General features: G+C 62.8%; 53 protein-coding genes, 1 tRNA gene and 1 pseudogene (2 of these 55 running past the window's edge). 33 read left to right on the top strand and 22 right to left on the bottom strand.

Translation table 11 applies throughout. The annotated features are described in order from the left end of the window. Positions 1–808, top strand: partial view of an efflux RND transporter periplasmic adaptor subunit gene (locus tag LMTR13_RS37280; protein ID WP_065733301.1) — the 3' portion only. Its footprint begins 95 nt before the window's first position; 808 of the gene's 903 nt are visible here — the last part of the coding sequence; the start codon falls outside the window, past its left edge; its stop codon occupies positions 806–808. 134 nt (positions 809–942) lie between these two features. Then, positions 943–1,224: pseudogene (locus LMTR13_RS37285) on the top strand (GIY-YIG nuclease family protein). 66 nt (positions 1,225–1,290) lie between these two features. Here LMTR13_RS37285 and LMTR13_RS37290 read toward each other — a convergent pair. After that, complete coding sequence (locus LMTR13_RS37290) at positions 1,291–2,127, bottom strand: caspase family protein (RefSeq protein WP_065732082.1); 837 nt, start codon at positions 2,125–2,127, stop codon at positions 1,291–1,293. A 374-nt stretch (positions 2,128–2,501) separates the two neighbouring features. Here LMTR13_RS37290 and LMTR13_RS37295 point away from each other — a divergent pair, with 374 nt between their 5' ends. The 5 genes from LMTR13_RS37295 to LMTR13_RS37315 all read left to right on the top strand — a co-directional run bounded on the left by LMTR13_RS37295 (position 2,502) and on the right by LMTR13_RS37315 (position 9,835). Next, positions 2,502–4,226 (top strand): hypothetical protein, encoded by a 1,725-nt coding sequence (locus tag LMTR13_RS37295; RefSeq protein ID WP_065732083.1) that lies wholly within the window; start codon positions 2,502–2,504, stop codon positions 4,224–4,226. A 212-nt stretch (positions 4,227–4,438) separates the two neighbouring features. After that, positions 4,439–5,170, top strand: coding sequence for a thermonuclease family protein (locus tag LMTR13_RS37300; RefSeq protein WP_065732084.1), 732 nt, complete (start codon positions 4,439–4,441; stop codon positions 5,168–5,170). A gap of 132 nt (positions 5,171–5,302) precedes the next feature. Further along, positions 5,303–6,088, top strand: a complete 786-nt coding sequence (locus tag LMTR13_RS37305; RefSeq protein WP_065732085.1) for an LssY C-terminal domain-containing protein — start codon at positions 5,303–5,305, stop codon at positions 6,086–6,088. A 199-nt stretch (positions 6,089–6,287) separates the two neighbouring features. After that, complete coding sequence (locus LMTR13_RS37310; RefSeq protein ID WP_065733302.1) at positions 6,288–7,472, top strand: pyridoxal-phosphate-dependent aminotransferase family protein; 1,185 nt, start codon at positions 6,288–6,290, stop codon at positions 7,470–7,472. A 245-nt stretch (positions 7,473–7,717) separates the two neighbouring features. Next, positions 7,718–9,835: a S9 family peptidase gene (locus LMTR13_RS37315; RefSeq protein WP_065732086.1), complete on the top strand. Its 2,118-nt coding sequence runs from the start codon at positions 7,718–7,720 to the stop codon at positions 9,833–9,835. 218 nt (positions 9,836–10,053) lie between these two features. On the opposite strand, the gene LMTR13_RS37320 is transcribed toward LMTR13_RS37315, so the two are convergent. From LMTR13_RS37320 to LMTR13_RS37340, 5 genes are all read right to left on the bottom strand, one after another. Then, on the bottom strand, positions 10,054–10,773 hold the full coding sequence (locus tag LMTR13_RS37320; protein ID WP_065732087.1) for a ribonuclease activity regulator RraA: 720 nt from the start codon (positions 10,771–10,773) through the stop codon (positions 10,054–10,056). 122 nt (positions 10,774–10,895) lie between these two features. Next, positions 10,896–12,632, bottom strand: coding sequence for an L-arabinonate dehydratase (araD, locus tag LMTR13_RS37325; RefSeq protein WP_065732088.1), 1,737 nt, complete (start codon positions 12,630–12,632; stop codon positions 10,896–10,898). Then, entirely contained in the window at positions 12,629–13,492 is an 864-nt protein-coding gene (locus LMTR13_RS37330; RefSeq protein ID WP_065732089.1) for an ABC transporter permease, read from the bottom strand. The genes araD and LMTR13_RS37330 overlap by 4 nt, the downstream gene beginning before the upstream one ends. A gap of 12 nt (positions 13,493–13,504) precedes the next feature. Beyond that, positions 13,505–14,269 carry an ABC transporter ATP-binding protein gene (locus LMTR13_RS37335; protein ID WP_065732090.1) on the bottom strand — a complete coding sequence of 255 codons (765 nt, stop codon included), beginning with the start codon at positions 14,267–14,269 and terminating at the stop codon, positions 13,505–13,507. 5 nt (positions 14,270–14,274) lie between these two features. Next, positions 14,275–15,282: an ABC transporter substrate-binding protein gene (locus LMTR13_RS37340; protein ID WP_065733303.1), complete on the bottom strand. Its 1,008-nt coding sequence runs from the start codon at positions 15,280–15,282 to the stop codon at positions 14,275–14,277. A gap of 113 nt (positions 15,283–15,395) precedes the next feature. On the opposite strand from LMTR13_RS37340, the gene LMTR13_RS37345 reads away from it, so the two are divergent. Both LMTR13_RS37345 and LMTR13_RS37350 read left to right on the top strand, forming a co-directional pair. Continuing rightward, the gene (locus LMTR13_RS37345) at positions 15,396–16,115 is read left to right on the top strand and encodes a GntR family transcriptional regulator (protein ID WP_065733304.1); all 720 of its coding nucleotides are present in this window, start codon (positions 15,396–15,398) and stop codon (positions 16,113–16,115) included. Between the two features lie 350 nt (positions 16,116–16,465). Continuing rightward, the gene (locus tag LMTR13_RS37350) at positions 16,466–19,972 is read left to right on the top strand and encodes a PAS domain S-box protein (RefSeq protein WP_065732091.1); all 3,507 of its coding nucleotides are present in this window, start codon (positions 16,466–16,468) and stop codon (positions 19,970–19,972) included. A gap of 98 nt (positions 19,973–20,070) precedes the next feature. Here the strand turns inward: LMTR13_RS37350 and LMTR13_RS37355 are convergent, their stop codons facing one another. From LMTR13_RS37355 to LMTR13_RS37390, 8 genes are all read right to left on the bottom strand, one after another. Continuing rightward, entirely contained in the window at positions 20,071–20,712 is a 642-nt protein-coding gene (locus LMTR13_RS37355) for a response regulator transcription factor (RefSeq protein WP_065732092.1), read from the bottom strand. Between the two features lie 323 nt (positions 20,713–21,035). Continuing rightward, positions 21,036–21,359 carry a pilus assembly protein PilZ gene (locus LMTR13_RS37360; RefSeq protein WP_065732093.1) on the bottom strand — a complete coding sequence of 108 codons (324 nt, stop codon included), beginning with the start codon at positions 21,357–21,359 and terminating at the stop codon, positions 21,036–21,038. Between the two features lie 3 nt (positions 21,360–21,362). Then, positions 21,363–22,235 (bottom strand): CheR family methyltransferase, encoded by an 873-nt coding sequence (locus LMTR13_RS37365; protein ID WP_065732094.1) that lies wholly within the window; start codon positions 22,233–22,235, stop codon positions 21,363–21,365. A gap of 41 nt (positions 22,236–22,276) precedes the next feature. After that, positions 22,277–22,654, bottom strand: coding sequence for a response regulator (locus LMTR13_RS37370; protein ID WP_065732095.1), 378 nt, complete (start codon positions 22,652–22,654; stop codon positions 22,277–22,279). A 27-nt stretch (positions 22,655–22,681) separates the two neighbouring features. After that, positions 22,682–23,155, bottom strand: a complete 474-nt coding sequence (locus LMTR13_RS37375; protein ID WP_065732096.1) for a chemotaxis protein CheW — start codon at positions 23,153–23,155, stop codon at positions 22,682–22,684. 73 nt (positions 23,156–23,228) lie between these two features. Beyond that, entirely contained in the window at positions 23,229–25,946 is a 2,718-nt protein-coding gene (locus LMTR13_RS37380) for a hybrid sensor histidine kinase/response regulator (protein ID WP_065732097.1), read from the bottom strand. A 295-nt stretch (positions 25,947–26,241) separates the two neighbouring features. Then, complete coding sequence (locus tag LMTR13_RS37385; protein ID WP_065732098.1) at positions 26,242–28,500, bottom strand: DUF1522 domain-containing protein; 2,259 nt, start codon at positions 28,498–28,500, stop codon at positions 26,242–26,244. 321 nt (positions 28,501–28,821) lie between these two features. Further along, positions 28,822–29,238, bottom strand: coding sequence for a response regulator (locus tag LMTR13_RS37390; RefSeq protein ID WP_065733305.1), 417 nt, complete (start codon positions 29,236–29,238; stop codon positions 28,822–28,824). A 563-nt stretch (positions 29,239–29,801) separates the two neighbouring features. On the opposite strand from LMTR13_RS37390, the gene LMTR13_RS37395 reads away from it, so the two are divergent. The 3 genes from LMTR13_RS37395 to LMTR13_RS37405 all read left to right on the top strand — a co-directional run bounded on the left by LMTR13_RS37395 (position 29,802) and on the right by LMTR13_RS37405 (position 31,531). After that, positions 29,802–30,527, top strand: a complete 726-nt coding sequence (locus tag LMTR13_RS37395; RefSeq protein ID WP_065732099.1) for a Crp/Fnr family transcriptional regulator — start codon at positions 29,802–29,804, stop codon at positions 30,525–30,527. 270 nt (positions 30,528–30,797) lie between these two features. Then, positions 30,798–31,190: a response regulator gene (locus tag LMTR13_RS37400; protein ID WP_028348548.1), complete on the top strand. Its 393-nt coding sequence runs from the start codon at positions 30,798–30,800 to the stop codon at positions 31,188–31,190. Positions 31,191–31,285: 95 nt separating this feature from the next. Then, the gene (locus tag LMTR13_RS37405; RefSeq protein WP_065732100.1) at positions 31,286–31,531 is read left to right on the top strand and encodes a hypothetical protein; all 246 of its coding nucleotides are present in this window, start codon (positions 31,286–31,288) and stop codon (positions 31,529–31,531) included. Between the two features lie 106 nt (positions 31,532–31,637). Here LMTR13_RS37405 and LMTR13_RS37410 read toward each other — a convergent pair whose 3' ends face one another. The 3 genes from LMTR13_RS37410 to LMTR13_RS37420 all read right to left on the bottom strand — a co-directional run bounded on the left by LMTR13_RS37410 (position 31,638) and on the right by LMTR13_RS37420 (position 34,116). Then, a complete protein-coding gene (locus LMTR13_RS37410; RefSeq protein ID WP_418219823.1) occupies positions 31,638–32,204 on the bottom strand; it encodes a response regulator transcription factor in 567 nt (188 codons plus the stop codon). A gap of 602 nt (positions 32,205–32,806) precedes the next feature. After that, a complete protein-coding gene (locus LMTR13_RS37415) occupies positions 32,807–33,013 on the bottom strand; it encodes a hypothetical protein (RefSeq protein WP_065732102.1) in 207 nt (68 codons plus the stop codon). Positions 33,014–33,111: 98 nt separating this feature from the next. After that, entirely contained in the window at positions 33,112–34,116 is a 1,005-nt protein-coding gene (locus LMTR13_RS37420) for a glycoside hydrolase family 3 N-terminal domain-containing protein (protein ID WP_065732103.1), read from the bottom strand. Between the two features lie 436 nt (positions 34,117–34,552). Between LMTR13_RS37420 and LMTR13_RS37425 the strand changes: the two genes are divergently transcribed. From LMTR13_RS37425 to LMTR13_RS37440, 4 genes are read left to right on the top strand one after another with little or no spacing between them, the layout of a single operon-like run. After that, complete coding sequence (locus tag LMTR13_RS37425) at positions 34,553–35,224, top strand: tetratricopeptide repeat protein (protein ID WP_210184847.1); 672 nt, start codon at positions 34,553–34,555, stop codon at positions 35,222–35,224. A gap of 15 nt (positions 35,225–35,239) precedes the next feature. Further along, entirely contained in the window at positions 35,240–36,445 is a 1,206-nt protein-coding gene (locus LMTR13_RS37430; protein ID WP_065732105.1) for an efflux RND transporter periplasmic adaptor subunit, read from the top strand. A gap of 5 nt (positions 36,446–36,450) precedes the next feature. Beyond that, on the top strand, positions 36,451–37,689 hold the full coding sequence (locus LMTR13_RS37435; RefSeq protein ID WP_065732106.1) for an ABC transporter permease: 1,239 nt from the start codon (positions 36,451–36,453) through the stop codon (positions 37,687–37,689). Then, positions 37,686–38,405, top strand: a complete 720-nt coding sequence (locus tag LMTR13_RS37440) for an ABC transporter ATP-binding protein (RefSeq protein ID WP_065732107.1) — start codon at positions 37,686–37,688, stop codon at positions 38,403–38,405. Before LMTR13_RS37435 ends, LMTR13_RS37440 begins: the two co-directional genes overlap by 4 nt. Positions 38,406–38,594: 189 nt before the next feature. On the opposite strand, the gene LMTR13_RS37445 is transcribed toward LMTR13_RS37440, so the two are convergent. Then, on the bottom strand, positions 38,595–38,801 hold the full coding sequence (locus LMTR13_RS37445; protein ID WP_065732108.1) for a DUF6894 family protein: 207 nt from the start codon (positions 38,799–38,801) through the stop codon (positions 38,595–38,597). Positions 38,802–39,307: 506 nt separating this feature from the next. On the opposite strand from LMTR13_RS37445, the gene LMTR13_RS37450 reads away from it, so the two are divergent. The 6 genes from LMTR13_RS37450 to LMTR13_RS43250 all read left to right on the top strand — a co-directional run bounded on the left by LMTR13_RS37450 (position 39,308) and on the right by LMTR13_RS43250 (position 43,608). After that, positions 39,308–40,501 (top strand): tyrosine-type recombinase/integrase, encoded by a 1,194-nt coding sequence (locus LMTR13_RS37450; protein ID WP_065732109.1) that lies wholly within the window; start codon positions 39,308–39,310, stop codon positions 40,499–40,501. Positions 40,502–41,326: 825 nt separating this feature from the next. Continuing rightward, positions 41,327–41,542 carry a helix-turn-helix domain-containing protein gene (locus LMTR13_RS37460; RefSeq protein ID WP_236843247.1) on the top strand — a complete coding sequence of 72 codons (216 nt, stop codon included), beginning with the start codon at positions 41,327–41,329 and terminating at the stop codon, positions 41,540–41,542. 273 nt (positions 41,543–41,815) lie between these two features. Beyond that, complete coding sequence (locus LMTR13_RS37465) at positions 41,816–42,103, top strand: winged helix domain-containing protein (RefSeq protein ID WP_065732111.1); 288 nt, start codon at positions 41,816–41,818, stop codon at positions 42,101–42,103. A gap of 117 nt (positions 42,104–42,220) precedes the next feature. Beyond that, a complete protein-coding gene (locus tag LMTR13_RS37470; protein ID WP_156795934.1) occupies positions 42,221–42,664 on the top strand; it encodes a helix-turn-helix domain-containing protein in 444 nt (147 codons plus the stop codon). A 154-nt stretch (positions 42,665–42,818) separates the two neighbouring features. Beyond that, complete coding sequence (locus LMTR13_RS37475; protein ID WP_236843248.1) at positions 42,819–43,454, top strand: hypothetical protein; 636 nt, start codon at positions 42,819–42,821, stop codon at positions 43,452–43,454. Further along, positions 43,378–43,608 carry an HGGxSTG domain-containing protein gene (locus LMTR13_RS43250; RefSeq protein WP_083219387.1) on the top strand — a complete coding sequence of 77 codons (231 nt, stop codon included), beginning with the start codon at positions 43,378–43,380 and terminating at the stop codon, positions 43,606–43,608. The genes LMTR13_RS37475 and LMTR13_RS43250 overlap by 77 nt, the downstream gene beginning before the upstream one ends. A gap of 9 nt (positions 43,609–43,617) precedes the next feature. Here the strand turns inward: LMTR13_RS43250 and LMTR13_RS37480 are convergent, their stop codons facing one another. The 3 genes from LMTR13_RS37480 to LMTR13_RS37490 form a co-directional block, all read right to left on the bottom strand. Beyond that, positions 43,618–43,959 carry a hypothetical protein gene (locus LMTR13_RS37480; protein WP_065732113.1) on the bottom strand — a complete coding sequence of 114 codons (342 nt, stop codon included), beginning with the start codon at positions 43,957–43,959 and terminating at the stop codon, positions 43,618–43,620. Positions 43,960–44,155: 196 nt separating this feature from the next. Then, positions 44,156–44,245, bottom strand: a tRNA-Ser gene (locus LMTR13_RS37485). A gap of 306 nt (positions 44,246–44,551) precedes the next feature. After that, on the bottom strand, positions 44,552–45,652 hold the full coding sequence (locus tag LMTR13_RS37490; protein ID WP_065732114.1) for an ROK family protein: 1,101 nt from the start codon (positions 45,650–45,652) through the stop codon (positions 44,552–44,554). 394 nt (positions 45,653–46,046) lie between these two features. Between LMTR13_RS37490 and rplU the strand changes: the two genes are divergently transcribed. The 3 genes from rplU (at position 46,047) to LMTR13_RS37505 (ending at position 47,548) form a co-directional block, all read left to right on the top strand. Beyond that, positions 46,047–46,427 carry a 50S ribosomal protein L21 gene (rplU, locus tag LMTR13_RS37495; protein ID WP_065732115.1) on the top strand — a complete coding sequence of 127 codons (381 nt, stop codon included), beginning with the start codon at positions 46,047–46,049 and terminating at the stop codon, positions 46,425–46,427. A 124-nt stretch (positions 46,428–46,551) separates the two neighbouring features. Next, the gene (rpmA, locus tag LMTR13_RS37500) at positions 46,552–46,821 is read left to right on the top strand and encodes a 50S ribosomal protein L27 (RefSeq protein WP_028348532.1); all 270 of its coding nucleotides are present in this window, start codon (positions 46,552–46,554) and stop codon (positions 46,819–46,821) included. A 124-nt stretch (positions 46,822–46,945) separates the two neighbouring features. Continuing rightward, positions 46,946–47,548 carry a GNAT family N-acetyltransferase gene (locus tag LMTR13_RS37505; protein WP_065732116.1) on the top strand — a complete coding sequence of 201 codons (603 nt, stop codon included), beginning with the start codon at positions 46,946–46,948 and terminating at the stop codon, positions 47,546–47,548. A gap of 175 nt (positions 47,549–47,723) precedes the next feature. Here LMTR13_RS37505 and LMTR13_RS37510 read toward each other — a convergent pair whose 3' ends face one another. Then, a complete protein-coding gene (locus tag LMTR13_RS37510) occupies positions 47,724–48,638 on the bottom strand; it encodes a DMT family transporter (RefSeq protein ID WP_065732117.1) in 915 nt (304 codons plus the stop codon). Positions 48,639–48,852: 214 nt separating this feature from the next. On the opposite strand from LMTR13_RS37510, the gene LMTR13_RS37515 reads away from it, so the two are divergent. The 8 genes from LMTR13_RS37515 to LMTR13_RS37550 form a co-directional block, all read left to right on the top strand. Beyond that, the gene (locus LMTR13_RS37515; protein ID WP_065733308.1) at positions 48,853–49,332 is read left to right on the top strand and encodes a MaoC family dehydratase; all 480 of its coding nucleotides are present in this window, start codon (positions 48,853–48,855) and stop codon (positions 49,330–49,332) included. A 111-nt stretch (positions 49,333–49,443) separates the two neighbouring features. Continuing rightward, positions 49,444–50,496: a GTPase ObgE gene (obgE, locus tag LMTR13_RS37520; protein ID WP_065732118.1), complete on the top strand. Its 1,053-nt coding sequence runs from the start codon at positions 49,444–49,446 to the stop codon at positions 50,494–50,496. A gap of 103 nt (positions 50,497–50,599) precedes the next feature. Beyond that, positions 50,600–51,742, top strand: coding sequence for a glutamate 5-kinase (gene proB / locus LMTR13_RS37525; RefSeq protein WP_065732119.1), 1,143 nt, complete (start codon positions 50,600–50,602; stop codon positions 51,740–51,742). Between the two features lie 117 nt (positions 51,743–51,859). Then, positions 51,860–53,152: a glutamate-5-semialdehyde dehydrogenase gene (locus LMTR13_RS37530; protein WP_065732120.1), complete on the top strand. Its 1,293-nt coding sequence runs from the start codon at positions 51,860–51,862 to the stop codon at positions 53,150–53,152. 31 nt (positions 53,153–53,183) lie between these two features. Next, positions 53,184–53,813: a nicotinate-nucleotide adenylyltransferase gene (locus LMTR13_RS37535; RefSeq protein ID WP_065732121.1), complete on the top strand. Its 630-nt coding sequence runs from the start codon at positions 53,184–53,186 to the stop codon at positions 53,811–53,813. Positions 53,814–54,046: 233 nt separating this feature from the next. After that, positions 54,047–54,400, top strand: coding sequence for a ribosome silencing factor (gene rsfS / locus LMTR13_RS37540; RefSeq protein ID WP_065732122.1), 354 nt, complete (start codon positions 54,047–54,049; stop codon positions 54,398–54,400). Positions 54,401–54,495: 95 nt separating this feature from the next. Continuing rightward, the gene (gene rlmH / locus LMTR13_RS37545; RefSeq protein ID WP_065732123.1) at positions 54,496–54,978 is read left to right on the top strand and encodes a 23S rRNA (pseudouridine(1915)-N(3))-methyltransferase RlmH; all 483 of its coding nucleotides are present in this window, start codon (positions 54,496–54,498) and stop codon (positions 54,976–54,978) included. 58 nt (positions 54,979–55,036) lie between these two features. Then, positions 55,037–56,276: the 5' portion of a murein hydrolase activator EnvC family protein gene (locus LMTR13_RS37550; RefSeq protein WP_156795935.1), read on the top strand. 125 nt of this gene lie beyond the right edge of the window; the window shows 1,240 of its 1,365 coding nt (coding positions 1–1,240); it begins with the start codon at positions 55,037–55,039; its stop codon lies beyond the right edge, outside the window.

The raw sequence follows: 56,276 nt of genomic DNA on the forward strand, positions 1-56,276 counted from the left end.
CGACGCCGACCCCGCCGCGCCGAAAGGCGCCGCGGTCACCGTGCTCAAGGCGGCGAAATCCTGTTTCGCCAATATCGTCGAAGTGTCCGGCACCATCATTGCGCGCGAGGAGACGCAGGTGCGGCCGGAGCGGATGGGGCTGAAGGTGGCCGAGGTGATGGTGGATGCGGGCGACAGCGTCACCGCGGGGCAGGTGCTGGCGCGGCTCGCTTTGCCGGAGGGCGGGCAGATCACGGTGCAGGCGCCGGTGGCGGGCGTGATCTCGGCCTCGAACGCCGCGGTCGGCGGGCCGGCCACGGGCAGCAAGGGCGAAGCGCTGTTCTCGATCATCGCGCGCGGCGAGTTCGATCTGGTCGGCATGGTGCCGACGCGCGATATCGCCAAACTCCAGGTGAACCAGACCGCGCGGATCAAGGTGATCGGCGCCGGCGAGGTCGACGGGCGGGTGCGGCGGCTGTCGACCACGGTGGAGCCGAACAGCCAGCTCGCGCAGGTGTTCGTCGGCGTCACCACCCCCCGGCGGCTGCTCATCAATTCAAGCGGCCGCGCGCAGATCAGGACCGGGCAGAGCTGCGGCGTCGCGGTGCCGCTGACCGCAATCCTCTACGGTACTGCCGGCACCGTGGTGCAGGTGGTGCGCCGCGCCCGCGTCGAAACGCGGCGGGTCGAGACCGGACTGATGTCGGCCGGCCAGGTCGAGATCACCTCGGGCTTGCAGGAAGGCGACATCGTGGTGGCGCGCGCCGGCGCACTGTTGCGCGAGGGCGATCCGGTGCGGGCGGTGGCGGCGAGCGCCGACGCGAAGTAGTCTCCGTCGCCCCTGCGAAACGCAGGGACCATAACCACCAGCTTTCGTCGTGCAATAAGATGTCTGCCACCGCGGTCTATCGATAGATCACGCGGTATGGGTCCCTGCGTTCGCAGGGACGACGAGAGCTGCGCATGTATCACGTTTACATTCTCGCCAGCCGGCGTCATGGGACGCTCTATATCGGGGTGACCAATTCGCTGGCGAAGCGGATGGAGCAGCATCGCAATGGCGAGGGGTCTTCGTTCGTCAAGACCTACGGTGTTTACCGGTTGGTTTATGTTGAAGCTTTCGAGCGGGCGGATGAGGCGATCGCGCGGGAAAAGTAGCTCAAGCGCTGGAAGAGGGATTGGAAGATCGAGCTGATCGAGCGGGAGAATCTGGAGTGGCGGGACCTCAGCGATCTGATCGTTTGAGGCTCGCTATTGCCACATCATCGCTGTCGTCCCTGCGATTCCGCAGGGACGACGGGAGATAGCGTCTTACCCGCCGAGGCGGACGTCTTCCAGCAAGGACGACGACACCTGCGGGACCTGCTCGCCGTCGGAGGCGCGGGAGATGGAGATGCGGGTCTTGTTGAAGGCGGTTGCCGCGCCGGATTGCGAATCCAGATTGTTGAGCAGTTCGGTGACCAGCACGCTGTACTGGCCCTTGCCGTCGTCGGCGACCTTGCCCGGCGTAGCCGAGGTCAGGATCAGCGCGTTCTCCGGCGTGGAGATCGGCGCAAGGCCATGCGAATAGGAGCGGAAGCGGCGCTCATAGGGGTTGCGGCGGGAGGCGTCGACGACGACGAGCTTGGCCTTGGCGCCCTTCTCGGTCATCGTATCCAGCACGTGCTCGATGCTGACGCCGTCGCGGCGGACATCGGCTTCCTTCCAGATCGCGGCATCGACCGGAATCATGAAACTCTCGCGGCCTACCTGCACGCCAAAGCCGCCGAAGAACAGCATCGCGACCGTATCCGGCTTGATCTTGTCTTTCAGGCGGGCGACGGCGCGGGCCATGTCGTCCTTGGTGGCATCCTCGACCACGTCGACATCAAACCCCTTGGCGCGCAGCGCGGCGGTGAGGCCGCGGGCGTCGTTGATCGGCTGGGACAAAGGCGCTGCAGCGTCCGGATAATGGCCGTTGCCGATCACCAGCGCGATGCGGTTGGACGTGCCGATCGCACCGGTGTGCTCGGTGCCGATCGCCTTCGCGGCGTCGAGCGAACGCTTGTTCAGCGCGGCATGAGCGCCGATCGCCAGCGACACCAGGCCGACAAAAGCAACGGCAATGGTGACGGTGCGGCGGGAAATGCAGAGCTGGCCGAGGTTCATCGCGTTTCCATTCCCAAGTTTGTCCAAAGCGCCGAGCAAAGACCGCGCCAGTTAGTCGCGTGACGACCGTTCAGGTTTGATGGGGTTGCCGGGTATGTGCCGTCCAATTGCGCTCAATTTGCGGCACCGCAACAACCGGGCTTTTAGCCTGTCGGGCCCTCCCGAACAACCTGAATCCACGCATGGAACCCATTGTCGCCGACTATGGCGGAGGGTTAACGCCAGTTAAGTGATCCACATCACATTTGTAATTTTTGCTGATTTGTATAGTTTTCAAGGGCTTGCGGGCCCGAATCCGGCCGGCGGTGGCCGTTTGAGCTATTTGCCATGCTTAACGCGGCCCTCCCTTCACCGTTCCGGCGGAAAGAGACTGCATGGGTTTTTCTACCATCGCCGGCGCCGCATTTCGGGCGCTGACCGCCCGAAAAGACGGCCCGTCGCTCTACGACGTCTGCGACCCCGTGCTGCTGAAATACCGCGGCGGCGACCCTCATCTGGGAAAATTCTATCGGACGGCACTGGGCAATCCGGCGCTGCGGCCGCTGCTGCGGCGGACCGGGCACCCGGCCTTGCGCGACCGGAAGCGGCTCGGCGCCTTGCAGGAGGCGCTGCGGCGGGCGCGCGACGAGGCCGAGCCGGACTGGGCCGCGGTGGGGCAGCCGATCGCCGAGCTGATGGCCGATATTAAAGTCCACCACCCCGCCCCCAAGCCGGTGGCGGCGCCGGCGCGCTCGCCCGGTCTGGCCGAAATCGACCGGGCGATCCGCCGCTGCGGCGCGCATCTGTTGGGCTCGTTCGCCAAAAACGGCTTCATCCCGACCTATGCCGCCTTCAACCTGATCGGCGATGCCGACATGGGCGGGCGCGAGATGCTGATGGCGCTGACCGGGCTGAACTCGCGCGGCTACAAGAACTCGACGCTGCTGTTCAGCCTCGCCCGCATCTTCATCGCGCATTCGCCGGCGCGCGCGCTGATCAACCCGCCCTGGCGAGGGATTGCCGAGCCGATGTGGCAGCCCATGCAGATCCGCCACCGCTCGGCCTATTACGACGCCTTCTTCACCGAGGCGCTGCTGAGCTACGTCGAGACCGGGCTGGCGTCTTCGGACGAGGCCGCGGCCTCAAGGCGCGCGATTTCGGAGATGGTGGATTTCTGCCTGAAGACCTCAGCCGAGGAAGTGCCCTCGCATGACGGCACCACCGTGAACGTGATCACCGCGCTGGCGCCGCTGCCGCATCCGCGGTTTTCGAAATTCTTCTCGCAGATCAAGCAGGATTTAGGTTTCGGCATCTACGTGCCGGACTGCGACACCACGGCGTGCTCGTTCTCGGCCGCCACGCAAGCCGGCTGCACCGATCCGATCCTCGACCAGCCGCTGCTCGACTTCTATCGCGGCTACCAGGTGCGCGAGGGCGCCAACGAGCCGCGCGTCACCGTGCCCTTGAACGACAATATCGATTACGAGGGCGGCGTCGTCACCTGGATCGACAATCTGGCGGGCGACCGGCCCTACGGCAACGATCTCGATCCGACGCTCAACCTCGATATTCTCGAAGTGAGTTTCCGCAATCTTTCGCGCTGGAAGATCCTGGAGACGCCGCAGCGGCTGGAGACGGTGCATCGCATCCTGGGCTTCCAGCGGCGGCTGGCGGAAAGCGGTGCGTTCAAGAACCCGCGCTCGCACATCTATTATCTGCCGGAATTGTACTCCGCCTATTTCGGCCGCTGCCATGCCGCGTTCATGGCATTGCCTGAAGCTGCGCGGCAGGCGATCGATCCGGACGGCGCGTTCGCGTTGATCCGCGAGAGGGTGCTGGCCTATGTCGAGGGTGAACTGATCGCGCGCGAGATGAACCCGTTCGACGCCGCGCTGGCGCTGATGGCGCTGGCGCATCTCGGCGCCGACGTCCCATCATTCGCGCCGGCGCTGCATGTCATCGTCGCAAGTCTCGGCGAGGGCGGCCGGCACGGGCCGTACCGGGCGTACGAGTGGAACAAGATGAAGACGCCGACCCGGATTCTGGTCGGCGGGCCCGAGGTGACATCGGCGTTCGTGTTGATGGGCCTGGCGTTGGCACGGAGGGCGATGACGAAGTGATTTTGTAGGGTGGGCAAAGCGAAGCGTGCCCACCAGCCGCTGCATCTGAGAAAGATGGTGGGCACGGCGCAAGCGCCTTTGCCCACCCTACGATTCCGGCGCTTGCGGGGGCACCTGCAATGACGGGAAGTTGAAAGCGCTGTGACACCCCCGCTCTGGCAAGATGGCGCCATTGTCCGCACAATCCGCATCATTCGCTACCGGGATTGCCGATGAAATTAGGGACATTGCTTTCCGCGTTCTTGCTGCTGTCACTACCCGCCACCTCACACGCGGCCGACATTACCGGCGTTCCAAAAATCCGCGAGGGCGATCAGCTCCAGATCGGCAACCATCGCATTCGCCTCGGCGGCATCGACGCGCCTGCCGTCGATCAGCTCTGCCTCAACACGAAGGCTGAACGCTGGACCTGCGGCGCCGCCGCGCGCGACGAACTGATCAAGCGCTTCGGGGCCAAGAGCTGGACCTGTCGTACAAGGGCGGTAGCGGATCGCCGCGGCCGCACGGTGGCGCGCTGCGAGGCCAACGGTGAGGACATCCAGAAATGGCTGGTGTCGAACGGCTGGGCGCTGGCGCTGACGCGTCTCTCGCGCGACTACGAGGCGGACGAGAAGGCCGCGCGCGAGGCCAAGGCCGGGATGTGGCAGGGCGCGTTCATCGCACCGTGGGACTGGCGCATCCGCAACAAGAAGACCGCCGTTCTCGGCGCCGTCCAGCCGCCGGAGAATGCCCGGGCGGTCCTGTTGGCCTCGGCATCCGGACCGGTGGCGCCCTCGCCCGACTGCACCATCAAGGGCAACGTCAACCGGTCCGGCGAGTGCATCTATCATCAGCCGACGAGCCGCTGGTATGCGAAGATCCAGATGAAGATATCAAAAGGAACGCGCTGGTTCTGCTCGGTCGAGGAGGCCGAAGCCGCCGGTTGTCGCGAGACGCGGCGGTAGCGACATTCTTCAACCTCTCCCCGTGAAGAACGGGGAGGGGGAGAAGTCCGGCAACACTTCCCGACCCATGAGCGTGACGGCGTGCCAGATCGACCAACCGAAAAACGATTGCGACGGCAGCGGCGCGGCGGAATGCGGCGGGCGGCGATGTTCACGCTCGTCATCCTCGGCGGTTACGGTCTGTTCGCCTATCTGCTGCTGCCGCTGTTCTGGACGCATTACGAGCATCAGCGCGGGCTGGCCGACATGCCGATGGTGACGCGCACCGCACAGGGCATCCCCGGCGATCCCATGAATGTCGGACTGATCGGCGATGAGCGCGACGTGGTCTGCGCCATGCATGCTGCGGGATGGTATCCGGCCGACCGGATCACGCTGAAATCCTCGATCGAGATCATCGGCAGCGTGCTGCTCGACAGGCCGTACAAGGACGCGCCGGTGAGCAACCTGTATTATCTCGGCCGCCGCGAAGATCTCGCCTATGAAAAGCCGATCGGAAGCAGCGCCGACCGCCGCAACCATGTGCGCTACTGGAAGGTGCTGGACAGCGGCGAGGAGAAGCGTCCGGTCTGGCTGGGCGCGGCGACGGAAGATCGCGGCGTCGGCGTCAGCCGATACACCGCCGCCGTCACGCACCACATCTCGCCCGATCTCGACACCGAGCGCGCGCTGCTTGCGGCCGATCTCGACAATGCCGGCATGGTGGAAGCGAAATATCAGGTCACCGGCATCGGCCCCACGGTCGCAGGGCGGAACGGCGGCGGCGATCTCTACTACACCGACGGCGAAATCTGGGTGCTACGGCTGGTCGAGGCATGCAAGAAGCGCGAAGGGCCTGCGGCGACGATCCCGAGCCCGACGGCGACCGAATTGAAGGACCAGATCTGGCGCGCGATCGCCAATGCGGTGGGGAGATAGTTTGCGCGGCCATCGCGAGGCGCGGAGCAATCAGAGCAATTTGATCCTTTTTGCGACTCTGGATTGCTTCGCGGAGCCTGTCATCGGGCGCACATTTTTGTGCGACCCGGTGGCTCGCAATGACGCCCTTGATCGAATATTATCTCAACCAAACCTCACGCTCGATTTCGCGTATCTGCCGATTAAGGAAAAACAACAAATGACCGTTCGCGCGGGCCGGGAATTTCTGGCCATCCCGGGACCCACCACCATGCCCGACGAAGTGCTGCAGGCGATGCACCGCCCAGCGCTCGACATCTATTCCGATCAGATGGTGCAACTGACCGAAAGCCTGCTCGCCGATCTCTCGAAGCTGTTCGCCACCAAAGGCAAATCCTACATCTACATCGCCAACGGCCATGGCGCGTGGGAAGCGACGCTTTCCAACGTGTTGTCGCGCGGCGACAAGGTGCTGGTCCTGGAAAGCGGACGCTTTGCGATCGGCTGGGGCCAGGCGGCGGCTGCGATGGGCGCCGAGGTCGAGGTGCTCAGGGGCGACTGGCGCCGCGCGATCCGCGCCGGCGAGGTCGAGGCGCGGCTGCGGCAGGACAAGGACCACACCATCAAGGCGATCGTCGCCGTGCAGGTCGATACGGCTTCCGGCGCCTATAACGATATCGAAGCGATCGGCAAGGCGATCAAATCGACCGGACATCCCGCGCTGTTCATGGTCGATACTGTGGCCTCCCTCGGCTGCATGCCATTCGAGATGGACGCGTGGGGTATCGACGTCGCGATGTCCGGCTCGCAGAAGGGCCTGATGACGCCGCCGGGCTTAGGTTTTGTCGCTGCTAACGACCGCGCCCGCGAGGTGCATAAAAAGGCCAACCTCCGCACGCCCTACTGGGACTGGACCGAGCGCGAGGGCAGCGAGCACTACCGCAAATATGCCGGCACTGCCCCGGTGCATCTGTTGTTCGCGCTGCGCAAGGCGATCGACATGCTCCAGACGGAAGGGCTGGAGAACGCGTATCTGCGCCATCGCCTGCTCGCCGAAGCGGTGCGCCGCGCGGTGGCTGTGTGGGGCGAGGGCCAGGTGATCGGCTTCAACATCGCGGAGGCCAATGAGCGCTCGAACACCGTGACGACAGTGACCATGAACGGCCACGATCCTTTGGCGCTGCAGCGCTACTGCAAGGAGAAATGCGGCGTGGTGCTCGGCACCGGGATTGGTGATTTGTCCGGCCAGGCCTTTCGCATCGCCCATATGGGCCATGTCAACGCGCCGATGATTTTGGGCACGCTCGGCGTCGTCGAGGTCGGCCTCAATGCGCTCGACATTCCCCATGGCAAGGGCGGAACCGAAGCCGCAATCGAATATCTCGGCGAGAACGTGGTGGCATAGAAGCCGCCGTCCCTGCTTTCGCAGGTACCCATGCCACAGGCCTCTGTTATAGGCGAAGCGGTCTCCTGTTGTGCAATTCCACTCGCCGAGGCGTGCGGTCCCGGCTCGCGCGGAGCCCGTCATCGGGCGCGCATTCGCGCGACCCGTTGGCTTGGCCGGGACGACAGCGATGGACTAGCATCCATCTGGCAATTCCGCCATCTATCCCGATATAAGCGGGACCTTTCAGGACCGACGAGGACCGCGTGACACAAGCAACTGCCAAGAAGCCTTCACAGACCGCCCCCTTCGCACCACGTCGTCCCCACACCTTCACAACGCACGGCATCACCGTGCAGGACGATTATGCATGGCTGAAGGATCCGAATTGGCAGGAGGTGCTGCGCGATCCCTCGATCCTCGATGCAGACATCCGAAAATATCTGGAAGCGGAAAACGACTACACCGAGAGCCTGCTCGGCCACACCGCCGTCCTGCAGAAGAAGCTTGTCGCGGAAATGCGCGGACGGATCAAGGAGGACGACTCCAGCGTGCCCTCGCCGGACGGCCCGTTCGCCTACTTGCGAAAGTTTCGCGAAGGCGGGCAGCATGAAATGTTCGGCCGCACGCCGCGCGATGGCGGCGATGTCAAGATCGTGCTCGATGGCGACGCCCTCGCCAAGAACCATGAGTATTTCAAGTTCGGCAGCGCGCGGCATTCGCCCGACCACAAGCTGCACGCATGGAGCGCCGATACCAAGGGCTCGGAGTACTTTTCGATCCGCGTGCGCGACTGGGCCACGGGCACCGATCGCGACGACGTCGTCGAGGAAACCGACGGTGGCATCGTCTGGAGCAAGGACTGTCAAAGCTTCTTCTATGTGAAGCTCGACGACAACCACCGCCCGATGCAGGTTTGGCGTCATAAGCTCGGCACCAAGCAGGCCGACGATACGCTGGTCTATGAAGAAAAGGATTCCGGCTGGTTCACCCATCTGCACGAGAGTTCTTCCGGGCGGTTCTGCGTGATTGCCGGCGGCGATCACGAAACCTCCGAGCAACGGCTGATCGATCTCGCCAATCCCGAGGCGTCACCGCGGCTGGTCGCGGCACGCGAAGAAGGCGTGCAGTATTCGATCGCCGACCGCGGCGACGAATTGTTCATTCTCACCAATGCGGATGACGCGATCGATTTCAAGGTCGTCACCGCGCCGCTCGCCTCGCCCGAACGCGCCAACTGGCGTGACCTGATTCCATATCGCGAGGGCGTGTATGTGCTCGATGTCGAACTCTACGCCGGCCACATGGTGCGGCTGGAGCGCGCCAATGCGCTGCCCGCGATCATCATCCGCGATCTGGCTAACGGCGAAGAGCACGCCATCGCCTTCGACGAGGCGGCGTATTCGCTGGACACCATGGGCAGCTACGAATTCGAAACCACCAATCTGCGGTTTTCCTATTCGTCGATGACGACGCCGTCGGAAGTCTATGACTACGACATGGCCAGGCGAACGCGCGTCTTGCGCAAGCGGCAGGAGATTCCGTCCGGGCATGACCCGGCCCACTATGTCACCACGCGGATCATGGCGACGTCGCATGATGGCGCTTTGGTGCCGGTCTCGATCCTGCACCGCAAGGACCTCGTGCGCGATGGCACCGCGCCGCTCTTGCTCTACGGCTACGGCTCCTACGGCATGGCAATGCCGGCCTCGTTCTCCACCAACCGGCTGTCGCTGGTCAATCGCGGTTTCGTCTATGCGATCGCGCATATCCGCGGCGGCGCGGACAAGGGCTGGGGCTGGTATCTCGACGGCAAGCGCGAGAAGAAGACCAATTCGTTCGATGATTTCGCCGCCGCAGGCCGCGCCTTGATCGAGGCAAAATACACCAGCGCCAAACGCATCGTCGGCCATGGCGGCAGCGCCGGCGGCATGCTGATGGGCGCGGTCGCCAACCGCGCCGGCGAGCTGTTCGCCGGCATTGTCGCCGAAGTGCCGTTCGTCGATGTCTTGAATACGATGCTCGACGATACGCTGCCGCTGACGCCGCCGGAATGGCCGGAATGGGGCAACCCGATCGAAAGCGAAAAGGATTTCCGCACCATCTTGTCGTACTCGCCCTACGACAATATCGCGGCGAAGGAGTATCCCGCTGTGCTCGCGATGGGCGGCCTGACCGATCCGCGCGTTACCTATTGGGAGCCGGCCAAGTGGATCGCACGGTTGCGCGCGACGATGTCGGGCGGCGGCCCGGTGCTGTTGCGCACCAACATGGGCGCCGGCCACGGCGGCGCGTCCGGGCGATTCAACCGGCTCGATGAAGTCGCGATCGCGTACGCGTTTGCGCTGTGGGCAGTGGGGCTGGCGGAGAAGGCGGAGGCGTGAGCCAGCTCCGTTCGGCGAAGTAGAAAGCAACTCGTTCGTCGTCCCCGCGAACGCGGGGACCCATACCGCGGAATCTATCCGTGTTACGCGATGGGCGTCGATCGCCGTAACAACGCAAGCCGGTGGCTATGTTGGGTCCCGGGACGCGGCTTCCGCCTTCTCTTCGAGCTACGGCGGACAGGTCGCTTGCCCGGAACGACCGCGGAGTTGGGTACGACTCACCGCCCGTTCTTCTTTCGCCACTCCGCGAAATCCGTCATCGTCTGCGGATCGGTCGCCGGATAGAGCCCGAAAATGCCGCAACCCTTGCCGACCTGCTCGGTGACGAAATCCTCGAACGCGGTCATCTCGACCGCCTCGTCGGCGATCTCGTCGGCCAGATGCGCGGGGATCACGATAACGCCGTCGGCATCGCCGAGGATGACGTCGCCGGGAAACACCGGCGCGTCGCCGCAGCCGATCGGCACGTTGATTTCGATCGCCTGGTGCAGCGTGAGGTTGGTCGGCGCGCTCGGGCGGTGGTGATAGGCCGGGAAGCCGAGCTTTGCGATCTCCACGGAATCGCGAAAGCCGCCGTCGGTGATGACGCCGGCGCAACCACGCTGCATCAGCCGCGTCACGAGGATGGCGCCGGCGGACGCGGCGCGGGCGTCCTTGCGGCTGTCCATCACCAGCACCGCCCCGGGCGGGCAATCCTCGATCGCCTTGCGCTGCGGATGGGAGCGGTCGCGAAACACTTCGATCTTGTTGAGGTCCTCGCGCGCCGGCATGTAGCGCAGCGTAAAGGCCTCGCCGACAAGTGTCGGCTGGTCGGGGCCCAAGGCGTGCACGTCCTGAATCATCTGGATGCGGAAGCCGCGCTTGAACAGCGCGGTGGCGACGGTGGCGGTGGAGACAGTTTTGAGTTTGTTGCGGGTGGCGTCGCTCAGTTTTGTCATGGTTTCTCGCTTTCTTCGTCGTCATTCCAGAGCGCTCGCGTCAGCGAGCGAATCCGGAATCTCGAGGTTCTCAGGTGCGCAAGTGCGCACCATAGTTCGCGCTTCGCGCCCCGGAACGACAGTCAGTAAATCGGCGGCTCACCGACCGGCGCCCCAAAACCCGTCTCCAGAAAATCGAAGTCGCAGCCCTCATTGGCCTGCTTGATGTGGCGGGTGAACATCCAGCCATAGCCGCGCTCGTAACGCGGCTCCGGCGCCTTCCATTCGGCGCGGCGCATTGCCAGCTCCGCCTCCGGCACATCGAGGTTGATGGTGCGGGCGCTGACGTCGAGCGTGATCTTGTCGCCATTGCGCACGAGCGCCAGCGGGCCGCCGATCCAGGATTCCGGCGAGACATGCAGGATGCAGGCGCCATAGCTGGTGCCGCTCATGCGCGCGTCCGACAGCCGCACCATGTCGCGCACGCCCTGCTTCACCAGTTTTGTCGGAATCGGCAGCATGCCCCATTCCGGCATGCCCGGCCCGCCCTGCGGTCCGGCGTTGCGCAGGATCAGCACGTGATCGGCCGTGACGTCGAGCTCGGGATCGTCGATCGCCTTCTTCATCGAGGGATAATCGTCGAACACGAGCGCCGGCCCGGTGTGCTTGAGGAAGCGCGGCTCGCAGGCGCTCGGCTTGATCACGCAGCCGTCGGGCGCGAGATTGCCCTTGAGCACGGCCAGTGCGCCCTCCTTGTAGATCGGGTGCTCGATCGTGCGGATAACGTCGTCATTGTAGACTTCGGCCCGCGCGATGTTGTCGCCGAGCGTCTGGCCGGTAACGGTCATGGCGTCGAGATGCAGATGCTGCTTGATGCGGCTCATCAGGCCCGGCAGGCCGCCGGCATAGAAGAAATCCTCCATCAGATATTCGTCGCCGCTCGGCCGCACGTTGGCGATCACCGGCACCTTGCGGCTGGCCTTCTCGAAATCGTCGAGCCCGATATCCTGGCCGGCGCGGCGCGCCTGCGCGATCAGATGGATGATCGCGTTGGTCGAGCAGCCCATCGCCATCGCGACCGTGATCGCATTCTCGAACGCCTTTCGGGTCTGGATCTTGTCCGGCGTCAGATCCTCCCACACCATCTCGACGATGCGGCGGCCGCATCCGGAAGCCATGCGAATGTGACCGGCGTCGGCTGCGGGAATCGAGGACGCGCCCGGCAGCGTCATGCCGATCGATTCCGCAATCGCCGTCATGGTCGAGGCGGTGCCCATGGTCATGCAGGTGCCGTAGCTGCGGGCGATGCCGGCCTCGACGTCGACCCAGTCCTTGTCGGAGATCTTTCCGGCACGGCGCTCGTCCCAGTACTTCCAGGCGTCGGAGCCAGAGCCCAGCGTCTTGCCCTTCCAGTTGCCGCGCAGCATCGGCCCCGCCGGCAGATAGATCGTCGGCAGGTTCATGCTGGTGGCGCCGAGCAAAAGCCCCGGCGTGGTCTTGTCGCAGCCGCCCATCAACACGACGCCATCGACGGGATGGCCGCGCAGCAATTCCTCGGCATCCATCGCCAGCATGTTGCGGTAGAGCATGGTGGTCGGCTTCAAAAACGATTCCGACAGCGACAGCGCCGGCAGTTCCATCGGGAATCCGCCGGCCATCAGGATGCCACGCTTGACGTCGTCGACGCGGCTCTTGAAATGCATGTGGCAGGGCTGCGCGTCCGACCAGGTGTTGAGGATCGCGATCACCGGCCGGCCCCTCCATTCCTCCGGCGCGTAGCCCATCTGCATGGCGCGCGAGCGGTGGCCGAAGGCGCGGAGGTCGTCGGGCGCGAACCAGCGCGCGCTGCGGAGGTCGGCGGGGTTCTTCTTGTTGCTCATGACTGCGTGCCCCATTTCTGGACGGTGTTGCGCTCGATCGTGCGGAAGATCAGGTTCTCCACGATCAGGCCAATCACGATCACGGTCAACAGTCCGGCAAACACGGCGGGGATATCCAGGAGATTGCGGTTTTCGAAGATGAACCAGCCGAGGCCGCCCTGCCCCGACGACACGCCGAACACGAGCTCGGCGGCGATCAGCGTACGCCAGGCAAACGCCCAACCGATCTTCAGGCCCGTCAGGATCGAGGCGAAGGCGGCAGGGATCAGGATGCGGAATACGTAGGGCAAGCCGCGCAGGCCGTAATTGCGGCCGACCATGCGCAGCGTGTTCGACACGCTCTTGAAGCCGGAGTGGGTATTGAGCGCGACCGGCCACAGCACCGAATGGATCAGCACGAAGACGAGGCTGCCGTTGCCGAGGCCGAACCAGATCAGCGCCAGCGGCAGCAGCGCGATTGCCGGCAGCGGATTGAACATTGCGGTGATGGTTTCGAGAAAATCCGTGCCGATGCGGGTCGAGATCGCAAGAATCGTGAAAATGGCGGCCAGCGCGATGCCGGCGCCGTATCCCATGAACAGCACCTTCAACGATGCCCAGGCGCGCAACGGAATGGTACCGTCGCGCACCCGGTCGAACATCGTGACGACGGTGTCGTGAAAGGTCGGAAACAGCAGCGGGTTGTCGAGGAAGGTGCCATAGGCCTCCCATGCCGCCGCGAGAAAGAGGATGATGACGGCCTTGCGAACGAAGCCGTCGTTCCACAGCAGTTCCAGCACCGTGAGCTTGCGCTCGACCTCGGCCGGCACAACCGCGGTTGCGTCGGCGGCGTCGCGCAGCAGGATTCTTGCTTCGCCCATCGCGCGCTCCTCCTAGTGGGCTGTCGCAGTGTCGGCGAACAAGAGATCATGGATCTGCTTCTCCAGCCGTGCCGCGCTGCCGTCCTCGCCGGAAACCTTGTCGACGTCGACCACCTCGGCCTTGACCCGGCCGGGATGCGGCGACAGCAGCAGGATGCGGTTGCCGATCTTGATCGCTTCCGCAATCGAATGGGTAACGAACAGGACGGTGAACTTGGTCTCCGCCCAGAGCTGCAGCAATTCGTCCTGGCAGGTACGCCGCGTCAGCGCATCGAGCGCGGCGAACGGCTCGTCCATCAAAAGAATATCCGGCTCCATCGCCATGCCGCGCGCGATCGCGACGCGCTGCTTCATGCCGCCGGACAGCGTGTGCGGATAGGCATCGACGACGCGGGTGAGGCTGACCTTCTCGATATAGGCCCGCGCCCGCATCTCCGCTTCCTTGCGCGGCAATTTCCGCGTCATCAACAGCGGAAACATGACGTTTTCGAGCACCGTCTTCCACGGCAGGAGCTGGTCGAACTCCTGGAAGATCATCATGCGGTCGGCGCCAGGCTCGGATATCTCCCGCCCCGAGATCCGCATCTTGCCTTCGCTCGGCTTCATATAGCCGCCGACTGCTTTCAACAGCGTCGACTTGCCGCAACCGGAGGGGCCGAGCAGCACGAAGCGATCGGAACGATCGACCGTAAAACTGACCCGCTCGGTCGCGGTCACGACCGCGCTCGAAGTCTTGTAGCGCAGCGTTACGTCACTCACGTCGAGAAGCGCGGACATGTCGCTCAGTTGCCCTTGAGGTCGTGTGCGACCGGCAGGTAATAGTCGGTCCACGCCTTTGGCATGGTCTTCAGCGTACCGACCTTGTGCAAATGGGCAGCGAATTTCATGGTACCCTGCGGCTGCAGGTTCCATTCCATCATGCCGGGCTCCTTGAGCCACGCCAGCAGATCCTCGACGCTGGTTTTGTCGCCGGTTACTTCCTTGTAGATCTCAACCGCTGCCTTGGTGTCACGGCGGATCAAGTCCTGCGCTTCCTTGGTGGCGTCGCGCACCGCCTGCACGATCTTTGGATTGGCATCGGCGAATTTGGTTGTCGTGAAGAACTGCGCCTGGCTGAGCGGTCCGCCCATCACGTCGGGCGAGGACAGCACCACATGTGCGCCGGGGACGTTCTTCAGTTCGAGGAACGTGAACGGCGGGATCGAGAAGTGATTGCGCACCTCGTGCTGCGCGTTGGTCAGCGCCACATAGGCGTCGGGATGGCCGAGCTGCACGGTGTTGGCATCGAGCTTCGACCACTGGTCGGCACCGAAAGTTTCTGCGGCTGCGATCTGCAACACGATCGCCTGCGTCGAGACCTTGACCGTCGGCACCGCGATCTTGTCGTTCGGGCCGAAATCCTTGATCGACTTGATATTCGGATCGCGGCTGATCAGCGTCATCGGCTGCGCCGAGGTGGCGACGATGCCCTTGACGCCGCCGCGGGTGCGGTCCCACAGCAGCAAGAGATTACCGGTCCCGGTGTTGAGGATATCGACGCTGCCGGCCAAGAGCGCGTCGGTCTGTGCGCCGCCGCCACTTAAGTTGATCCATTTGGTGGTGACGCCTGATGCGCCGAGAGAAGCGGCATGCTTCTCGATCAGCTTGTGCTTTTCCATGATGTGCGAGGGCATGTAGAAGATGCCCGGCTGCCGCGACAGCGAAATCTCGGCCTTTTGTTGCGCCGACGCCGGCGAGCCCGGCAGCATCATGGCAAGGGCCGCAATTGCGCCCGCGCAGGCGCGCCACATCCCGTTTTTCATTGTGCATCTCCTCCGGCGTCTGATTGACGCTTCGAGGGAGATGCACTAATGTATTAGTGCATCTGAAGCAAGCGTCTTCTGAAACCCAACCGGTCCGCTCGATGGTTCCACTGCAAGCCGCCCCCCGCCGCGCGACCCTCCGTTCCGCCGATCGGCTCGATCGCGACCGCCAGGCCGCGCCGCAGGTGTTCGAGCGCCTGCGCGGCATGATCATTTCGCTGGAGCTGCCGCCGGGATCGCCACTGTCGCGCGCCGCACTGGCCGGACAATTCGGCGTGAGTTCGACACCGATCCGCGATGCGCTGATGCGGCTCGAGGAAGAAGGGCTGGTCGAAGTTTTTCCGCAATATGCCACGGTCGTCAGCCGGGTCGACGTGCGGCTGGCGCAGCAGGCGCATTTCCTGCGGCAGGCGGTCGAGCTCGAGATCGTTCGCATACTGGCGATGCGCCATGACGAAGCCTTCGCCGCCGAGCTCCATTCGATCATTGTCCGCCAGCAGCAATTCGCGAAAACCGGCGACTTCGAGAAATTCATGGCCGCCGACAACGAGTTCCATGCCCAGCTCTATGCCGCCACGGATAAGCAGGACATCTGGTCGCTGGTGCGCAGCCGCAGCGGACATATCGACCGGCTGCGCCGGCTGCATCTGCCTTCCCCCGGCAAGGCGCAGGATATCCTGCGGCATCACAAGCTGATTGCAAAAGCGATCGAGGCCGGCGAACCCGAAGCGGCGCAGAAGCACCTGCGTACCCATCTGTCGGGCACACTGAGCGAACTCGACCAGATCCGCTCGCGCTATCCCGAATATCTCAGCAACTGATTCCGGCTGCATTGGCTGCGTGCGCAGGCTACTCGGACGAATCACGCGCGCCGGCGCAGCGCTTCGTATATGTCTGCCCAGCAACATGCGGATGTCGGCATTTTGTACCGGCATTTTGGCGCCCAACGGGAACGTTCCTGCCGGGGAACAGTCGCCGCGAGACGCGGATTCCGCAATGTTCGCAACCTGCCGTTGATTGATTCCAGCGGAGCCCGGAGAACTTTTTACTTGGCGAAGATATTGGTCGTAGCTCACCGCGCCCCGGTGTTGCCTCCTCCCCGTAATGCGCCATAGCATCCGATTCGTCCGGTGGATTGCCGGAGCGAAGCGGGAGGCAAGCGAACACCGACATGACGCTCACGACCAGGTTAGCCATCGCGATGATTGCGTTGGTCGCGATCGCGGTTACCGCGGTCGGATGGCTGAGCTATCGCAATCTGGAACAGGCGCTGCTGCAGCGCGCCCGCGACCGCATCGAAACGCATTCGCGGCAGCTCGCGACCGATCTGGAATATTACGCGGCGAGCGCGACCGGAGATGTTGCGGGCTTTCGTTCGGCGGTGGCATTGCATGGGCTGGTCCGCGCCCGCATGGCGGGCGGCACCGATCCGATCGACGGCGTCTCTGAAAAAGTCTGGCGCGACCGGATCGCGGCACGTTTCGCAGCGGAACTCGAAGCCAAGCCGACCTATGCGATGTTTCGGATTATCGGCCTCGACGATGACGGGCGTGAGGTCGTCCGCGTCGACCGAAACGGACCAAACGGCACGGTTCGGATCGTTGCTGAATCACAATTGCTGAAGAGAAGTAATCGCGGCTATTTCCAGGAAACGATCCGACTGCGTCCCGGCCAAATCTACGTCTCGCCGCTCGACTTGGGTCGCTTCGCCGGACTCATCGAGAAAGTGCACAGGCCGACGCTTCGCGTCGCGACGCCGATCTTCGCAGACAACGGCAAACTGTTCGGCATTTTCATGGTCAATGTCGATATGCGGCGCGCGTTCGACCGTATCCGGGCATCGGCGTGGCCGGGCGAGACGATCTACGTCGTCAACAAGGAGGGCGACTATCTCATCCACCCCGATCGTTCGCGCGAATTCGGCGCCTTGCTCGGCAGGCCGAACGACTGGAAAGCCGACTTCCCGCATCTGGCGTCGCAGGCCGAGGCAAAGCAAGGCAGTGCCGATATCGTACCGGACCAGGCTGGGCGGTCCAACGGGATAGCGTTTGCTCCCGCCGTCCTGGCCAGTTCCGAATGGGTTGGGGTGATCGAAACCACCTCGAACGCCGTCATCATGGCGCCGGCTGCGAGCATAAGGAATACTTCCCTTCTTGTCGGAGCGATCGCTGTGTTGGGAGCGGCAGTTTTGGCCCTGCTGATCGCGAGGTCGTTGACCCGGCCGATCGTCCGGCTGACCGAAGCTGTACAGGGGGTGGCCAGCAGCAAGAAGGTCGCCATCCCAGTCGATGCAGGCGGCGAGACCGGCGTGCTCGCGCGTGCGTTCGCGCAAGCGGTCGAAGAGATCAATGCAAAGACCGCTGCACTCCAGCACGAGGTCCAGGAGCATCGCCGCACCGTAGCCGCGCGTGACCATCATGCCGAGCGCGAACGGCTGTTCAGCGCGGCGGTCGAGTCCTCCAATGACGCCATCATCACGACGTCGCTCAATGGCACGGTCACCGGCTGGAATTCGGCCGCCGAGCGGCTGTACGGGTACACGGCTGCGGAAATCGTGGGCAAGACCATTACCCTGCTCGTTCCGATGGATCGGCTGCCCGAAGTGCATGACACGTTGCGCCGAATCGGCTCGGGCGAACGCATCGAGCAACATGAAACCGTCCGCCTGCGAAAAGATGGCAGCCGGATCGAAGTCTCGCTCAGCGTTTCCCCGATCAAGGCCCCCTCAGGCGCGACCATCGGCATCTCCAAGGTGACGCGCGATATCACCGAAACCAACAAGACCAGGCAGGTGCTGCGGCAACAGACCGAAGAGCTTCGTCGCATCTTCGAGACCTCGCAGGATCTGATCATGGTGATGGATTCTCGGGGATTCCTGGTTCAAATCAGCCCGAGCTGCGAGGCCATACTGGGCTATCGGCCGGAGGAGATGATCGGCCGCAGCGGCGAGGATTTCATCCACCCCGACCATCTCGAAACTTCCCGCCAGGAAATGCGCGCGGCGCGGCGCGGCGAACGTCCGAAGATTTCGGACACGCGCTGCTTCCACAAGAATGGACAGGCGGTATGGCTTTCATGGCTCGGGACATGGTCCGAGCCGGTCAAGCGCTTTTTCTTCGTCGGCCGCGACATGACCGAGAGCCGCTTGGCGCAAGAGACGTTGCGCGAAAGCGAACAGCTCGCACGCGGCATCATCGACACCGCGCTCGATGCCTTCGTGCAGATGGACGATCAGGGCATCGTCACCGACTGGAACTCGCAGGCGGAGAAGATCTTCGGCTGGTCGCGCGCGGAAGCGGTCGGCACCCGGCTGAGCGAGCTGATCATTCCCGACGTCCACCGCGATGTGCACAGAGCCGGCCTGGAGCGGTTTCTGCGCACCGGCGAGGCCGCCATCCTGGGCCGCAGGTTTGAGATCGAGGCGATGCGGCGCGACGGAAGGGAAATCAAGGTCGAGCTCAGCGTCACCGCGCTGCGGCGGCGCAACGGATTCGTTTTCAACGGCTTCATGCGCGATCTCACCGACCAGATCGCGGCCGAGGACAGAATCCGGCAGGCCGAGAAGATGGAGGCGATGGGGCAGCTCACCGGCGGCATCGCTCACGACTTCAACAACATCCTGACGGTGATCACGGGAACGATCGAAATCCTGGCGGACGCCGTCAAGGGCGAACCGCAGCTTGCCGCCATCACGCGAATGATCGACGAGGCGGCCTCGCGCGGCGCAGACCTCACCCAGCACCTGCTCGCCTTCGCGCGCAAGCAGCCGCTGGAACCGAAGGTAACCGACGTCAACACGCTGATCATCGACACCGCTAAACTGCTGCAGCGAACGCTCGGCGAGCATGTCGAGATCGAATCCGTGTTCGAAGACGAGACGTGCCCGGCGATCGTCGATCCCAATCAACTCGCCACCGCGATTCTCAATCTGGCTCTGAACGCCCGCGACGCCATGCCCGATGGAGGCAAGCTCATCATCGAGACCGGCTTCGTCATGCTCGACGACAATTATGCGAGGATGCACAGCGACGTCCGACCCGGTCGCTACGCCACGATTGCGGTGAGCGATACCGGAACCGGCATTCCGGCTGCGATGCTCGACAAGGTATTCAATCCGTTCTTCACCTCGAAGGGACCTGGCAAAGGTACCGGCCTCGGGCTGAGCATGGTGTACGGCTTCATCAAACAATCGGCCGGTCACATCATGATCTACAGCGAAGAGGGCCATGGCACGACGATCAAGATGTATCTACCGCCGGCCATGGACGCATTGCCGGCGGCCGAGGCTACGCTGGTGCCGGCCGTCGAGGGCGGCCATGAAACGATTCTGGTGGTGGAAGACGACAAGCTGGTGCGCCACTATGTGCTGGCGCAACTGCATTCACTCGGTTACGTCACGCTCGATGCGGCGAACGCCACTGAAGCCCTCGCGCTGGTCCATACCGGCCACGCGTTCGACCTGCTGTTCACCGACGTGATCATGCCCGGCATGAACGGCCGCCAGCTCGCCGACGAGATAGCAAAGGCCAGACCCGGACTAAGGGTACTGTTCACCTCGGGCTATACCGAGAATGCCATCATTCACCACGGGCGACTTGACGAAGGCGTATTGCTGCTCGCCAAGCCGTATCGGAAATCGGATATGGCGATCATGATCCGGAAAGCGCTCGCCGATTGATCGCCACGGCGGCGCCCGCATCCTGCGGAAGGCTGCGCCGGATCCGGCCTGCCTGCGACCAGACTTGCGATCAGGACCTTACGATCAGGAACTTACGATCAGACTTGGCCCTGACGCTGGGTGGTCATCACGATGCGGACCAGGTCGGCGGCATTCCGCGCGCCGAGTTTCTTCATGATATTGGCGCGGTGATCCTCGATCGTGCGCGGGCTGATCCCGAGATGCCGCCCCGCTTCCTTGTTGGAAGCGCCGGCGGTGAACTGCTCCAGCACCTCGCGTTCGCGCCGCGTGAGCGGTTCGCGTCCCGGGAAATGCAGGGTCGCGATGCGCGACGCCGCGTTGTGTGTCTGCCGGCGAGCGTAAGCCTCGATCGCCTCATCGAGTCTCGCGACGATTTCGCTGCCGCGAAACGGCTTTTCGATGAAGTCCAGCGCGCCGTTCTTGATGGCGCTCACCGCCATGGCGATATCGCCCTGTCCCGAGATCATGAAGATCGGCGCAGGGTAGTCCTCGCCATGAAGCTCTTTCAGAATATCGAGGCCGGACTTACCGGGGATATGCACATCGAGCAGGATGCAGGCTGGCGTTCGCGTTCGTGCAATCGCCAGCAGCGCTGCGCCATCGGCGAAACATATGACCTGATAGCCGGCTGCCGACAGCACCATCGAAAGCGTGTCGCGAACGGCAGGGTCGTCATCGACTACGAAAATCTCCCCGCGGGAGGGGGCCTTTTCAGCCATGTTCCATCGTCCATGCGTGGTTGGATGTGACGCACACTCGGATAACGGTATTCAACTCCATACCGAACCGTATTTGTACGGGACCACGGCTTAACGCACAAGTAGCAACCCACGCCTAAAAAGTAACTAAGGAGTGCGCTTACACAAAACGCGGCAATTGAACAAATGATTGCCAGGAAATTTCTCCCGGCGCTCCCGAGAGTTCCACCAACGTCATCGTGCTCGACGACGTATATCAGTGCCGGCCGATGTCGTGCTGCAGCGCGTATTTTTCCCAGATCTCGCGGCCCATCGCAGGTTCAAGAAAGCGTGCGCCATCCGCTTCAGCTCATCGCCTCTTCGGACTTTGACGACGCGCCCGACTTTTTCTTGGTGTGCTTGCCTCTCAGGAAGCGGATGTCCATTTCCGTCCCGTTGACGCGAACGAGCTCACACCGGCGATAGGCGAGGCCGGTCGACGACAGCAGCAGGAAGAACTCCTTGAGATTGAGGCCTTGAATGGAGCCTTCCACGGTCAGTTCGGCGTCGGTATCCGAGATCGCGTTGAGCTGGCAATCCCTGCGCCAGGTCCCGTCGATCGCCATGATGCAGACATCATAGCCGCGGCTGAACGTAACCCGCTCCGCGCCCTTGCCGTCCTCTGTCATCGCTCACCGTCCTGCCATTGCCGCGATTCTTGACATTGCCGTTGCGCCCTGCGGAGATGCGGCACGCACACCGCTCGGCCGATAGAGGCCGCGCTTGTCCGGGAACGGCTTGAAGACATCGGTCAGGCCGACGACCGTTTCCGCCGCGCCCAGCACCAGGAAGCCATCGCCTTCCATCGCCTTGGCGAGGCGGCCAAAGATATTGATCTTGGTCTCCTGATCGAAATAGATCAGGACGTTGCGGCAGAAGATAACGTCGAAGGTGCCGAGCTGGGAGAAGTCGTGCAGCAGATTGAGCTGGCGATGCTGCACCATGCCGCGCAGCTCCGGGCTGATCTGCCACAGTTCGCCGTTCTGCTTGAAGTATTTGACAAGAAGCTGAATCGGAAGGCCGCGCTGGACCTCGAACTGGCTGTAGACGCCCGACTTCGATTTTTCGAGCACTTCCTGCGACAGGTCGGTCGCGATGATCTCGATCCGCCAGCCGGCAAGCGCCGCGCCCATTTCCTTCAGCGACATGGCAAGCGAATACGGCTCCTGGCCGGTTGAACCGGCGGCACACCATATCCTGATGCTCCTGCGGCTGGCGCGCGCTTTCAACAGCTCCGGCATGATCGTATCGCGGAAGTGTTCGAACGGCACCTTGTCCCGGAAGAAGAAGGTCTCGTTGGTGGTCATGGCCTCGACCACCTGGGCGATGATCGATGACGATCCGCCCTTCATTTTCTGCACGAGTTCGCCGATGCCGGGCACGCCGCACTTGCGCGACAGCGGAAGCAGGCGGCTTTCGATCAGGTATTGCTTGTCTGCGGACAGGTCGAGACCGGAATGATCCTTCAGGAGCTTACGTAGATACTCATAGTCTGGCGGCGTCACGGGAGCCTCTCAAGGGCAAGCGATAAGATTTAGATCAGGCTCTATTCCGGGAGCGCGACCAGACCGACTTCCTGGAATTTTGCCGCGACGATGTCCTTGTCGAACGGCTTCATGATGTATTCGTTGGCGCCGGCATGCAGCGCGCGCGAGATGTGATCCATGCCGTTCTCGGTGGTGCAGAACACCACCTTGGGCGCGTCGCCGCCGGGCAGTCTGCGCAGATGGCCGAGGAATTCGTAGCCGTCCATGACAGGCATGTTCCAGTCGAGCAGAACCGCCGTGGGCATGGCTTCCTTGCAGGCCTCGAGTGCCTGCTGGCCGTCCTCGGCTTCGACGATCTGAAAGTCCATTTCTTCCAGGATGCGGCGCGCGATCTTTCGCACGATGCTGGAGTCATCGACGACCAGACAGGTTTTCATTTTTGGCCTCCTTGCTTGATGGCGACGCTACGCTGCGAGGGCTGTCTTCGGCATGATTTCGAGCACGCGATCGACGTCGAGGACGACCATGAGCTGGCCGTCGAGGCGGTGCACGCCGCCGGCGAGCTTGGCGAAGCGGGCATCCAGGTTGACGGGATTTTCCTCGCGGCCATTGTCCGGCAGCCGCAGCACCTCGCCGATCTGGTCGATCAGGAGGCCGTAGGATTCGCCGCGCAAATCGACGCCGACCGCCATCGGCGGCTTGCCGTCGTCGTTCTTCGGCAAGCCCAGCCGGGCGCGCATGTCGACCACGGTGACGATGCGGCCGCGCAGATTGAGCACGCCGGCGATCTCGGCGGAGGACAGCGGCACCCGGGTCAGCCGTTCCGGCATGAACACGTCCTGCACCCGCGAGATCGGCAGGCCGAACAATTGCCCGCCGATCACGGCGGTGACGTATTCGGCCACGGTGCCCTCGATGGTCTCGGTCTTGGTTGTCATTGGCTCGTTACCGTTCTCTCGTTTTGAGCATGATCTCTTCGGAAAACCGGTTCCCACTTTTCCGGATCATGCTCTAAGCCGCTTGCCGGGTCTCGGCGGTCTGTTCCTTCAGCGCCGCGATCAGGCCGGGACGGTCGAACTTGGCGACGTAGTCGTGGAAGCCGGCCTGCCGCCCGCGCTCGATCGCCGCCGGCGACACCAGCGAGGACAGTGCGATGATCGGCATCGTGTTCAGGTTGTTGTCGGCCCGGATCGTCTCGGCGAACTCGAAGCCGTTCATGTCGGGCATCTCGATGTCGGTCAGCACCACGTCGAAAGTCTGGCCCGAGCGCAGCGCCGACAGCCCCTCCTGCGCGTTGACGGCGACCCGCACCTTGTAGCCGGCGGCCTTCAGGACCGGCGCCAGCATGTTGCGGAAGAAGGCGCTGTCGTCGACCAAGAGCACCGATTGCGCCGTCGAGGAGGCCCGCATCTCCTTGCGCGAGAACCAGTCGGCGAACGCCATCGGCAGGAAGTGGCCGACGTCGATCACCTCGGTGGCCTGGCCCTTGATCACGGCCGAGCCGAGGATGCCGTCCTGCTGGCCGGCGACCTCGATGTGCAGCCGCTCCTCGACGATGTCGATGATCTCGTCGACCACGAGCCCCATCGAGCGGCCGTCGTCGGCGAACACCAGAATCGGCTGCGAGCCTTGCGTCTGCACGGTGACCCCGGCCATCTGCACCAGGGGCATCAACTGCTCGCGGTACTGCACCATGTAGCGGCCGTTGGAGAGCTCGATCTTGTCGGTGGCGATCTCCTCCAGCCGGGTGACGAGGCCGAGCGGCACCGCCTTGGGCTGCGAGGAGCCGGCGCGGAACACGAGCAGCGAGGTGAGCTGTTCGCCGGACATGGCATGCGCCGCGGAGGCCTCGTCGGCCATCTCATGGGCCGAGGAGCCGGAGGCGCCGAGCGCTTTGGCAATGCCGTTGGGGTCGATGATCATGATCACGGCGCCGTCGCCCAGAATGGTGTTGCCGGAGAACATGTCGATGTGGCGCAGCTTGGTCGACATCGGCTTGACCACGATTTCTTCGGTGTGGAACACGCCGTCGACCACGATGCCGAAGGTCTGGCTGCCGACCTGGGTGACCACGATAAAGCCGTTCTCGGGGTCGCTGGACGAGCCGTCGTCGATCTTGAGGAGCTTCTTCAAATGCATCAGCGGCAGCAGCTTGTTGCGCAACCTGAGGACGGCCGTATCCTTGATGCGCTCGATGCGGTGTTCGGAGTTGGCGCGGGCGCGCACCAGCTCGACAACCGACAATTGCGGGATGGCAAAGCGGTCGCCGGCGGCTTCCACGATCAGGGCCGAGACGATCGCGAGCGTCAGCGGGATCTTGATGGTGACGCTTGAACCCTCGCCGGCCACGCTCTTGATGTCGATGGTGCCGCCGATCTGGTCGATATTGGTGCGCACCACGTCCATGCCGACGCCGCGGCCGGAGACCGAGGTGACCTGGGCAGCGGTGGAGAAGCCCGGCGCGAAGATGAACTTGTGGATCTGGGCTTCGGTCATCTTCTCCAGCTCGGTCTCGGTGACGAGACCGTTCTGCAGCGCTTTGGTCTTGATCCGCTCGGTGTTCAGCCCGCGGCCGTTATCGGCAATGCAGATGATGATGTGGCCGCCCTCGTGATAGGCCGACAACCGGATGGTGCCCTGCTCGCCCTTGCCGGCCGCGAGCCGCTCGGCCGGGGTCTCCAGGCCGTGGTCGGCGGAGTTGCGCACCATGTGGGTCAAGGGATCCTTGATCAGGTCGAGCACCTGGCGGTCGAGCTCGGTGTCGGCGCCGTGCATCTCCAGTTCGATCTGCTTGCCGAGTTCGCCGGAGAGGTCGCGCACGATGCGCGGCAGCTTCTGCCAGGCATTGCCGATCGGCTGCATCCGCGTCTTCATGACGCCTTCCTGCAGCTCGGCGGTGACGTTGGAGAGCCGCTGCAGCGGCACCTTGAACTCGGTGTCCTCGTTGCGGCGGGAGATTTCCAGGAGCTGGTTGCGGGTCAAGACCAGCTCGGAGACCATGGTCATCAAATGTTCGAGGGTGTCGACGTTGACGCGGATCGACTGGTTGGCGATCTTGTCGGCGACCTCGCCGTCGGCCTCGACGGCGACGGCACGCTTGGCCGGCTTGGCCTTGGCTTCCTTTGCAGCTTCTTTCGCCTCAGGCGCCGGCGCAGCCTTGGCGACCGGCGCGGGCGCGGCTTCGGTCTCGGTCTCGCGGAAGGCGCGTTCGAGGTCGTCGAGCGAGACCTCGCCCGGACGCAACGGGCGTTCCAGCACCTGCTCGACCAGCGTGCCCGACGTGACCTGAGGCTTCGCCGGCGGCGCGGCCGCGACGGGCGCAGGCGCCGGTTCAGGATGCGCTTCCGCATGGTGGCCGCCTTCGGCCATCGCATGCAGCTTCTCGATCAGGTCTTCGTCGGTGCCCTCGGGCTCGGTCTCGGTGGCTTCCAGACCGGCGAGAATTTCCTTGATGCGGTCGATGGAGGACAGGATCAGCGTCACGGCTTCGGCCTTGACCGGCATGCCGTCGCGGAACTTGCCCATCAAGGTCTCGCCGGCATGGGCGAGCGCTTCCAGCCGCGGCAGGCCCAGGAAGCCGCAGGTGCCCTTGATGGTGTGGACCAGGCGGAAGATGTTATCCAGGATCTTCGCGTCGCTCGGGTCCTGCTCGAACCGCACCAACTGATTGTCGACCGTATCCAGGCTCTCGTTGGTCTCCGTCAGGAACTCCCGCAACAGGTCATCCATATGAGCACGCCTTTTAGAAATTCAGATACTGGTCTTCTCCAAAAATAACCCTGCGGATTTCACGGCCACGTTAATTTCACCGTCCGTGCTAATACGGATATGGTGAACAATGTCGTGATGAAGCGGTCGCAGCGGCGATCCGAAGATCGCGGCCGACACGCGACCTTCGAAAGCTTCGACGGCGAGCGGACTGCGCATCCCGGATGGGATGTTGGAAACAGCGCGTTGAGAATCGAGTTCACAACAAAAAACGGCGGGGAGATCTCCGCCGTTTTGATCTTGTATTTGGTGCTTATTAACGGAGCAACTGCAGCACGCTCTGCTGGCTCTGGTTGGCCAGCGCCAGCGCGGACACCGCGATCGACTGGCGGGTCGACAGCGCCTGGCTGTTCGCCGCTTCCTCGTTGGTGTCGGCCAGCGTCAGGTTGGACGAGCCGGTCTGCAGCACGTTGATCAGGTTCTTGGAGAAGTCCTGACGGATCTGCACGATCGACAGGTTCGAACCGAGGGCCGAAGCCTGGGAGCGCAGCAGGGTCGAAGCCGAGCTCAGGCTGGACACGACCCTGTTGGTCGCGGCGTTGTCGATGAAGTCGGTCCCCTGGACCAGGTTCGCCAGGCCGAGACCCGCCGCGTTGAAGTTAACGCCGGTGATGCTCAGTGTCGACTTGCCGGTCTCGTTGAACGTCAGCTTGAGCTGATCGCCGCCGAGCAGGTTGACGCCGTTGAACGATGCGTCCTGCGCGGTGGTGGTGATCTGCGACAGGATGCCGTTGAACTGGCTTACCAGGCCGCTGCGGACGCTCTGCGCCGTAGCGTCGACCACTGGCGCCGTCGCGGTCGTGAAGGTGATCGCGGTGGTCAGCGTGCCGCCGATCGCACCACCCGCCGTCGCCGAGCCGAGGGTCGACGAAGCGTAGTCGTTGGTGGCGGAGATCGTCAGCTTGCCGGTCGAGTCGACCGTCGCGCTCAGGTTATTGGCCAGCAACTGGGCGTTAAGCTGGTCAAGAGTCTTGACCGTGCCGTTGGAGCCGTCGCCGAAGGTGACGTTGACCGCCGTGCCGCCGTTGAAGGAGGTGAAGGTCAAGCTCTTGCCGGAGAGGCTGCCAGCCGCCGCGGAGCGGCCCGCGGTGAAGGAGGTCCCCGTGCCGGTGTTGCCGGTGAGGCCGAGCGCGGACAGCGCATTGCCGGTGCCGATGATCGACAGATCGGAGGTCGTGCCGGTTGAGATCTGCAGCGCACCCGCAACGATCGACGAGGCGACCTGGCCGGAAGCGACAGTTAGCGTCGCGCTTCCGCCTGCGTTCGATGCCGTCTGGACGCCGGTCGCGAGATCGATTGCCTTCAGCGTGTCGGCAATCGTGCCGCCCTGCAGGTAGACTGTCGAGTTGCCGTTGCCGTCAGTAACGAGGTTGCCGTTGACGCCGGAACCCGCCGGGACGTTGGCAGCAGCCGGAGCAGCAGCGTTCTTGAACGTGATCGTCTTGCCGTTGACGTTCAGGGTGGAGCCATCCTGAATCAGCGTGCCAAGCGATGCAGAGGTGATCGTGCGCTGCCTGGTGACCGTCGCGTCGCCGGCGCCGACCGAGGAGGTCAGGCCGAGCGCGTTCAGGAGGTCGGCCCTGCCGGTGATGCTGAGGTCAGCGCCGGTGCCGGTGTGCAGGGTAAGAACGCCAGCCGCAATGGCAGCGTTGGTGCCGGAGGAGTTGGAGAGCGTCGCCGTGCCGCCGGAGATGACGGCCTTCTGGACGCCGCTGGCGAGATCGATGGCGTCCGCCAGATCCTGCACCGTCGCCGTCGGGGTAGCCGTGGTGCCGATGTAGATGGTGGAGTTGCCGTTGCCGTCGGTAACGATATTGCCGTCGACGCCGGATCCGGCAGGAACGTCCGCCGCCGCCGGGACCGAGCCCGACTTGAAAGTGATGGTCTTGCCGTTGACGGTCAGGGTCTCGCCATCGGAAGGCGCACCGTTGGCCGCAATCGTCGTGGCGCTGGGCGTACCCGCCAGGGTCAGGCCGAAAGCAAGGCTGGCCGCGGTGCCCGCACCGTCGGCTGCGGCAGTGCCAACCAGCGTAGCGGAGGTGCCGCCGAGCGTGGTGGCCGCAGTCGCCGCGGTGGTGCCGCCGGCCGCGCCGGAGAACAGCACGTTGGAGGACGCGGTCGCGCTGGTGTAGGTCGTGGTGCCGCGCAGGTCGTTTGCAGTGGCGCCGGTGATCGTCGCGGAGACGTTCGACTTGGTGGAGTAGCCGACCGCACTCTGCAGCGCCTGGTTGGCGATCGACTTGGCGGTATCGACCAGCTTCTGCAGCGAGGTGATGCCGGTGTTGGCGGCCTGCAGCACCTGCACGCCGTTGCCGATGCCGTCGAGCAGATTGTTGATGTCACCGGCGCGCGCATCGAGCGACTGCGCAGTGAAGAAGTTGGTGGGGTTGTCGAGGGCCGTGTTGACCTTCTTGCCGGTGGCAAGGCGGTTCTGCGTGGTGGCGAGCAGATCAGCGGTCGACTGGAGGGAGAGGAGGTTCTGACGAACCGACGCCGAGAGGACAATGCCTGACATGTCTATTTCCTTCTGGTTTCGAAGCCATTTCTTTGGCCATGCCAGCAATACAGAGCGAGATTTAACAATGCCTCAACTTGACGGCTCTGATTTGCAGCAATTGGACACTGGACTGCCGATGGTTAAAGCTGACCTAAGCAGCAAACCGTAAAAGTACGGTTAAGTGGCCGTGACCGCGGCTCGCAAACATTCGGCGATAGCTGCGGCGAGAAGTGACGCTTGGCTGGCTGACTATGTGCTTCGGCCGCAAGGGGACGCCAGCGCCCAACATTCACAGCGAAGAGATTGCCAAGATCACTCGTAATGCGCGATGGCCAGCCGCTAGCTCGACTGGATGACGCCCGGGATGCGGGAGCGGGCTTCGGCAAGGCATTCGTCGACGACCGCCAGGAGCGCGCCCGGCGTAAACGGCTTGCGCAGGCAGCGCGTGGCACCGAGCTCGAGCGCCATGCGCAGGAAGTCCGGCGCCGGCGAGTCGAGATTGGCAAAGGCGTATCCCGACATCGCAATCAGGGGGACCGTCGGCGCGCGCTCGTGGAATATCCTGATCGATTCGAAACCGCGCATGTGCGGCATGAAGATATCGACGAGCATCAGGTCGAAGCCGGAGTCTTCCAGCGCGCGAAGCCCGGCTTCGCCGCCATCGGCTACCGTCACCTCAAAGCCGTGACGTTCGAGATAGATCTCGATGGCCGTGCAGATCATCGGATCGTCATCGACGATGAGAACGCGTGTCATGTCAGCCCCCGGAAGCGGATAGCGAACTTTCAGTCCAATCATTCCTCAGTCGCAATCGCAGTGGGGGCAACGCATGACCCACCTCCCTCGCAGCGTAGGACGCGCTCCGTCCACCCGATCATGAAGCTCCACAAAAGGAACTTCCCGGCTCATCGTGCGGCGGTTTTGTTTTGCGAATCAGTGCGCTACCGCATTCTCCGCCGTAAACAGGCTGCTCTGTCTGCCCTCTACAGTGTATAAGGTCGGTTCCACAGCCTTGGGCTGATCCGGATTGGGAATTTGTAGCTAGCCTGCCACACGGCAGGTCGCGCGGTCGCTGCTTCGAAAGAAGTTCGCGGGTATTTGCCGGCGGCGAGTTCGCATCGCCGTGTTTACATCGCGAAGCGTCGGAGCGGGTCAAAGCACACCTGGCCGAGCCGACGCGCGGGTGCCATCGATCCAAGTTTGCCAGTTCTTCGTTTGCCAGTTTTTCTTGCCAATATAATGTGCAAGGATCATCCTGCAGTTCGGACTGTACGCAGCAGACGCCAGAGACCGGCTTGGCCGTAAGGCAGGAGACTGCTTTGGATTCAGCCCCTCGTTCTCCGAATGGATTTTTGTCCTCGCTGACCGCGGACGATTTCGAATTGATCCGCCCGCATCTGCGCGCCGCCGATCTCAGCCAGGAAATGGTGCTGGTCGAAGTCGACGAAACGCTCAAGCGTGCGTATCTTCCGCACAAGGGCGTCATCTCGCTGGTCGTGAAGCTCGCGCGCGGCGAGCACGTCCAGATCGCGATGATCGGCCGCGACAGCATCTTCGGTGCATTCGCTGCCCTCGGCGACCCCGTGGCGTTGAACACCGCCGTGGTGCTGGTGCCGGGCGCGGCCTCGACGATCGATCTCGACCAGCTTCGTGTTGCCGCCGACCAGAGCACAACATTGCGTACCGCCCTGGCGCGGCACGGCCTGGCCGTCTATGCGCAAATCCAGCAGACCGCCGGCTGCAACGCCTCCCATACGGTGGAATCCCGGCTGGCGCGATGCCTGTTGCATACACGCGACCTCTCCGGCAGCGACAAGCTCGTCCTGACCCAGGAAGCGATGGCCCAGATGATCGGCGCACGCCGCAACAGCGTTTCGCTGGTGGCCCATACACTGCAGCAAGCGAACTTCATCCACTACAGCCGGGGGCATATCGAGATCACTAACGTGGAAGGACTGATCAAGACTTCCTGCGAATGCTACGGGACGGTCAAGGCGCAGTACACGAGGCTGCTGCATCCGCGCATCCACAGCGCGGCTGCGTAGTCGCTTCCTGCAGTCAGCCACGGCCGCAGCCCGATCTGCGATACACATCGCGTCGCCGTTGCGCGCGAAGATTGCGACGGCACCCCGCCTCACCGTATTACTACGGCCAATTGCGGCTTCTGCGGCGTTTCAGTCCCGGAGGGAATTAACGCGCTGTTCAACGAGCCCTGATAGTTGTCGCGGTGCTGACGGGTGCGGGTTCGAGACTCTTTCGCGTGCAACGCGCATTCACCCGTGTTCGGCGGCATATTGTTTGCGCGGAGTACGAACATGGCTTTTGACCTGTCGATGCCGATCCTGGTGGTCGATGACTACAGCACCATGATCCGCATCATCCGCAACCTTCTCAAGCAGCTCGGATTCGAGAATGTCGACGAGGCCAGCGATGGATCGGCTGCGCTCGCCAAAATGCAGACCAAGCGATACGGCCTCGTAATCTCCGACTGGAACATGGAGCCGATGACCGGCTACGACCTGCTCAGGGAAGTTCGCGCCAGCCCGGAGTTCTCCAAGACGCCCTTCATCATGATCACCGCTGAATCCAAGACCGAAAACGTGATCGCCGCGAAGAAGGCCGGCGTCAACAATTACATCGTCAAGCCGTTCAACGCCGCAACGCTGAAGACCAAGATGGAAGCGGTGTTTCCCGACGCAGCCGGCTGACATCATCCCGCGATTAGCCGTACTTCTACGGCTTGAAATTTTCACCTCTGGATAACGTTGAGTGGGGATAGTTCGTGGACCAAGGGAGTGCCCTCATGTTCACGTTTGAAACGAGCGATCAGAAGGAAGTGCGGCGTCTCCGTATCGCCCAGTTCAACGGCAGGACCGCAACCGTACGTTCGGCCGGATCGGCGGTCACCGGCCACGTTCGATCGATCGTGCAAAACAAGTCGAGCATTCCGGCGGCGTGGACCATCACGATCATCTCGGAAGCGCCCAAGCCGACGCTCTCGTCGCGGCCTGCGGCGCGCGGCCGCTCCTTGATGGAAGATTTCTGCTGAACGGCAGCCGATCGCACGGGATCGCAAGCCCCCCCGATTCCGGCAGGTCGATAGCGCGACACCGCGCCGCTCAGCCTCGCATCGCAGGCATCGCTTCGGGATTGGATCAGGCGGGCTGCAGCAGTGCCTTGCGAACCAGGTCCGCGGTGTTGCGGGCGCCCAGCTTGCGCATGGCCTCGGCGCGATGGCTCTCGAATGTCCTTGGGCTGATATTCATCCGCAAGGCGCCCTGCTTGTTGGAACAACCTTCGCTGATCAGGCTCAGCACCTCGCGCTCGCGCCTGGTCAACGGCTTTCGGCCGGACTCCGGGGTAAACGTCAGGCCCGGCCTGCGGGCGCCATTCGCGGAGCGGCCGGCCGGGCACTCGCTTGTCCGCTTGCAAACGGCGTCGGGTGCCGGATGATTGTCCGACATCTGCTTCACCAGGGCGCAGACGCGTTCGGTTTGTTGAAGCGCGTTCTCCACCACCTGTTGCAGGTAGAGTCGGTTGCCGGATCCTTGCGAAAACTGGTGGCTGTGATGCTTGATCTCATTCATGTAGAGCAGCAGCGCTGTCAGCGGTCCGTTCAATTGCCGGGCGATCGCCGCTCCCGCCTCCTCCGCGGCACGCGAGCGCGCAGCGGACAACTGGACGATCTCAGGATTCTCTTCGAGAGGCGTGATGTTTTCCATCCACTTCGTGAAGTGCGAATCAGCGGCGCGATGGTCTTGTCCCGACATATAACTATTTTATCGGTTCCACCCTCTTTCATGGTTAATTTCTTAACCAGTAAGAATACGGAGAAATCCGCCGGCGCATTCGCTGCCGGACCAAATCCGGCTCAGAGCCCGCTCGAATCAGATGTTTTCGGCCGAGATGGGTGATCCGAACATACGTGCCATAGCCCGTCAGCCCCGTACCTTAACGGTAACATCATTTGCTTTGTTAATAGACCTCAACCAACCCTCGATGTGTTTCCCGTCGTCGCCCGAGCCGGAATCTCTTTTTATCTTATCGCCCTGGACACCCGTTCTGCGCGCCAGCGTGCTCGCGGCATCGCCCTGACGCATACGCTCGGCTGAGAGATCGCTCGGCCGGCCATCGTCGCGGCGATGGATCAGGGACGACGCAGCTTGAGGAGCCTTTCGACAGGTGGTCACGCTGCGGCGTCGCGATTGCGCAAGGTCAACCGCATCCTCGAGAACACGGCCTGGGGCAGCTATCGCACCGAGTTCTATCCGACCTACGAGGCGATCGGCACCGCAGCTCACGAGAAGGCGCAGTAAGCTTGGGGTCAGCCGAGTCTGGAGATCTGCTCCTCGGTCACGACGCGCTCGACATTTTCGGATTTGCTTTTGATGCGATAGCGCGGGCGGCCATCGGCTTCGATCGGCAGGCACGAAACGATGGTGTAGACGCTCCGCTCCTTCCCCGTGGCGCGGCCCTGCGGCCCCTGCTGCTGGTGATGGACGTCGTCGTTGATCGCGAAATTATGGGCCATCGTCGGTCTTTCCGCTGAAAAAGCGCTTGTAGTCTCAACGGCCTCGCAAGGCAACACATTGTCCGCCTGATGTACTTCGGATTTTTGGGTCCACTGCGTCAGGCCGTCAGAAGCGCCTTTCGCTTGCCTACGCGTGCGATCGATTTCTCGATCGCCGAACCCGACAAGGTTCCCTCGCGCAGGGATTTTGCGATGTATTCGGCAATCCCCGCCATTTCCTGCTCCTGATCGAGCAAATTGTTGCCGATGCAGAGCATGTCCATGCCGGCTTTGAGCGATTGCAGGCCGGCTTCCCGCGTACCCAACGCCTTTTGCAATCCCTGCATCTGCATGTCGTCGGTGATCAGCAGCGTGTCCGGAAGACGCTTGCGCAAACGGCCAAGCCCCGCTGCGGACAGCGTCATCGGGCAATGTTCATCCCATTGCCTGACGATGGCGTGGCTGACCAGCACCGCATCGCCGAACATTTTTGGCGCGAGCGCATAGAACAGCTCTTCCTGTTCACTGCGGAGGGCATTGGAGATATCCATGAATTCCTGATGCGAATCCACGAGCGCGCCGCCGATGCCGGGGAAATGCTTCAGGCACAGGCCGATACGCTGCGCCCGCGCCACCTCGCTTGCCAGCAAGGCGTTGGCTTCCACCTCGGCGATGTCGACGGAGTAGGAGCGCTTGATCTTCCCGATATTGGGGTTGTCCGGATTGTAGTCGACGTCGATGACAGGCGCGAAATCATAGTGAATGCCGAGCCGCCGCATCTCGGCAAAGCTCGAGGTGAGGATCGCGCGCTTTTGATCCGGTGCCAGCAGATTGAATTCCCTCGCACTGGGAAGCGGCGCAAACCCGCGGTTTTCCTTCAGCCGCCGTACCAACCCACCTTCCTGGTCGATGAACGCCATCGGCCCCGACGGCAGCGCGGAAATCTCCGCGCAGAGGCGCTGCACCCGTTCAGGCGATTCGATGTTGTTGTCGTATTCTCGCGTCCGGCAGGAATAGTCGAACAGGATCACTCCGCCGAGACCGTAGCGGGCCGCAAATTCCTTCAGCCAATCGGGAAGGATTTTACCGAAGAAGCCGAGGATGAAGAGTTCGCCGACGCGCATGGTGGCAGCTCCATGAGCAATCTTGCCAATGCTGCGTCCTGAAGTCGACCATCCTGACTGCAGTTGCACCAAATGCATTCAACTTAGCCGCCACGCCCTTGCGTTCCAGCCGCGGGTGAACTGGATATGTGATGGGTCGCACATTTGTCAGCGTGCGAATGGGCTAGGCTTTTGTTCGCGAGAGGTGCGGTGCCAGGCGCGGTTTAGACGCCTCTGGCGCTTCCGGGGCGAAGACACAAGCTGAAGGCGTGTACAAGCAATGTGGCGCATTCCGAATTTCCCATCGATCAATCCAATCTCAGCCCGCTCATGGCGGCCGGACGTTCGTGACGCGATTTCGGGGTCCATGAAGCAAGCCATCATCGTTGTAGCTTGCTGCCTCGCTGTGCTGACGGACCCCCACGCCGCACTTGCCGACGCCGCGTCCGATCGGGACATGGCCACTCGCTACGAGCAGGCGGCGCAAGCCGGCGATGATGAGGCCCAGTTCTATCTCGCGGCGCTCTATTCAGCCGGCGTCGGTCGTCCGCGCAGCGACCAGGAGGCATTTCGCTGGTTCTTGCGCGCTGCCGATCAGGGGCATGCCCACGCCATGCTGATCGTTGCCGGCCTCTACGCGAGCGGGCGCGGCGTAGCGAAGGACAATGTGAAGGCCTATTCCTGGGCCCACATCGTCGCTTCCGCGAGCAAGCTCGACGAGGACCGCAACGGTGCGCGGCAACTGATGTCGCTGCTCATGAAGAAGATGACGAGCGACGAGATCGGCCGTGCCGTGGTGGCCGCAAGAGCCTGGCGCGCCGTTCGGGTTGCTGGCGCGGCCAGTGATTCCGTCAAGGCTTCCGACAAGGCTTCGAAAATCGAAAGAGCATTGGACAGCCCGGACCAACCCGCGCCGGCGGCACCCCCACCTGCACCCGCGGCCGTGCAGCCGGCGCCCGTAGCCCCGCCGCCATCTGCGGTCGCGCAGCCAGCGCCATCCAACATCACGGTATTGCCGGCATCTCCCAAGGCCACGTCGGCAGCTCCAGTGAAGAGTGCAAGGAAGGAAGATGTTCGTGACCTGCTCGACCAGGTTCCACCGGGCCTGCGCAAGCGGTTTGGCTTCTAAGTCAGGGGACGCGCCATGAAATTGCAGCATCTGATCGCAACCGGCATTCTGGCGGTCGCCGCCGCAGGGGCTGGCTATCACGCCTATCCCCACCTGCTTCGTGCACCGTTGGTGACCACCGGCATTGCGAGCCTCGCGCCGGTTTCCGAAGCGGTTTACGGAACCGGCACCGTGGAGCCCGAGCGCTGGGCCAAGGTGGTACCGCTACAGCGCCGCCGGCTGGTCGAGCTTTGCAGATGCGAGGGACAGGTGGTGAAGGCCGGCCAGGTCCTCGGCCGCCAGGACGACGCCGAGGAGCGCAGCGCGCTGGATCAGATGGAGATCAATCGCGGCCAGCTCGAACGCGATCTGGCGCGCGCCGAGAAGGATCGCGACAAGAACGACGCCGCGCGCACCGACTACGAGCAGCGCTGGACCAAGCTCGAGGAAACTAAATCGCGGATCGCCGCGCAGAAGGTACGGCTCGACTCATTGCTGCTGAGAGCCCCGCTCGATGGCATGGTGCTGCGGCGCGACGGCGAGGTCGGCGAGATCGCCGGCCCCACCGACGTCTTGTTCTGGGTCGGACCGCCTGCGCCGATGCAGGTCGTTGCCGAGATCAATGAGGAGGAGATCAACCGCATCGCAGCCGGCCAGAAGGCTTTTCTGCGAAGCGAGGCTTTCCCCGGAAGAGCCCTGCGGGCCACGGTCTCCCAGATCACGCCGAAGGGCGATCCAGCCCGTAAGACCTTCCGCGTCTATCTGCGGCTGCCACAGGATACGCCGCTGCGAATTGGCATGTCGGCCGAGGTCAATATCATCGTCCGCGAGAAGCCGGCGGCTATCGTCGTGCCGGCGGAGGCCGTCGCAGGCGATTCGGTTCAGATGGTCGATGACGGCCGGATCAAACGCGTGCCGGTGACGGTCGGCATCCGCGGCAACCGCAACATCGAGATCCTCGGCGATATATCGAAGGGCACGCCTGTGCTTACGCCGGCCCGAACGGATCTCGCCGACGGCGCCAGAATTCGCATCGACGGCAGCTCAGCCAAAGCTGTGGAGCCGGCGGCCACGAGTGAACCGACCGATGAGCCAGCCGCGACACCCGAATCTATCGCGGTAGCCTCGGCCACCACAGCTCCCTCCGATCCCGATGATGCAGTGATTTCGGCAGCCATGACCGCCCACATCGATTCCGTCGTCAATGACGCCCGCCGCAACCTCATCAGCAACAGCCGGTAAGTGCCGTGAAGCTCCTGTTCAACATCGCATGGACCCATGTCAGCGCCCGGGTGCGCCAGACCCTGGTGGGCATGGCCGGCGTCGCCATGGGCGTCGGCTTCACCATCATGATGGCCGGCCTGATGCAGGGCTCGCAGATCGATTTCCTGCGGCAGCTCGTCGACACCATGCCGCATATCACGGTCGACGATGAGCGGCGCTCCGTGCCGACGCAACCCGCCGAGCGGGAATATGCGGCGGTGCAGATGGCCGACATCGCCAATGTCGGCAAACGTCCCGGCATCAAATATCCGGAATCGGTGATGGGCTCGCTGCGCTCCTGGATACCCGGCGACGTGGCTCCCTCGGTGAGAACCACCGCGATCATCGATCACGGCGGCGCGCGCATCGGCATCACCTTGACCGGCATCGACCCCCGCCGGGAGATCCATGTCTCGAAACTCGCCTCGCAAATGCGCGAGGGAAAGCTCGACGACCTCTCGCGCGCGCCGAACGGCATCATCGTCGGCGAGGCGCTCGCCGAAAAACTCGGCGTGAAGGCCGGCAACACCGTCCTCCTGGTCGGCGGCCAGGGCATCCAACTGAATTCGACAGTAGCCGGGCTGTTTCGATCCGGCTTGAAGCGCGTCGACGAGAGCCAGATCTATTCGCTGGCCGGGACGGCGCAGGTCGTGATGGGACAAAACGGGGTCGTCAACCAGTTACGGCTGCGGTTGAACGATCCGATGTCGGCGCAGAAGGTCGCAGCGCAAGTCGAAGCGCAGACCGGCTACAAGTCGGTGTCCTGGCAGGAAGCCAATGCCGACCTGCTGTCGACCTTTACGGTGCGCGATTTCATCGTGCTCACGGTGATGGGCGCGATGCTGCTGACGTCGTCATTCGCCACCTACAACATCATCTCGACGATCACGCACGAGAAGCGTCAGGACATCGCGATCATGAAGTCGCTGGGCATGCGCGAATATGCGGTGCGGCGGATCTTCATCATCGAATCCATCATCATCGGCGTGGTCGGCATCCTGTTTGGGTGGGTCCTCGGTTACCTGCTCTGCTACGGCTGGTCGAAGATCACGATCTTCAACCCGCTGACCGGCACGACCGTCCCGCTGCAGATCTATTACTCTGCGATGCACTACGTGATCGCCGGCGGCATATCGCTGCTCTGCTGCGCGGGCGCTGCCTATTTCCCGGCGCGCAAGGCAACGCGCGTCCATCCAGTCGACATCATACGGGGAGCATCATGACCGAGGTTGCTTTGCAAGCGGTGGAGCTGGTTCGCCGCATCGAAGGCGTTATTTCGCACACGCTCGTCAACGGCATCGATCTTGCGGTGAACAAGGGCGAATTCGTCGCCATCACCGGGCCGTCGGGATCGGGCAAATCGTCGCTGCTCTATCTCCTGGGCCTGCTCGATGCGCCCAGCGAAGGCGAGATCATGATCTGCGGCCAGCCGACTTCGAAATTGTCGGAGACGGAGCGGGCCGATGTCCGCCTGACCAAATGCGGCTTCGTGTTCCAGTTTCATTTCCTGCTGCCGGAGTTCACCTCGCTAGACAATGTGCTGCTGCCGATGCGCGCCGCGGGCAAAATGACCGAAGGCGAGATGCACGAGCGCGGCCTTGCGCTGCTTGGTTCGCTCGGGCTTGGCGAGCACGCCAACAAGCGTCCCAACCAGCTCTCCGGCGGCCAGCGCCAGCGCGTCGCCATCGCCCGCGCGCTTGCCAACCGCCCCGAGATCATCGTGGCCGACGAGCCGACAGGCGCCCTCGATACGGCATCGACCGAACAGGTGTTTTCGATCCTCCGCGACATTGCAGACCAGGGCCAGACCGTGGTCGTGGTGACCCACGATCCAGCGCTGGCCGCCCGCGCCGATCGGCGCATCCACATCGTCGATGGCAAGGTCGCGGAGATTACGGGGCGGAGTGAAGGCGAGCTGGTTTGCGAGGCGGCGGGTTAGCAGCCGCGACTACTGGTCCAGACACAAAATATCGAAAACAACCCCATGCAAAGTAGGAATCGGGCCGGTTCGCAGCACTCAGGCCGCTTGAGTTGCCGCCGCTGAGGCGACCTTGGCCACCGGCGTTGCGGGAACCGATTAGAGGCTTCCGGCACGGGAGATTCCCCGGATGGCCCCTGCCCGATCTGCTCAGGCAAAAACCGGCTCGCGATGAATGCGTTCGGCGGTCTCGGCGACCACTTCGATCGCGAGCGTGGGCCTGACGGCGGTTTCGAGGCAGCGTATGTCCGCGGCAAGGTGCTTTGCGAACGCAACGGCTTCCGAGGCGAGTGAAAACTCGCGGCCCACTTCATCTTCGATCCTGAGCCTGTCCTGAACGTTAAAAAAGAAGCGCATGGGACCTCCCTAGGGTCCGGCCTTCATACAAGGCCTGCCGGTTCCGATTTTGATTCTGATCAAAAGATGCAATTTAAGCGCCTCGCACGCCGCGAGACGCCATGCAGTTCCTGCCAATGGCTGGGCACTATCCAACGGCTCACGCCGCGAAACAGGGCTCCCGAACCTGCACTGCGCGCGCCTTCGCCAGGATAGCGTCGGCTTCGTGCTTGCGGCACTGCCGTCGGCGAATAACGCTCAGCGAAAGCCAGCACTTGCGCCGACGGCGTCGCCCATGTCTTAGGGACGATCTGTTACCCATGTCCTCGGGCTGGACAACGACTAATATGGCGGAGAGGGAGTCCGACGAACTATGGTCTTTCATTGATCGTCATCGTCCGTCGTCGATTAAAGTTTTCCCTCTGCTACAGGCTTTTTTGTCGCTTTAGTCCGCTAGCATCTATTTCCGTTCGCCCCAAGCCGCGCTATTTTTGGGGACTGAGTTGGGGACCAGATTGGGGGCGGACATGGCCAACAGACTTACCGCGCGCAAAGTCGAAACTGCCAAGCCTGGCAAATACAGCGATGGCGGCAACCTCTACTTGATTGTCTCGGGAACTGGTGCCCGCAAATGGGTCTTGCGCTTCACCTGGCGCGGCCGTGCGAAAGAGATGGGGTTGGGCAGCGCGGCCAGCGTTCCCCTCGCCGATGCCCGCGAGAAGGCCGCCAGTGCTCGGCGGAAGATTGCCCAAGGACTCAACCCCATTGAGGAACGCAAGCGGGACGGTGGCATCCCCACGTTCGGCGAGACGGCCGACGACGTGCGGGAGGCGCTTTCCGCCGGCTTCCGCAACGAGAAGCACAAAGCGCAATGGAAATCGACGCTGGAGACCTACGCGGCCCCGCTGCGCACCAAACCGGTGGACACCATCACGACCGACGACGTGCTGGCGGTCCTGAAGCCGATCTGGACCACGAAGGCCGAAACCGCCTCACGTGTGCGCGGGCGGATTGAGAAGGTTCTGGACGCCGCCAAGGCCAAGGGCTTCCGCGACGGCGAGAACCCTGCCCGGTGGCGGGGTCATCTAGACCATCTGTTACCGAAGCCGTCTAAGCTGGCGCGCGGCCACCATCCGGCGCTGCCCTATGAGGAGGTCGCCACCTTCATCGCCGATCTGCGGCAGCGGGAGGCAACGGCAGCGCTGGCATTGGAGCTTTGCATTCTCACCGCCGCGCGTTCGGGCGAGGTCTTGGGAATGCAGTGGTCGGAAATCGACTTCGACAAGAAAATATGGACGGTGCCAGCCGAACGTATGAAGGCAGGCCGGGAGCATCGTATTCCCTTATCCACGCGAGCTATCGCAATCCTGCGCCAACTCGAAAAGCTCAAGGCAGGAAATTTCGTTTTTGCTGGGCAGGCGCGGAATAGGCCGCTTTCGAATATGGCCATGGAAATGGTGTTGCGGCGAATGAAGATTGAGGATGCCACCGTTCACGGGTTTCGTTCCAGCTTCCGGGATTGGGCTGGCAATGTCTCTAACTTCCCACGCGAAATCACAGAGACTGCACTGGCGCACGTCATCGGCGATAAGGCCGAGCAAGCGTATCGCCGCAGTGACGCGCTGGAGAAGCGCCGCAAGCTGATGGAAGCATGGGCCAGCTATTGCGAGCCTAAAAAGGCGGGGAACATCATTCAGATTGGACGCCGCGCACGCGCCTAATTGAGCGACTCACTGTAATATCGGGAAGCGCGGATAGGACGGCCATCCGACAAGCCGGTTGCACCACCGGTTTCCGCGCGCCGAATCGGTGCTTCGCGAGGTGCGCGATGAAAAAGCGGTCCCGTGCTTGGCCGGATGAACTGCGGAAGCCTGTAGTTCTCCAAGACCTTGCCAGAAGCCGAGGGCATAACGAGGATGCATTTCGCGAAACGTTTGCTGATGAAATTTCGAGGCGGATGGACGTTCTGGCGCAGTTTTTCGGTCACCTCAGCCTGCCAACTTCCGAACAAGGATGGCGTTCACTGTTGTGGGACCTTTGTGAGCACTGGAACATTCCAGCCTTTCAGATTGTCTCGAGCAAGCCTCGCGGCCGGGGCGCCAAAAAGATTTGGACTAACGAGAAACACTGTGAGTTATTTGGGGACGTCCAATCTCTGGTAGCTTCGTCGCGAATGACCGAACACGCCGCCTGCAAATACATAGCAAAGAACTCAAGTCGGTTTGGGGAGCGATATCGCCGCTCCAAGGCAACCACCGAAAGCGCGTGGGCCAGGACACTTCACCGCCAGTACACCGAGGCAAAGAGGCGAGCAAAACACGATTTCACTTTTAGAATGCTTTATTTCGGTGAAGGGCCCGGCTTGCTGCGGCCGATCCCGAAGTGGCCAAAGCTCGTCCAGCTAGCCATCGAGCGATATGCGGTTACGCGAATATAGTCGCGTCCATTTCTTGCGTAAATTTCTGGCATAGCTGCGTTACGCGACAATTGAACATCTCTTCCCTCGCGTAACCGCGCTCCTCCATCCTGTGTCCGCGATTCACCGCATGACCAATGGAGAACAGATGCCTAGTGACCTTCCATCAATTCAGCGCGAAGCCCTTTCGATCGCCGAAGCCTGCGCGGTGGCCGGGATTGGCCGGACCAAAATCTATCAAGCTATCAACGACGGCAATCTCAAAGCCCGCAAATTCGGGAAGCGCACCCTCGTCCTGCGAGACGACCTGCGCGAATTCCTTGCATCACTCCCCGGTGTGGCGTGATTGCGGCTCAAAAGAAAGAACCTCGGAGCGGTGTTCGAGACCGCGCCGAGGCTACCGCCAAATACCCTCTTGCAAAGGAAATCTGACAATGAAGCCTGTACCACATTCTAGGAGGCAACTCCACTTTCCAGACCTGTTTGATTGGGCCGCCGACTCGGCAGTTTTGATTCCTGACTATCGCGTCCAGTGGGTCGCCAGTCGATGCAGAGTTTCTCTCGCCACCGCCGAAACTATTATCGCGAACGCGGGCTTTTCCAATGGAGAGCGTCGCCCATGATGCTCATTGTGAAAGTTCAAATCGGTGAAACTGGGCCAGTCGTAACCCTGCGCGGCCGCGACGCATGGGCACTCCTGGAGCTAAAGGCCGCGAACGACAATGGATGCACTCCGATCGACCATCCAGGGCCGCGTTGGAGTGGGTATGTCCACAAGCTTCGCAAGGCCGGCATCATCGTCGAGACAATCCGGGAACGCCACGGCGGACCGTTCGCCGGCCAGCATGCACGCTACATTCTGCGGAGCTTGATAATCATCCTCGAAACCAAGGGCGATAAATCATGATGGTGTTTGCTGGCCCACAAATCGTCGCTGGCGGGGCTTCGGCCCCGCCCGCACTCACAGCCCTTCCAACGTTGCGAACAATCACGAACGGGGTTCTGGGCATTGTGGGGGGTAATCATGCCGAAGCGTCGTAGAAGGAACAAGCGCCTTGATGCTCCCCATGTGCGGCTGTACCGATGGATGCTGGACTCGCCCGCATATCTGTCCCTGACCTGCCCCGCACGCGCCGTCCTGATCGAAATCGCCAGGGGCCACGACGGAATGAACAACGGCAGGCTGGGGCTCTCGATTCGGCGAGCATCGGAACGGTGCAACATCGCGCGCGGCACCGCTCAACGCGCCTTTGTCGAGTTGCAGGAGCGCGGCTTCATTGACTGCATGACGAAGGGAGCGTTCAGCCGAAAGGCGCTGCATGCCACCGAGTGGCGTCTAACGTGGTGGGGCTGCGACGTCACCGGAGAATTGCCGAGCAAAAAGTTCATGAGCTGGGGCCGCGAAAAACAAAAGCCGGTATCAAATTATCCCGTCGCGGTACCAAATCAGATCCATCGCGCCGCGTGAAAATCAGCAAAACCGACCTCACGGTGCCCTAGATTGGTACCGTGAGGGCTTCTGAGTCGGCGGTCGCGGTATCAATTCAGGGCACACATATAGTTTACCATAGGCAGGAGCGAACAAGTTGGGTCAACGCGGAGAGCAACACCGAGGGAATTGGATGAAACGGACGCCATCAAAGAAATCGGGTGCTGAGCCGAAGGACCGAAAGGAGCCGGTGCCGAAGGTCCATCGGTTGGACAGCACGAATCCCAAGCTGAAATATATCGGCGGCTCGAAATTCGATGCCTGGAACAACACCATTGCGCGCCAAGCCACCGGCTCCATCTGGCACGGGCACAATCCCGATGCGGAGCGCATTCACGAACGGCAGGTTGCGTCGCTAAGCCTGCTTGCCGGAATTTCTCCGAATGACGAATTCGAGGGAATGCTGGCGGCACAGCTTCTCGCCTCGCACAATGCGGCGATGGAGTGCTATCGGCGGGCGATGATTGCCGAGCAGACGCTTGAAGGCCGCAAGGAAAATCTAGGGCAGGCCAACAAGCTGTCTCGCACACATGCGACACTGCTGGAAGCCTTGAACCGGCATCGCGGCAAGGGCCAACAGAAAGTCACGGTCGAACACGTTCACGTCCACAGCGGCGGGCAAGCGATTGTCGGCAACGTCGAGGGGGGCGGGGTGCTAACGAAATCGGAGAATCAACCCCATGCACTTGGATATGCACCGGACGAAACGTTGCGGAGCCAAAACGCGGAGCGGGAAGCCGTGCCGGTCTCCGGCAATGGCAAACGGTAGATGCAGAATGCACGGAGGCCCGTCGCCCGGAGCGCCCAAGGGAAATAGGAACGCCTATAAGCACGGTCGCTTCACAGCAGACGCGATAGCTAACAGACGACAGTTCGCAACGATGCTTTCAATGATGAAGGCGAGCGCAGCCAACATTCCTTAGCGGGCGGGCCTATTGGCAATTTGTTGAATACATGCCGCCGCCGAGCGCCATGGTTGTGCAATTCGTCGGGCTGCTGGATCGGAGCTGCTGTTGGTTATGGCGGAGCTGCTGTAGCTGTTGGTCGGCGACCGCCTGGTTGTTGCGGAAACTCTGGTCGATTGCAGCGCGGTAATTAGCTTGTCGTTGCTGATCCTTCGACATTCGACACTGCGCGTATTCCGGCGATCCGTACTTCAGTCCGTAGCTTGCGCACCCCGCGTCATCGACCCGATCTGCCGTAGCCCGTTCTTGTGAGGCGGTCACATCACAGCCGCCGAGTAGTAAGGCCAATAGCGGTACCGCCCGGATCATCGTCCAATCCCCCCTTGTGCTGGTGCGCAACCGGTGCAGCCAGCTACCCCACAGCCGCGAAGTGTCGAATAACTTTACCTAGAGCACAAGCGACTCCCGCCCGTAGCGGCATTGACCAATTCGGGGACTAATTTGGGGACCGGAGTGGAAATCCGAACGATTATTCCAATACTTTCAATGGTTTACCTGGATTGTTTGGCGGAGAGGGAGGGATTCGAACCCCCGATAGGCTTGCACCTATGCCGCATTTCGAGTGCGGTGCATTCAACCACTCTGCCACCTCTCCAGGCGCCAAGGCGGGCCGGATTCGGCCCTGCGGTCGGGCCGTGTTCTAGGCGAGGAAGCCGGGGCAGACAAGGCGCGCCGCGGAGAAATTCGCCAAAAGCGGGCCGGGCGGCTTTGGGAAAAAATGTGGGACCGCCAGACGCGACAAAAAACTGGCGGTCCCGTGCCGCTGCTTTGAAATCCTGGCCGGGAAGTGCGGCTTCGCCGGTCAGCCGGAGCGACGAAATGACGGTAGCAACGGCTGCGGAAACGGCAACGCGAACCCATTTTTAACCTAACCAGTCAACCTTACCTCCCGCGAAAGCGATCAATCCCGGCTCTTTTTGGCCTTCTTCTCGTCCTTGCCGTTGTCCTTCCGCCTGTTGGTGAAGCGCGCATTGCCAAGCCCGGTGCCGATGGTCAGCACACCCCAGCGCTCGACATCCTGCATGAAGGGAACCTCCGAAAGGCCCTGCACCACGCCATCATTGTGCATCAACACGGCGGTGTCGTGCGCACCGATTTGCGGGATTGCCTCCACCAGGCTTGCGGGCAGGTTGAACTTGCTGCTCTCCCAGTTGCCCGGAAGGTTCTGCGCGCCCTTCTCGATCGAGCCATCCTCGTCGATGACGCCCGGACAGGCGATGCCGATGAACGGCGCAAGCTTCAGGCCTTCGGTTTCCGCCGCAGCGATCAGGTCCTTCAGCATCTTCACCAGCCGTTTTACCGCACCTTCGCGCGTCGGCTCATCGTCGGCATGCCGCCACAGATCGGATCTCCAGACGTCAGCCTTGGAGAGATCGGGCGCCTTCTTCCAGGACGTCTCCACGATGCCGCAGCGGATATTGGTGCCGCCGATATCGACCGCGAGGATGCTGTCGTGGCCCTCGAAGATCCAGGATGGCGCCAGATGCAGCGTGCCGATCAGGCCGGCGTCATCGGGATGAAAGCGGATCGGCAGCAGATCGACCTCGATGTCTTCCGCCTTGAGGATGATGTCGGTGCGGGCGATCGCGAGCTCGCCGACCCGGCTTTGCCGAAAGCCGCCGCCGACCACGATACGCTCGGTATCGTCCCACGCCTTGGTCTTGAGAAACCGCCGCGTCACATAGGCGAGTTCCTGAGCGAATTCCTCGATCGCGCTATGCACCAGCGCGGCGGCGCCGACATCGGCGCCGATCAGGGCCTTGTCGAGTTCGCTCTTGGCGATCTCGCCGCTGGACTTCTTGCCCAGAGGATCGTCGCCGTTCTTCTTCAGCGGCTTGCGGAGGTCGTCCAGGATCTTGCGGAAAGCCCCCTTGCTGGCGCGGTCCCCGAGAAAGCCTTCGTCGTCCTTCAGTTCGACGTTGAAACTGTCGACCTCCACCGAGGGCAGGCGGGTGGCGCCGTGGCGGGCAATGCCGGTGCTCGTAACGATGTCTTCTGCCATTGCCCTCGCCCTGCCGGATCTCACTTGCGACAACGGGCGGGGAACCCGTTGGTTTCAAAAAGGCAGCGAATGGCGAGTGGCGAATAGCGGATGGGGGCGGCAAATAGGGAGCTCTATTCGCCATTCGCTACTCGCTATTCGCCCTTTCCCGGCCAAATCCTTCATTTTTGGCCGGTTTTCAGCCCCTTTCGCCTTGACTCCCGGCGTTCTCCGGCTATAAGTCCCCGCATCCGGCGCGGGATTTCTCGCGCCGCTTGTTTTTGCGCGAAATCTTAAGGGGTTTGCTCCCCGGCCGCGCGAAAATCGTACCCATAACGACTGACCAAAAAGCCGACCCGGACAGCCCTTTCGGGAATATGTCCGAGGCCGGGATCGAACACGAAGGAAAAAAACGATGTTCGCAGTCATCAAAACCGGCGGCCGGCAGTACCGCGTCGTTCCGGATGATGTGCTCGAGATTGGCAAGATCGCCGGCGAAGTCGGTACGATCGTGCAGCTTGGTGAAGTTCTGGTGGTCGGCGCTGACACGCCGGTGCTGGGCGCGCCGACGGTGGCAGGCGCTTCCGTTGCGGCCGAAGTGCTGGACCACAAGCGCGGCCCCAAGGTGATCGCGTTCAAGAAGCGTCGCCGCAAGAATTCGCGCCGCAAGCGCGGCTATCGCGACGAGATCACGGTGCTTCGCATCACCGAGATTCTGACCGACAACGCCAAGCCCTCGATCGGCCCGCGGCCGAAGAGGGAAAAGGTCGCCGCTCCAGCCGCTGAAGCGTCGTAGACGCCGCGCAGGGCACGAGCGACAAGAAGTGATGCGCTTCGACGAAAAGTTGAAGCGCGATAAAAAGTGAAATGATTCCGTCAAGGAATTGATCTAGAAGTATTCGAGAAGTCGGAGACGGGCCATGGCTCACAAAAAAGCAGGCGGTTCATCGCGAAACGGACGCGATTCAGCGGGCAAGCGCCTTGGCATCAAGGCGTACGGCGGCGAACACGTGATTCCCGGCAACATCATCGCGCGTCAACGCGGCACCACCTGGCATCCCGGCCTTAATGTCGGCATGGGCACCGACCATACTCTCTTTGCCAAAGTCGAAGGTCATGTCGAATTCCGTGCAAAAGCCAATGGCCGCACCTTCGTATCGGTAGTTCCGATGACGGAGGCGGCCGAATAGACGGTGGACAAAATTCGAGTCCGCCGGATCCTGTTGAACCGGCGGAGTCGAAATGGGCTCCAGGGGAGGCGGGAAACCGGCCTCCCTTTTTTAATTTGCGCATATTCGCAATCAGGAGCCCGACATGTTGCAGGACATCCCGGTCCAGACCCCAACGTTGCGTCAGACGAGTAGCTGCGTCCTCGAGACCGAACGGCTGACGTTGCGCCGGCCGACGCTCGCGGACGTAAAAGCGATTGCGCGGCTCGCCAACGATCGCCGCATTGCGGAAAACACCCGACGCCTGCCGTATCCCTACCTGCAGGACCATGCAGTCGAGTTCGTGCGCGCGAAGGCCACCGACAACAGCGAGACGGTGTTCCTGATCGAACACAATTATTCCCCGATCGGCATGGTCGGCATCGACCGCACTGACCCGGACGGGCCGGAGCTCGGCTATTGGCTCGGCGTGGCGCATTGGGGCCAGGGTTTCGGCACTGAAGCCGCGCGCGCGGTAATCGATTTCTTCTTCGAGGAGTTCGATGTCGAGCACCTGATTTCGGGCGCCCGCGTCGCCAACCCGGCGTCGCGGAACATCCTGGAAAAATGCGGCTTCCAGTGGAGCGGCGTCGAGCTGCACCGCTTCGAGGCGCTGGGATCCTCGACCCCGGTCGACCGCTTCCGCCTCACGCGCAGCGTGTGGTCGTCGTTGAAGAACTGGGGAAGTTCGACGCGAAGGGAGCGGTGAGCTTGCACCCTCCCCTGGAGGGGGAGGGTCGACGCTCATGAAATGAGCGGCGGGGTGGGGTGACGGTCTCACCTCGCGATCAGTACCCGAGTGGAGAGATCACCCCGCCCCGTCTCACATTCCGCTGCGCTTCATGTGAGCCGACCCTCCCCCTCCAGGGGAGGGTAAGCAAAAATCACGCCGGCGGATTGACTACCGCTTCCTCGTGGCCCAGCTTCTGCTCGCGCAGGAAGATATAGAACCCTGCGCCGATGATGATGGCCGCGCCGACGAGGGTCGAGATCGACGGCACGTCGCCGAACACGACGAAGCCGAAGATCACCGCCCACACGATCATCGAATATTGATACGGCACCACGACGCTCGCCGGCGCCAGCTTCAGCGAACGGTTGATGCACAGCAGTGCAACGACGGAAACCACGCCCGCCGCGGCAAACAGGCCGAGACTACCGAGGCTCGGGGTCACCCAGCCGATCGGCGACATTAGCGCGCCGAGCAGGAATGTGCCGCCGAATTGCGACGTCGTCAGCACGATATCCGGCGTCTCCCGCAGCGATCGTGTGATCAGCATCAGGAATGCAAACGACAGGCTGCCGCCGAGCGCGATCATTGCCGGCCAGCTTACGGTTTGCGTGGACGGGCCCAGCGCAATCAGGACGCCGCAGAATCCGACCAGGATTGCGGTCCAGCGCCGCCAGCCAACCCGCTCGCCGAGCACGATGCCCGACAGCGCGGTGACAAAGATCGGCGAGGCCAGGTAATAGGTGATGACGTCGGCAAGCGGCAGATAGACGGTGGCGAGAAAAAACGCAGCGACTTCGAGCGTCGACAGCAACACACGAAGCGACTGCAGCCATGGCCGTTCGATTCGTTTGAACTCGGCGCGCTGCTTCCAGATCACCGGCAACAACACGAGCAGCGCCGCGCAGGCGCGCAGCCACAGCAACTGCCCGACCGAATAGGTCGCGACCATGAATTTCCCAAGCGCATCGCCGAACGAGAACATGAAGATCGACAGCAGCATCAGTCCGATGCCGGCCAGCCGCGCGGAGCGCTCGTCATAGGTCGAGATTTTGCCGAACAGGGTCATGACGTTTCCTGCTTGTTGCTCTTCGTCATGGCCAGCGCGTTCCGGCCATCCACTTTTTTGTGCAGCACGTCGTAAAGACGTGGATGCAAGGGACATTTAGCGCGAAGATGCGCTTCGCGCTATTGCCCGGACATAACGAATTGAGACGAATCGATTGCCGCTGCCAAAGCGCTGCGATACCGGTATCGCTCCAAAGAACGGCAGGAAATCCGACATGACCGAGTTCGACCCCGCCCGGCATCGCATGGTAAGCGAACAGCGCTGGTTCGAGGATTTCGTGCTCGGTGAACGTTTCGTGATTCCGAGCCGGACCCAGACCTCGGCGGTATTCGCCGCGTTCCAGACCGCGAGCGGCGACACCCATCCGATCCATTACGATGTCGAATATTGCCGCGCCCGCGGTATGCCCGACCTGCTCGCGCATGGCTTCCAGACCCTGATCCATACTGCGCCGGGTGCAGGCCTGTTTCCCTATCTGGTCGAGGAATCGCTGATCGGCTTCCTCGAGCAATCGAGCAAGTTCCTGAAGCCGGTCTATGCCGGCGACACCATCTACCCCGCGCTCGAAGTGACCGAACTCACTCCCGGCCGCAGCACCGGCGTCGTGACGCTGCGCTCAACCGTGTTCAATCAGCGAAAAGAACTGGTGCTGGAAGGGACGCAGAAGTTTCTGGTTCGGCGGCGGCCCGGATAGTCGCTCAGGCGACCCTTGAAGCCGAAAAGGCGCGAAAATTAAGGCTTTTCGCCGATGTTGCGGGCCTTGAGGGTTGCCGCACGGGGCCCCCTGCCCTAACTAGTACAAATCATGAAATTCCTTGACGAGGCAAAGGTCTATATTCGCTCCGGCGACGGCGGTAACGGCTGCGTGGCGTTCCGCCGCGAGAAGTTCATCGAGTTCGGCGGGCCCTCCGGCGGCAATGGCGGCCGCGGCGGCGACGTCATTGTCGAGGCGGTCGATGGGCTCAACACGCTGATCGACTATCGCTACCAGCAGCACTTCAAGGCGCAGAAGGGCACCAATGGCATGGGCAAGGACCGCCATGGCGCCAACGGCAAGCCGATCGTTCTCAAGGTGCCGGTGGGCACGCAGATCTTCGACGAAGACCGCGAGACGCTGATCCACGACTTCACCGAGCTCGGGGAAAAATTCGTGCTCGCCGAAGGCGGCAATGGCGGCTTCGGCAACGCGCATTTCAAATCCTCGACCAACCGCGCGCCGCGCAACGCCAATCCCGGCCAGGAAGGCGAAGAGCGCTGGATCTGGCTGCGGCTCAAACTGATTGCGGACGCCGGCCTCGTCGGGCTGCCCAACGCGGGCAAGTCGACCTTCCTCTCCGTCGTCAGCGCGGCCAAACCGAAGATCGCCGATTATCCCTTCACCACGCTGCATCCGCAACTCGGCGTCGTGAACGCGCAGGGCCGCGAGTTCGTTCTCGCCGACATTCCCGGCCTGATCGAGGGCGCGCATGAAGGCGCCGGCCTCGGCGACCGCTTCCTCGGCCATGTCGAGCGCTGCCGCGTGCTGCTGCACCTGATCGATGCAACCTGCGAACACGCCGGCAAGGCCTACAAGACGGTGCGAACCGAACTCGAGGCTTATGAGGGGCATCTCGCCGAGAAGATCGAGATCGTTGCGCTCAACAAAATCGACGCGGTCGCGCCGGATGAACTGAAGAAGCAGAAAGACCGGCTGAAACGCGCGGCGAAGAAGACGCCGCTGTTGCTTTCCGCCGCGACCGGCGAAGGCGTGCCGGACGCGCTCAACGCACTGGTTGAGGTGATTGGGGAGGCACCGGTTTCGCTGAAAGCCAAGGGCGGTCAGGACCCATGGGCGCCGGTTCCGCCGCCGCAAGGCTGACACCCGAGGCTGATTCAAAGTTAGCCTTCCCGCGGCAGCGCCACTTCCAAATCGGGGGACTGGCGCGTATTGCTTCCGACCATCTGCATCATCCGACCGCATCATGAAACGCCCAGCGCTCAAAAACTTCCGCCGCATCGTCGTCAAGGTCGGCTCGTCGCTCCTGATCGACTCCAATGCGGGCGAAGTCCGTTCGGCATGGCTGGCGGCGCTGGCCGCCGATATCGCCAAGCTGCACGGCGAGGGCCGCGATGTTCTCGTCGTCTCGTCAGGCTCGATTGCGCTTGGACGCAGCCGGTTGAAGCTGCCGCGCGGTCCGCTGAAGCTGGAAGAAAGCCAGGGCGCCGCCGCCGTCGGGCAGATCGCACTGGCGCGAATCTGGTCGGAAGTGCTCGGTGCTCACGGCATCGGCGCCGGGCAGATCCTGGTGACGCTGCAGGACACCGAGGAGCGCAGACGGTATCTGAACGCGCGCTCGACCATCGCCAAACTGCTGGAGTGGCGCGCGGTGCCGGTGATCAACGAGAACGACACGGTTGCCACCAACGAAATTCGCTACGGCGACAACGATCGCCTCGCCGCGCGCGTCGCCACCATGACGAGCGCCGATCTGCTGATCCTGCTCTCTGACATCGACGGACTTTATGACGCGCCGCCCGGCGCCAATCCCAACGCAAAACTGATTCCGATCGTCGAGTCGGTCACGTCGGAAATCGAGGCGATGGCCGGCGCGGCCGAATCCGAATTGTCGCGCGGCGGCATGTTCACCAAGATCGAGGCGGCCAAGATCGCGACGACGTCGGGCACCCATATGCTGATCGCCTCCGGCAAGATCGAGCATCCGCTGCAGGCGATATCGGATGGCGGCCGCTGCACCTGGTTCCTGACACCGGCCAATCCCGTCACCGCGCGAAAGCGCTGGATCGCGGGCTCGCTGGAGCCGAAGGGCACACTGACCATCGATGCCGGCGCGGTCGCAGCTCTGCGTGCAGGCAAGAGCCTGCTGCCGGCCGGTGTCATCAGGATCGACGGTCAGTTCGCGCGCGGCGACGCCGTCGTGGTGCGCGGTCCCGACACCCACGAGGTCGGCCGCGGCCTCGTCGCCTACGACGCCGAGGATGCCGAAAAGATCAAGGGCCGTTCCTCGCCGGATGCGATGGCCATTTTGGGCATCAGCGGCCGGGCCGAAATGATCCATCGCGACGATCTGGTGGTGGGGCCGGCCGGGGCCATTCCGGCCAAGTAGGCCAATGGCCGAGCGGCCGTTTGCCGGGTAGGACAGCCAGCCATGCTGGTTCCGGACCTCGCAACAGCGGGATTTCCGTGCTAGGACATAGCCTTACTCTAGACCTTGAGACCTGTGATGACCGCCCCCCTGAAGGCTATCGACGGTAACGCCGATCTGCCCGCTTTGATGACCGACCTCGCTATCCAAGCGCGCGCCGCGGCGCGGGTGCTGGCGCTGGCGCCGCCGGAGCAGAAGGACCGGGCGCTGGAGGCGATCGAGCGGGCGATCCGCGCCAATGCGGCAAAGATCCTCGCGGCCAATGCCGAGGACGTCGCGGAAGTGCGCGCGGGCGGCGCCACCTCTGCCTTCATCGACCGCCTGACACTGACACCCGCACGCATCGACGCGATGGCCGATGGCGTTGCGACCGTGCGCGGCATTCCCGATCCGGTCGGCGCCGTCACCGAAAGCTGGCAGCGCCCGAACGGCATGACCATCGAACGCGTGCGCGTGCCGCTCGGCGTGATCGGCGTGATCTTCGAGAGCCGTCCCAATGTCGCCGCCGACGCCGGCGTGCTTTGCCTCAAGTCGGGCAATGCCGTGATCCTGCGCGGCGGCTCCGACAGTTTCCGTTCCTGCCGGGCAATTCATGAAGCCCTGGTGCAGGGCCTGCGCGAGGCCGGGTTGCCGGAAGCAGCGATCACGCTGGTGCCGACGCGCGACCGCGCCGCTGTCGGCCTGATGCTCTCGGGCCTGAACGGCGGCATCGACGTCATCGTACCGCGCGGCGGCAAGAGCCTGGTCGCACGGGTCGAGGCAGAAGCGCGCGTGCCGGTGTTTGCGCATCTGGAAGGCGTCAACCACGTCTATGTCGATCGCACCGCCAAGCTCGACATGGCCAAGTCGATCGTGCTGAACGCCAAGATGCGCCGGACCGGCGTTTGCGGCGCCGCCGAGACGCTGCTGGTGGATCGCGCAGGCGCCGCGGCTACTCTGAAGCCGTTGATCGAGATGCTGCTCGATGCCGGCTGCGAGGTGCGCGGCGACCACGCCGTGCAGAAGGTCGATGCGCGGGTGAAGCCGGCAACCGACGATGATTGGGATACCGAATATCTCGAGGCCATCATTGCCGCGCGTGTGGTCGACGGCGTCGATGCGGCGATCGCGCATATCCAGAACCACGGCTCGCGCCATACCGACGCGATCGTGGCCGAGGACGCCAAGGCGGCCGAGAAATTCCTCAGCGAGGTCGATTCGGCGATCGTGCTGCACAACGCCTCGACGCAGTTCGCCGATGGCGGCGAGTTCGGTTTCGGCGCGGAGATCGGGATCGCCACCGGCAAATTCCACGCCCGCGGGCCGGTTGGCGCCGAGCAACTGACCAGCTTCAAATACCGCGTTCACGGCACCGGGCAGACGCGGCCGTGAACGCCAGCCCACGCCCGCGGTGACCCGGCTGATGGAATTGCAATCCGCCGCGCAAGCCGTTCCCTTCCATACCAATGGCATGCGCGTCGGCCTGCTCGGCGGCTCGTTCAATCCGCCGCACGCCGCGCATCGCGCCATAAGCCTGTTTGCGCTCAAGCGCCTGAAACTCGATCGCATCTGGTGGCTGCTGACTCCAGGCAATCCGCTGAAGGATACCGGCCGGCTGCACGGCCTTTCCGAACGCGCCCGCGCCGCGCTCGAGGTCGCCGACGATCCGCGCATCGATATCAGTTGTCTCGAAGCTGTCATCGGCACCCGCTACACTGTCGATACGATCATTCACTTGCGGCGCCGCGTTTCCGGCGTGCGCTTCGTCTGGATCATGGGCGCCGACAATCTCGCGCAGTTCCATCGCTGGAAGGATTGGCGGCGCATCGCTACCGAGGTGCCGCTGGCCGTGATCGACCGTCCGCCGCAGAGTTTCCGGGCGCTCGCTGCGCCGGCCGCCCAGGCGCTGGCGCGGTACAGGTTGCCCGAGAATCAGGCGGCCCGGCTAGCCGATCAGCAGGCGCCGGCCTGGGTTTTCCTCACCGGCATGAAACTAAACCTGTCCTCGACGGGTCTTCGGAACTCCGACGGGAGCTGGAAGGCAAAGAAGTGACAGTTCGGTCTGAACCGGCGGGTGGGGACACTGGAATATTGAAACCATTAACCCCACATGCCTAATATGGTCCGCGGACGCCAAGGATTCGGCGTTCGCGATACAGTGAAAGGAAATGGTCCCTGGCCACATCTGTATTGTCCAAGTCCAAGTCTGTTTTGCCCAAGGCAACCAGCAAGACTCCTGGCAAGTCCGCCAGGAATACGGGTAAAGCATCGACACAAGCTGCGGCCTTGAAGGCGCAACCCGACGCCGACAAGACGCTGAATATGATCCTCTCCCGCCTCGACGATATGAAGGCGGAAGAAACGATCACCATCGACCTTCGCGGCAAATCCGCCTTTTCCGACTACATGATCGTCACGACCGGCCGGGTTAACCGGCATGTTGGCGCGATCGCGGAAAACGTCACGAAAGCCCTGAAGGAAACCGGCATCAAGAACATCCATGTCGAGGGCTTGCCCAATTGCGACTGGGTGCTGATCGATTCCGGCGATGTGGTCGTGCACGTGTTCAGACCCGAGGTGCGCGAATTCTACAATCTCGAAAGGTTGTGGGCGCAAAACCCGGCGGCGGCAGCGATCTGAACTCTCGGCCGATGCGAATCGGCTGAGGTGCATGTAGTTTGCGAGCGCGTGCGGAAAGCGCGCGCGCCGGAAAGTGCACGCCAGAAACAGCATTCATGCGCCTCGTCGTGGTTTCAATCGGCCGGCTGAAGCAGGGCCCGGAGCAGGAGCTGGCCGAACGCTACCGCGAGCGCTTCGAGGACATCGGCCGCAAACTCGGCTTTCGTGGGCTTTCGATCCATGAAATTCCCGAAAGCCGCGCACGCGACACCGCAACCCGGATATCGGAGGAGGCCGCGGCGATTACGGCGGCTTTACCGGAGAAATCCGTACTGGTGGCGCTGGACGAGCACGGCAAGAACATCGATAGCGCGACCTTCGCCCGGCAGCTCGGCCAGTGGCGGGATGAGGGGATCGCCAACACAATTTTCGCCATCGGCGGCGCGGACGGACTTTCGCCCGATTTGCAGCGCAAGGCTAAATTGCGCATTGCGTTCGGCTCGGCGACCTGGCCGCATCAAATGGTTCGCGTCATGCTTCTTGAACAGATTTACCGGGCCGCGACCATTTTGGCCGGCCATCCGTACCACCGCGCGTAAGGCACGGTGACGTGAATACAGAAAACGCTGAATAGGCCGGATGAATTCAACACGGGACATGCATTCATACCCAGGCACCACCGATCGCGGCGCGTGGCTGACGTCAGCCGTCTCGCTTCCCCTGATCCTGCTGTCCATAAGCTTCGCCGCAGCATCGCTTTCGCCGGCGGTCGCACAGTCCTCGGCGACCGCGCAGCAGGCGACTGCCGTTTCCCCCGATGCCATCAAGCAGCGCGAGCAGGAACTGGAGGCTACGCGTGAGGAGCAGCGCAAGGCGGCCGAGTTGCAGCAAAAGCTGAAGGCCGATATCGCGGCGATCGGGCAGGACCGCTCCAAGCTCAACCAGCAACTGATCGACATCGCCACCCAGGTGCGCAACGTCGAGACACGCATCGGCGAGACCGAGGGCCGGCTACGCCCGCTCGACAGCCGCGAGCAGCAGATCCGCGCTTCGCTCGATTCACGCCGCTCCGAAATCGTCGAGGTGCTGGCCGCCTTGCAGCGAGCCGGACGGCGCACGCCGCCCGCACTGCTGGTCAGGCCCGAGGACGCGTTGCAATCGCTGCGTACCGCCATGCTGCTCGGATCGGTCGTTCCCGAACTGCGCGGCCGCGCGGAGAAACTCGCCACCGATCTCGGCGAATTGGTGAACTTGCGCAAGACCATTGCCACCGAGCGCGACGTGCTGGCACGGGACCGCGACAGGCTGAAGGACGATTCCATCAGGCTGGCTGCGCTGGTGGAGGAGCGACAGCGCAAGCAGAGCGCGATCGAAAAGGACATGGAGGCCGAAGGTGCGCGCGCCATCAACCTGTCCAGGCAGGTCGACAATCTGCAGGGGCTGATTGCGAAAATGGAGCAGGATTTGAAGAGCGCCGCCAAGGCGGCAGCGACCGCCAGCCTGCAGGGCGCCCCGGCCGCCCCGGGCGGTAAGCCCAATCTGGGGGCATTGAAAGATCCCGCCCGGCTGAGCCCGGCGATCGCCTTTGGCTCCGCCAAGGGGCTGTTCGCCTTTCCGGTCAATGGCCGCAAGATTCGCGGTTTTGGCGGTTCCGACGGCGCAGGTGGCGTGGAAAAAGGCATTTCTTTGGCGACGCGCGCCGGGGCCCAAGTCACAACACCGTGTGACGGCTGGGTTGTTTACGCCGGACCCTTCCGTAGCTACGGACAACTCTTGATCCTCAATGCCGGGGGCGGGTATCATGTCCTGATCGCCGGGATGGAGCGCATTTCGGTAAACATCGGCCAGTTTGTACTTACGGGAGAGCCGGTCGCGACCATGGGGACAACGTCCCAGG

Source organism: Bradyrhizobium icense (assembly GCF_001693385.1).
In the GTDB taxonomy this organism is placed as follows: Bacteria; Pseudomonadota; Alphaproteobacteria; order Rhizobiales; family Xanthobacteraceae; genus Bradyrhizobium; species Bradyrhizobium icense.

Bases quoted from the DNA above. Each gene is read 5' to 3' on its own strand.
- LMTR13_RS37290 (WP_065732082.1), bottom strand. From the start codon at position 2,127: ATGAACCTCGGCCAGCTCTGCATTTCCCGCCGCACCGTCACCATTGCC.
- LMTR13_RS37295 (WP_065732083.1), top strand. From the start codon at position 2,502: ATGGGTTTTTCTACCATCGCCGGCGCCGCATTTCGGGCGCTGACCGCC.
- LMTR13_RS37300 (WP_065732084.1), top strand. From the start codon at position 4,439: ATGAAATTAGGGACATTGCTTTCCGCGTTCTTGCTGCTGTCACTACCC.
- LMTR13_RS37305 (WP_065732085.1), top strand. From the start codon at position 5,303: ATGCGGCGGGCGGCGATGTTCACGCTCGTCATCCTCGGCGGTTACGGT.
- LMTR13_RS37310 (WP_065733302.1), top strand. From the start codon at position 6,288: ATGACCGTTCGCGCGGGCCGGGAATTTCTGGCCATCCCGGGACCCACC.
- LMTR13_RS37320 (WP_065732087.1), bottom strand. From the start codon at position 10,773: ATGACAAAACTGAGCGACGCCACCCGCAACAAACTCAAAACTGTCTCC.
- araD (WP_065732088.1), bottom strand. From the start codon at position 12,632: ATGAGCAACAAGAAGAACCCCGCCGACCTCCGCAGCGCGCGCTGGTTC.
- LMTR13_RS37330 (WP_065732089.1), bottom strand. From the start codon at position 13,492: ATGGGCGAAGCAAGAATCCTGCTGCGCGACGCCGCCGACGCAACCGCG.
- LMTR13_RS37335 (WP_065732090.1), bottom strand. From the start codon at position 14,269: ATGTCCGCGCTTCTCGACGTGAGTGACGTAACGCTGCGCTACAAGACT.
- LMTR13_RS37340 (WP_065733303.1), bottom strand. From the start codon at position 15,282: ATGTGGCGCGCCTGCGCGGGCGCAATTGCGGCCCTTGCCATGATGCTG.
- LMTR13_RS37345 (WP_065733304.1), top strand. From the start codon at position 15,396: ATGGTTCCACTGCAAGCCGCCCCCCGCCGCGCGACCCTCCGTTCCGCC.
- LMTR13_RS37350 (WP_065732091.1), top strand. From the start codon at position 16,466: ATGACGCTCACGACCAGGTTAGCCATCGCGATGATTGCGTTGGTCGCG.
- LMTR13_RS37355 (WP_065732092.1), bottom strand. From the start codon at position 20,712: ATGGCTGAAAAGGCCCCCTCCCGCGGGGAGATTTTCGTAGTCGATGAC.
- LMTR13_RS37360 (WP_065732093.1), bottom strand. From the start codon at position 21,359: ATGACAGAGGACGGCAAGGGCGCGGAGCGGGTTACGTTCAGCCGCGGC.
- LMTR13_RS37370 (WP_065732095.1), bottom strand. From the start codon at position 22,654: ATGAAAACCTGTCTGGTCGTCGATGACTCCAGCATCGTGCGAAAGATC.
- LMTR13_RS37375 (WP_065732096.1), bottom strand. From the start codon at position 23,155: ATGACAACCAAGACCGAGACCATCGAGGGCACCGTGGCCGAATACGTC.
- LMTR13_RS37380 (WP_065732097.1), bottom strand. From the start codon at position 25,946: ATGGATGACCTGTTGCGGGAGTTCCTGACGGAGACCAACGAGAGCCTG.
- LMTR13_RS37385 (WP_065732098.1), bottom strand. From the start codon at position 28,500: ATGTCAGGCATTGTCCTCTCGGCGTCGGTTCGTCAGAACCTCCTCTCC.
- LMTR13_RS37390 (WP_065733305.1), bottom strand. From the start codon at position 29,238: ATGACACGCGTTCTCATCGTCGATGACGATCCGATGATCTGCACGGCC.
- LMTR13_RS37400 (WP_028348548.1), top strand. From the start codon at position 30,798: ATGGCTTTTGACCTGTCGATGCCGATCCTGGTGGTCGATGACTACAGC.
- LMTR13_RS37405 (WP_065732100.1), top strand. From the start codon at position 31,286: ATGTTCACGTTTGAAACGAGCGATCAGAAGGAAGTGCGGCGTCTCCGT.
- LMTR13_RS37410 (WP_418219823.1), bottom strand. From the start codon at position 32,204: ATGGAAAACATCACGCCTCTCGAAGAGAATCCTGAGATCGTCCAGTTG.
- LMTR13_RS37415 (WP_065732102.1), bottom strand. From the start codon at position 33,013: ATGGCCCATAATTTCGCGATCAACGACGACGTCCATCACCAGCAGCAG.
- LMTR13_RS37420 (WP_065732103.1), bottom strand. From the start codon at position 34,116: ATGCGCGTCGGCGAACTCTTCATCCTCGGCTTCTTCGGTAAAATCCTT.
- LMTR13_RS37425 (WP_210184847.1), top strand. From the start codon at position 34,553: ATGGCCACTCGCTACGAGCAGGCGGCGCAAGCCGGCGATGATGAGGCC.
- LMTR13_RS37430 (WP_065732105.1), top strand. From the start codon at position 35,240: ATGAAATTGCAGCATCTGATCGCAACCGGCATTCTGGCGGTCGCCGCC.
- LMTR13_RS37440 (WP_065732107.1), top strand. From the start codon at position 37,686: ATGACCGAGGTTGCTTTGCAAGCGGTGGAGCTGGTTCGCCGCATCGAA.
- LMTR13_RS37445 (WP_065732108.1), bottom strand. From the start codon at position 38,801: ATGCGCTTCTTTTTTAACGTTCAGGACAGGCTCAGGATCGAAGATGAA.
- LMTR13_RS37450 (WP_065732109.1), top strand. From the start codon at position 39,308: ATGGCCAACAGACTTACCGCGCGCAAAGTCGAAACTGCCAAGCCTGGC.
- LMTR13_RS37460 (WP_236843247.1), top strand. From the start codon at position 41,327: ATGACCAATGGAGAACAGATGCCTAGTGACCTTCCATCAATTCAGCGC.
- LMTR13_RS37465 (WP_065732111.1), top strand. From the start codon at position 41,816: ATGATGCTCATTGTGAAAGTTCAAATCGGTGAAACTGGGCCAGTCGTA.
- LMTR13_RS37470 (WP_156795934.1), top strand. From the start codon at position 42,221: ATGCCGAAGCGTCGTAGAAGGAACAAGCGCCTTGATGCTCCCCATGTG.
- LMTR13_RS37475 (WP_236843248.1), top strand. From the start codon at position 42,819: ATGAAACGGACGCCATCAAAGAAATCGGGTGCTGAGCCGAAGGACCGA.
- LMTR13_RS43250 (WP_083219387.1), top strand. From the start codon at position 43,378: ATGCACCGGACGAAACGTTGCGGAGCCAAAACGCGGAGCGGGAAGCCG.
- LMTR13_RS37480 (WP_065732113.1), bottom strand. From the start codon at position 43,959: ATGATCCGGGCGGTACCGCTATTGGCCTTACTACTCGGCGGCTGTGAT.
- LMTR13_RS37490 (WP_065732114.1), bottom strand. From the start codon at position 45,652: ATGGCAGAAGACATCGTTACGAGCACCGGCATTGCCCGCCACGGCGCC.
- rplU (WP_065732115.1), top strand. From the start codon at position 46,047: ATGTTCGCAGTCATCAAAACCGGCGGCCGGCAGTACCGCGTCGTTCCG.
- rpmA (WP_028348532.1), top strand. From the start codon at position 46,552: ATGGCTCACAAAAAAGCAGGCGGTTCATCGCGAAACGGACGCGATTCA.
- LMTR13_RS37505 (WP_065732116.1), top strand. From the start codon at position 46,946: ATGTTGCAGGACATCCCGGTCCAGACCCCAACGTTGCGTCAGACGAGT.
- LMTR13_RS37510 (WP_065732117.1), bottom strand. From the start codon at position 48,638: ATGACCCTGTTCGGCAAAATCTCGACCTATGACGAGCGCTCCGCGCGG.
- LMTR13_RS37515 (WP_065733308.1), top strand. From the start codon at position 48,853: ATGACCGAGTTCGACCCCGCCCGGCATCGCATGGTAAGCGAACAGCGC.
- obgE (WP_065732118.1), top strand. From the start codon at position 49,444: ATGAAATTCCTTGACGAGGCAAAGGTCTATATTCGCTCCGGCGACGGC.
- proB (WP_065732119.1), top strand. From the start codon at position 50,600: ATGAAACGCCCAGCGCTCAAAAACTTCCGCCGCATCGTCGTCAAGGTC.
- LMTR13_RS37530 (WP_065732120.1), top strand. From the start codon at position 51,860: ATGACCGCCCCCCTGAAGGCTATCGACGGTAACGCCGATCTGCCCGCT.
- LMTR13_RS37535 (WP_065732121.1), top strand. From the start codon at position 53,184: ATGGAATTGCAATCCGCCGCGCAAGCCGTTCCCTTCCATACCAATGGC.
- rlmH (WP_065732123.1), top strand. From the start codon at position 54,496: ATGCGCCTCGTCGTGGTTTCAATCGGCCGGCTGAAGCAGGGCCCGGAG.